We start from the raw sequence: 55521 nt of genomic DNA, 5'->3' as shown, positions 1-55521 counted from the left end.
CGGAACGGTGAATCGGTGCTCCTGCTTGAACTCGTTTAGTGAGCGCGCTCCGAATGCCTGGGCCCGGGCTTCCTCGGCCTGGTAAGTGGGTGCACTCCGGTAGGCTTCGTCCAGGGCAGGCAATAGCTTGTTGAGATCACTTACCAAACCCAGTAGTTCACCTTCGTACAGTGAAACAGCCACGTTGAGAGCTGCGGTATCGATCTTGAGAGTGATTCCGATACCAAGATCGCGCCCAAGTCCGAGAATTCCTTTCCCGATCTTCTTTACGTCGCTCATGTCGAGACCGTCTGCGATATCAGGCAGTGCGTCCCAGACGGCCTTTCGGTAGACGCGCGCCACCTCCCTGTCCATCTTCTCGCCGGCTTCTGCGTATGCCCGCATGATCTGGCTGACTTCCTGGGTGGTGTCCCACAGTACGGACATGGCGGGGCGAGTTCCGGTCCCCTGACCGCCGGCACTGTCGTGCTTCCACTCATAGCCCGCAGTCGATGTCCCCCATGCGGTGGTGCCCCACAGCGAGCTGGTGAACTGCCGCATCGCCGCTTGCCACTCACCGTTGTTCGGGTCGGATATAGACCCGATCGACCCGGTCAGTGCACTTTCGATCTGAGTGATGGCGAATCCTGGCTTGAGCCAGGCCAGGGCTATCTTGTCGAGCTGCAAGTATTCGGGTAACGGCAGGACATCGCCCGCCTTGCCCCATCTGTAGACGTTGTCCAACAAGTCGCGGATGATGTCCATCGCCCAGTCGGGAACGCCTTCCAGTAGCCAGGAGATGAGTCCGGAGCTGTAGTCGTCCATGTCGCCCCACTTCGGATCAGGGATCCGCTGGTAATGCGGGGGCGTGTCGATGACCTGGGGAAGGGGGAATCGAGTCGGCGGGGCCGTACCCACCGGGTGGCTGGCGGCCTCCGCAGTGGCGTAGTTGTTAGCCGTGGTGACGAAGCCGACCGCCACACCGCCGACGCTCGTCACGCTCTTCGCCCAGACATCCAGAAATCGATTACCCACCTTCAAGTAGGCGGACGACACCATCTCTGCGGCTGTTCCGTACCCGCCGCAGTCCATGAACTCGACCAGGTCGTACACTAGGTCGTTCGCCGCCTTGTGCAGCATGCCCTGCTGCAGCGCCACGTTCTCCGCGACGGAATTAAGTTCTGAGGGTGCGACATCGAACCCGGACCCGGGATTAGGAGCGCCGTGGGGCTGAGTCACTATTTCGCTCCCCAGCCGCGAAGTACAGCTAGATGCGCCGCACTATAGTTTGTCTGCCCGGTCGTCACCACCTGCTGCAACCATCTCTGGGCGGCCTGCAGGTCCTGCATCTCCATGTCCCAGCGGTCGAGTTCGTCCACGAACGCGCTGCGCGCCTCACCCTCCCAGCTCAGAACTGCCTTCTCGACCCGCTTGTACAGCTCGTCGAGTCTTTCGTTGAGTTGGTGGTGTCTTCAAGCTCTTCCGCCAAACCCCGGAGCGTTCCGAAGTGGACGCCTATATGATCATCGGCCACGGGGCCCCCTCAGAAGTCAGCGATGCGGCTACGAGGCGCAGTTGCACCGGCGGACGGGTTGTCCGCTTGGAGCTTCTCGGCTTCCGCCGCCACGTTCACGGCGCTCTGAACTTGCCGAAAGTTCTGCAAGGTTGCGAGTTCCAGCTCGGTGAACCCATCTCGGCTCATGCGTACAGCTTGCTCGAGCACGGTGAGGATGCCCCGGATGCGTACGGCGTCCTCAGCTGCACCGCGGTGGAGAGCCCGGTAGGCCTTCCCAGTTCTTCCCTGCCAACCCGCCTCGACCTGGTCGACAATTCCGTCCATGCGGCGCACCTGCCTGTCCAGATATTCCCGCATGAGGCCCATGTCCTTTGCCAACCGTGTCAAGTCGTCCTCGGAAAAGCCAGATCGGCTTCGCTCCCCATGGCCCCCGCCTCTCGTCGCTCCGGTCACCGTACCAATGGGCACGTGTGTTCCACCGCTGTATCTGGACCGGCCTGGCGTACGGCAGCACCAGCCTGCCCGACTCATGAGTGCGCAGCACTCTCCCGACGCCGGGGAGCAGGCGGCGGCCAGTGAACGGATCCGGGACCCGCTGCACTGGCTGTGGCAAGTGGCGGCCCGCCCTATCACAGACGCCCTGACGCCCACTCCACATGACGGTTGCTCGACGCGGTGGACCAAATCGCCCGGCCGCGCGTGGGAGCAGAGAACATTGCCTACCTGTCCGCCTGCAGTACCAGGGGGTTTTCGGTCTGACCGAAGAGACCGTGCGTCTGGCCGGCGCATTCCCCTTCGCCGGATTCCGGTACCTGATCAGCACTCTGTGACCGATCGGCGATGAATTGCCGCTGAAGCCGCCAGTCTCGTCTGTCAACGACTCAGCACCGTCGTCCCGGCCGAGGCTTTGAATCACGCGGTCCCCACCCTGCACACGAAGCACCGCGGTGTGCCAAACACTGTGGAGTGCCCACTGCACTGCACGTGGGCCCTTGAACTGACGGCGCGGTTGACGGCGGCGCTGCGAAACGCTGTGAGAGTGGCGGCGAGTCATGGAGAGCGGTTACGTGAGGCTGAGTGGATGGGGCTCGGTTCGGCTCTCGGCCCCGGCGCTCGACTCCCGGGTTTCGAGCGCCGGGACAGGACGGTTCACTCGTTCGGGGGATGGGAGCGGGTGCGGGCCCGGAGCTTCGGGATCCGGGGGTCGGGAGCCGAGCGCCGGGACTCGAGACGTGTAGTCGGACGCTCCCGGCGGCTGTGGACTCGCCGGTCGGCGTCGTCAGGCGCAGGCTCCGCGACAAGCTCCCGCCACTGCTGCCCGCAGCCCCGGCCTCGGCCCCGGACGCACCGGGCACGCTCGGGTTCCGCCCCATGGTCGAGTGCACGCAGTGCGGAACCCCCGGCCGCCCCGAGGCACTCCCCGATGGCCTCTGCCGTTCCTGCCGTACCTCGGCTCCGGCAGACACGACCACTGCCTCCGAGCCGCCCGCCGAGCGTGATGTGGCGACGTATGTGGGCACCCTGCGTGAGCTGCTCAGGTCTCCGTGACGGGGAGGCGGCAACGCGGGACGAAACGCAGCTGATGGAGGACACAGCCCGGATCAAGGACGTGCGCGCCCTGCGCATCCTGGGGGAGGAACAGGAGCGGCTGGACACGCTCAAACCGGAACGGTAACGAGAGAGCATACCCACCGCAACCGCCCGTCACACGCCGCCGCGCCATCTTTGTTCCTCTAAGCGGCTGAACTTTTGTTGATCTGTGGCCAGTTGTGGGTACAAGGGGCCTACCCTTGGATGGGTGAACCAGTTGAAGTCCCGTGCGCCCCACGCCGAGGCCGTCCTGCCCGGCGCCCTGCCCGACGACCTGCGTGCCGAGCTCATCGCCTTCCGCCGCGATCTGCACATGCACCCGGAGCTCGGCAACCAGGAGTTCCGTACCACCGCGGCCGTCAAGGCCCGGCTGGAGAAGGCGGGGCTGGAGCCTCAGGTGCTGCCCGGTGGCACGGGGCTCGTCTGTGACGTGGGGGAGTGGGACGGCGTGACGCCGATGCTGGCGCTGCGCGGCGATATCGACGCGCTGCCGATTCCTGACACCAAGGCGGGCGTCTCCTACCGGTCCACCGTGCCCGACCGTGCGCACGCCTGCGGGCACGACGTCCATACGAGCTGTGTCCTGGGCGCGGGGCTCGTCCTGAGCGACCTGGACCGGCAGGGGCTGCTGCCCCGCCCGGTGCGGCTGCTGTTCCAGCCCGCCGAGGAGGTGCTGCCCGGCGGTGCCACCGACGCCGTCGCGGCCGGGGTGCTGGAAGGGGTGGGGCGGATCATCGGGGTGCACTGCGACCCCAAGGTGGACGTGGGCCGGATCGGGCTCAGGATCGGGCCGATCACCTCGGCCTGCGACCGCCTGGAGGTCACCCTCGACGGCCCCGGCGGGCACACGGCCCGCCCGCACCTCACCACCGACCTGGTCACCGCCGCCGCCCGGGTGGCCACCGACGTCCCCGCGCTGCTCGCCCGCCGCGTGGACGCACGGGCCGGACTCGCGGTCACCTGGGGGAGGCTCCAGACGGGCCACGCGCCCAACGTCATCCCGCAGCGCGCCGAGCTGTCCGGGACGGTGCGCTGCCTCGATCTGGAGAGCTGGCGGCAGGCACCCGACCTGGTGCACGCGGCGATCGACGAGGTGGCCGCGATGCACGGGGCCAAGACGGTGATCGACTACGTCCGCGGGGTGCCGCCCGTGGTCAACGAGGCCGAGACCATCGGTCTGCTGGACGCCGCGATGACGATCCGCCGCGGATCGTATGCGATCGAGGACACCGAACAGAGTCTGGGCGGCGAGGACTTCTCGTGGTACCTGGAGAAGATCCCGGGCGCCATGGCGAGGCTCGGCGTACGGGCCCCTGGTGACACCCGCGGTCTGGACCTGCACCGGGGCGACTTCGACGTGGACGAAGAGGCCATCACCGTCGGTGTGGAGCTGTTCACCGCCGCCGCGCTGCTGGACGTCTGACCTGCGAATATCCGGATTGTGGCCGCCGGTGCGGTCGCTTCTCGTCCCGTGCGCGTAACGGCTCGTGACCGACCCGTACACCTTCTGTTCGCGACGATCCGATAACAGCTTCCGTAGGGGGCTTTATCTGACATCTACGCGCGTTACGATCGCCGCGAAACCAGCGCCGGAAGAGGCGCTTCGGTCAGGTTTGAAGGAGCCTTCCCTTGCGCCGGATCACCAGGATTGCCACCGTGGGCGTCATGTCCGCGGCGCTTGCGCTCAGCGTAACCGCGTGTGGCGAATCGTCGACCTCGTCGTCGGGCACCTCGTCCGACTCGAAGGGCGCCAAGACAGCCATCGCGTACGACATCGGCGGTCGCGGCGACCAGTCGTTCAACGACGCCGCCTACGCGGGTCTGGCCCGCGCCGAGAAGGACCTCGGCGTCAAGGGCACCGAGGCCGAGCCCTCGGACGGCGAGGCGGACGCCGACAAGGTGCAGCGCCTCACCGCGCTGGCGCGCGCCGGTAACAACCCGGTGATCGGTGTCGGCTTCGCCTACGCCCCGGCCATCAAGAAGGTCGCGCCGAAGTTTCCGAAGATCACCTTCGGCATCATCGACGACGCCTCGGTCACCGGCGACAACATCGCGAACATAGTGTTCAACGAGGAGCAGGGCTCCTACCTCGCGGGCGTCGCCGCCGCCAAGGTCACCAAGACCAAGAAGGTCGGCTTCATCGGTGGTGTCGAGACCCCGCTGATCAAGAAGTTCGAGGCCGGCTTCGTGCAGGGCGTCGCGGACACCGACTCCTCGGTGAAGGTCGTCCCGCAGTACCTGACGCAGCCGCCGAACTTCGACGGCTTCTCCAAGCCCGACCTCGGCAAGGCCGCCGCCCAGGGCCAGCTCGACAAGGGCGCCGACGTGGTCTACTCGGCCGCTGGTCTGGCCGGTTCCGGTGCCATCGAGGCCGTCTCCAAGGCGGGCAAGTGGAACATCGGCGTCGACTCCGACCAGTACGCGCAGGAGGGTCTTGCCGCGTACAAGGAATCGATCCTGACCTCGGTCACCAAGGACGTCGAGGACTCGGTCTTCAACCTGATCAAGTCCGTCAAGGACGGCAAGCCCGAGTCCGGTGAGGTCCGCTACGGCCTCGACAAGGACGGCGTCGGCCTGGCCACGTCCAACGCGGCCTTCACCAAGATGGCCGACGTCATCGCCGCCGTGGACAAGGCGAAGAAGGAAATCATCGACGGCAAGATCACCGTCAAGACCACCCCGTAAGGTTCCGGTCGAACGGCTGGTTTCCCGTGGGCCCGGAGCGCGCACCGTCGCGCTCCGGGCCCGTGGGGTTCCGCCGAGAAGTGCTGAAGCATCGACGTACCGAAGAAGTTGTGCCTCGCAGTGCCCTGCTCGTACCGGCCCGGGAGCCCGAGTCCGGACAAGGTCGTGGACCTACGCCTTACGATTCGGCAGCACTACGCGTGTAGACAGTCCTTGGGCGCGATAACTTCGCCCCGCCCCTGCCCCCTGTGCCCCCGCTCCTGTCCGGCCAAGGAGAGTGCGTCATCAACGCGTCCAGCAGTCCCCCCGCCGTAGAACTGCACGGCATCACCAAGCGTTTCCCCGGAGTCGTGGCCAACCACGACATCGGGATCACTGTCCGTCAGGGCACGGTCCACGCCCTCGTCGGCGAGAACGGTGCCGGCAAGTCCACCCTGATGAAGATCCTCTACGGCATGCAGAAGCCGGACGAGGGCACGATCGCGGTGAACGGCGAGCAGGTCTCGTTCAGCAACCCGGGTGACGCCATCGCACGCGGCATCGGCATGGTGCACCAGCACTTCATGCTCGCGGACAACTTCACCGTCCTGGAGAACGTCGTTCTGGGCGGGGAGAAGCTGCACGGCATCGGATCGGCCGCGCGCAGGAAGATCAAGGAGATCTCCGACGCGTACGGGCTCGGTGTGCGACCCGACGCGCTCGTCGAGGACCTCGGGGTCGCCGACCGCCAGCGTGTGGAGATCCTCAAGGTCCTCTACCGCGGTGCCCGCATCCTCATCCTGGACGAGCCGACCGCCGTGCTGGTCCCGCAGGAGGTCGACGCGCTCTTCGCCAACCTCAGGGAGCTGAAGGCCGAGGGACTCACCGTCATCTTCATCTCGCACAAGCTCGGGGAAGTGCTCTCCGTCGCCGACGAGATCACGGTGATCCGGCGGGGCACGACCGTGGGCACCGCCGACCCGGCGAACACCACGACCAAGCAGCTCGCCGAGCTGATGGTCGGCAGCGAGCTCCCGTCGCCGGAGACGCGCGAGTCGACGGTCACCGATGTCCCGATGCTGAAGGTCGAGGGCCTCTCCCTCGGTGCGACGGACCCGGACGGGGTCGTCCGCGAGGTGCTGTCCGACATCGGGTTCACCATCCACAAGGGAGAAGTCCTCGGCATCGCGGGTGTCGAGGGCAACGGGCAGACCGAGCTGATCGAGGCGCTCGTCGGCATGCGGTCCCCGGACAGCGGGGTGATCTCGCTGGACGGCGACGACATCTCACGCACCGCCACCCGCAAGCGGCGGGAGAGCGGCATCGGGTACATCCCGGAGGACCGCCACCGCCACGGTGTCCTGCTGGACGCCCCGCTGTGGGAGAACCGCATCCTCGGGCACGTCACGGAGAAGCCCAACAGCCGCGGCTTCCTCCTGGACCCCAGGGCGGCCCGCGCCGACACCGAGCGGATCGTGCGCGAGTACGACGTCCGGACCCCGGGCATCGAGGTCACCGCGGCCTCCCTCTCCGGCGGCAACCAGCAGAAGCTGATCGTCGGCCGGGAGATGAGCCACAATCCCAAGCTCCTGATCGCCGCCCATCCCACCCGGGGTGTGGACGTCGGCGCCCAGGCGCAGATCTGGGACCAGATCCGCGAGGCACGCCGTGAGGGACTCGCGGTCCTGCTCATCTCGGCCGACCTGGACGAGCTGATCGGGCTCTCCGACACCCTGCGCGTCATGTACCGCGGACAGCTGGTCGCGGACGCCGACCCCGCCACCATCACACCCGAGGAACTGGGCTCGGCCATGACCGGCGCCGCCGCCGGTCACCTCGAAGCAGCACCGGAGGACGAGGCCTGATGAAGAAGTTCGACAAGGACCGGCTGATCCTGGGCTTCGCCGGCCCGGCGCTCGCCCTGGTCGTCGCGTTCGCCCTCAGCACCCTGGTGCTGCTCATCTCGAACCGCGACCCGTTCGAGCTGTACCGCCTCCTCTTCGAGCAGGTGTCGTACAGCGACGTACAGGTCCTGATCATCAACCAGGCCGGCACGTACTACCTCGCCGCTCTCGCGGTCGCGGTCGGCTTCAGGATGAACCTCTTCAACATCGGCGTCGACGGGCAGTACCGGCTCGCGGCGATGGTGGCAGCCCTGGTCGGAGCCAGCGTCAGCCTCCCCGGCCCCCTCCAGATCGCCCTGATCGTGATCGTGGCCATGCTGGTCGGCGCGTTCTGGGCCGGCATCGCGGGCATCCTCAAGACGACCCGCGGGGTGAGCGAGGTCGTCGCGACGATCATGCTCAACTCCATCTCGACCTCGCTGATCGCCTGGCTGATCCTGCCGAAGAACTTCGGCGACCAGGCGGCCGGCTCCAACAACCTCACGACCGGCGAGATCCCGGAGGCCGGCTGGTTCCCGGGCCTCCCTCTGAGCCCCGACGCCGGTGAGATCTACGGATTCACCTTCGTCGCCGCAGGCTGCGGACTCGTCTACTGGCTCGTCCTGAACCGCACCCGGTTCGGCTTCGACCTGCGTGCCACGGGCGCCAGCGAGAGCGCCGCCCAGGCCTCCGGCGTGGACGCCAAGAAGATGATCCTGACCTCGATGCTGATCTCGGGCGCCATCGCCGGTCTGGTCGGCATGCCGACGCTGCTGGGCGACACGCACACCTACAGCCTCGACTTCCCCGTGGGCCTCGGCTTCACCGGCATCACCATCGCGCTGCTCGGCCGCAACCACCCGGTGGGGATCGCCCTCAGCGCGCTGCTGATCGCGTTCCTGGACAAGGCGTCCTCCCCGCTCGACCAGTTCGGTTTCGAGAAGGAGATCGCCACGATCATGCAGGGCCTGATCGTGATCTCGGTCGTCGTCAGCTACGAACTCGTCCGGCGCTACGGGACCCGCCGCCAGCAGCAGAAGGTCGGCGAGGAACTCGCCGCCGGCCACGCCCTCACCACCGAGAAGGAGGCGGCCCTGTGAGCACCGAAGTCTCCGCCGCACGCGTCGCCCCCAAGAAGGGCGGCGGCCGACGCAGGCTCTCGCTGCCCGTCGTGCTGCTGATCATCGCGGGTGCGCTGGCCCTCGTCTCGCTCGTCCGTCTGATCAGCGGTGCCGACGACGTGACCTCCGTGGGTCAGGTCAGCGGTGCCCTGGAGCTGGCCGTGCCGATCGGTCTGGCCGGCCTCGGCGGACTGTGGGCCGAGCGGGCGGGCGTCGTCAACATCGGCCTCGAGGGCATGATGATCCTCGGCACCTGGTTCGGTGCCTGGGCCGGATTCCAGTGGGGCCCCTGGGTGGGAGTCCTGTTCGGCATCATCGGCGGTGCGCTCGGCGGTCTGCTGCACGCGGTCATCACGGTCACCTTCGGCGTGAACCACATCGTCTCCGGTGTGGCCATCAACATCCTCGCCGTGGGCGTCACCCGCTACCTGTCGAACTTCACCTTCGCCGACGAGCCCGGTGGCTCCTCCAAGCAGTCGCCGCGGCTCGAGGAGATCGACAAGATCACCGTTCCAGGGTTGTCGGACTGGATGCAGGACCTGCAACAGCACCACTGGTTCTTCGTGTCCGACCTCGCCGGCATCATCGGCGGCCTGGTCACCGGGCTCTCGCTGCTGACCGTCGTCGCCCTGCTCCTCATTCCCGCCACGTGGTTCGTCCTGTGGCGCACCGCCTTCGGTCTGCGGCTCCGCTCCTGCGGTGAGAGCCCGGTGGCTGCCGAGACCCTCGGCGTCAACGTCTACAAGTACAAGTACATCGCCGTGACGATCTCGGGTGGTCTGGCCGGACTCGGCGGTGCCTTCCTGGCCATCGTCGCCACCAGCATCTACCAGGAGGGCCAGACCGGCGGGCGCGGCTACATCGGTCTCGCCGCGATGATCTTCGGCAACTGGATGCCGGGCGGCATGGCCCTGGGCGCCGGGCTCTTCGGCTTCACCGACAGCCTCAAGCTGCGCGGCGGCGCCGAGAACGTCCACGCCATGCTGCTGCTGCTGGCGATCCTGCTCGTGATCGTCGTGTTCTGGCAGCTCTACCGGAAGAGGTACCTGACCGCGCTGATCTCGGCGGTCGTCTCCGCCCTGCTGTTCACCTGGTACGGCCTGACGGACCAGGTGCCGAGCCAGTTCGTCGACGCCGCGCCGTACGTCACCACGCTGCTCGTCCTCGCGCTCTCCGCGCAGCGCCTGCGCATGCCGAAGGCGGACGGCGTGCCGTACCGCAAGGGTGAGGGCAAGTGACGGCGCCCGCACCCGTCGACTGGGAGAAGCTGCGCGAGGCCGCCCGGGACGCGATGTCCCGGGCGTACGCCCCGTACTCGGGCTACCCGGTCGGCGTGGCGGCCCTCGTCGACGACGGCCGCATGATCACCGGATGCAACGTCGAGAACGCCTCGTACGGCATCGGCCTGTGCGCCGAGTGCGGGCTGGTCTCGCAGCTGGCCGCCACGGGCGGGGGCCGGCTGACCCACTTCACCTGCGTGGACGGCGCCGGCGCGGTGCTGGTGCCGTGCGGGCGGTGCCGTCAGCTGCTGTACGAGTTCGGCGGGCCCGGGCTCGTGCTGGAGACCCCCGACGGCCTTCGCACGCTCGACGAGATGCTGCCGCAGGCCTTCGGGCCGCAGAACCTGGGGTAGTTCCCCCCACCGCCACCCCGTTCCCCGGACCGGCCCGCCCGGCCCGGGGAACGGGGTGGCGGAACGTTTTCTCTCTATGCGCGTAGAGTCGACGGGACTCTCGCCTACCCCTCCGGCCGGAAGGACTCCCCTCCCATGGACGCCATCTCCGTCATCCGCACCAAGCGGGACCGGGGCGAGCTCAGCCCCGAGCAGATCGACTGGGTCATCGACGCGTACACGCGCGGCGAGGTCGCCGACGAGCAGATGTCCGCGCTGGCCATGGCGATCCTGCTCAACGGGATGAACCGCACCGAGATCGCCCGCTGGACCGCCGCGATGATCGCCTCCGGCGAGCGGATGGACTTCGGGGCGCTCTCCCGCCCCACCACCGACAAGCACTCCACCGGCGGCGTCGGCGACAAGATCACCCTGCCGCTCGCCCCGCTGGTCGCCGCCTGCGGTGCCGCGGTGCCGCAGCTGAGCGGTCGGGGCCTCGGCCACACCGGTGGCACCCTCGACAAGCTGGAGTCCATCCCCGGCTGGCGCGCCCACATCTCCAACGCCGAGATGCTCGACGTCCTCGACACCACCGGCGCCGTGATCTGCGCGGCGGGCGACGGCCTCGCCCCCGCCGACAAGAAGCTGTACGCGCTGCGCGACGTCACCGGCACCGTCGAGGCGATCCCGCTCATCGCGAGCTCGATCATGTCCAAGAAGATCGCCGAGGGCACCGGCGCGCTCGTCCTCGACGTGAAGGTCGGCTCCGGCGCCTTCATGAAGACCATCGAGGACGCCCGCGAACTGGCTTCCACCATGGTCGCGCTGGGCACCGACAGCGGTGTCCGCACGGTTGCCCTGCTCACCGACATGGCGACCCCGCTGGGCCTGACCGCGGGCAACGCCCTGGAGGTCCGCGAGTCCGTCGAGGTCCTCGCCGGTGGCGGCCCCAAGGACGTCGTCGACCTGACCCTGGCGCTCGCCCGCGAGATGCTCGACGCGGCCGGGCTCAAGGACGCCGACCCGGAGAAGGCCCTGGCCGACGGCTCCGCGATGGACGTCTGGCGCCGGATGATCTCCGCCCAGGGCGGCGACCCGGACGCCGAACTCCCCGTCGCCCGCGAGCAGCACGTGATCAGCGCCCCGTCCTCGGGCGTGCTGACGCGTCTGGACGCCTACGACGTCGGTGTCGCCGCCTGGCGCCTCGGTGCCGGCCGCGCACGCAAGGAGGACCTCGTGCAGGCGGGCGCGGGCGTCGAACTCCACGCCAAGCCGGGCGACACGGTGGCCGAGGGCCAGCCGCTGATGACCCTGCACACGGACACCCCGGAGAAGTTCGAGTACGCCCTGAACGCGCTGCCCGGCTCGTACGACATCGCCCCGGCCGGCACCCCCTTCACCGCCACGCCGGTGGTGCGGGAACGTATCGCCTGACCTGCGGCTTTCCCTTTCGGGTGAACGGGACCGGTGGACCACCACCGGTCCCGTTCGGCATGCTGGACTCGGGCCTCTCACTTGGGTCGGGCCGGATCAGGGTCATCCCGGAGGACTGGGAGATCTATCAGACGCTCGGCGTCTCCGTGCCCGGACGGGCCGGGCTGTGTACATCCCCGATCTCGTCGTCCTGCCGCGCGCGGTCGCGTCAGGGCCCGGCAACCGCGTACCGGCGGAAGAGGTCCGCCTCGTCGTGGAGATCACCTCACCGGCCAACGCCAACCACGACCGCATCGGCAAGGCGCACGGGTACGCGAAGGCCGGCATCGAGCTGTTCCTCCTGCTCGACCCGTGGCACTCCGGCCGCCCGACCGCGACCCTGTACGGGGAACCGAGCGACGGCACCTACCGGCTGCTGGAGGCGGTCGAGTACGGCGAGACGCTGACACTGCCCAAGCCGTTCAAGCTGGACCTGGACACCGGGATGTTCCCGGCCGGTTGAGAGACGCGCCCGTCCGGCCGATGAGTTCCGGGCCTCTCACCGGTCTCCCTGGTGTGGACGCCATCACTCCGAACGCCCTCGTCGTCACCGGCCGGGTCACCCGCGCCGAGGTGCCGGGCCTCTGCGCCGAGCTCGAGGCGCTGCTGGCCGGCGCCCCCGGCCTCGCGGCGATCGACTGCGACGTGGGCGGGGTGACGCACTCCGATCTCGTCCTGGTCGAGGCGATAGCCCGGCTGGGGCTCGTCGCGCGCAGAGCCGGGGGCGTCCGACTGCGCCTGCGCCACGCCCCCGCCGAACTCACGGCACTGCTCGACCTCGTGGGCCTGACGGACGTGGTGGGCAACGTGTCGGCCCAGGAGTGACGGGCGGTCAGCGGACCACGGCGTAGTAACAGTCGACGTGCGTCGCGTACCCGTCCCTGTACTCACCCGGCACCTTCGCGAGCAGCGACGGATCGGTGTTCGCCGGACGCGATGCCGTCGCCTCCGGCGTCGGGCACGAGCCCTCCGGCTGCGGCCCGGGCTCAGGATTGTCGTCATCCGAAACCCGGGCTGCCGGGGCGGGGCCCGGCCCCGCCGTGGCGACCGGCTCGCCCAGCCACAGTGTGGCGGCCCAGCTGCCCGCCACGAGAAGGGCCCAGCCGACCACCACAGGACGTCTCACACTCACGCGGTGTCGGCCTCCAGGTGGTCCGGCAGCCCGAACAGCGGGAACCAGCGTGGGGTGTCCAGGAAGCAGTGCATCCCGGTGATGGCGCCGTCCGAGATGTCGATGACCTGCACCGCCCACGGCACGAAGCCCGGCCCGTCCGGATTCGGCTTGTAGTGCGCGAAGGCCGGGGTCCCGTTGGCCTCCGTGGCCACCAGCCGGGAACCCGCGCAGCTCGCGCCGATGCTGAGCATGAAGCCGGTGATGTCGTCGGGCCCCTGGAGCCAGAGGTCGAACGGCGGCATGGTCATCACGGCGTCCTCGCGGAGCAGCGCCGTCAGCGCCGCCATGTCGTACCCCTCGAACGCCGCCACATAGCGGTCCAGCAGCTTGCGCTGCTCGTCGTCCAGCGGGTTCGAGGTGTCGGGAGCCGTGCCCTCCGTGTCCGACAGTGTCGCCCGGGCGCGCTGGAGCGCGCTGTTGACCGAGGCGACCGAGGTGTCGAGCAGCTCGGCGACCTCGCTCGCCTTCCACGCCAGGACCTCGCGCAGGATCAGCACCGCCCGCTGCTTGGGCGGCAGGTGCTGGAGGGCGGCGACGAACGCGAGGCGCACCGACTCGCGGGCCACGGCCGCCTCCGCCGGGTCGGCCACCGAGGGCAGGATGCGGCCGTCCGGCATCGGCTCCAGCCAGGTGTTCTCCGGGAGAGGGTTCAGCGCGGCCTGGGCCAGCGGTGTCGGGCCGGTCAGATCCACCGGCCGGGCCCGCTTGTTGCCGGCGTTCAGCATGTCCAGGCAGACGTTCGTCGCGATGCGGTACAGCCAGGAGCGCAGGGAGGAACGGCCCTCGAACTTGTCGAAGTTGCGCCAGGCGCGGACCAGCGTGTCCTGGACCGCGTCCTCCGCCTCGAAGGCCGAGCCGAGCATCCGGTAGCAGTAGCCGGTCAGCTCGACCCGGTGTCCTTCGAGACGGCTGTCGACGTCCGTCGTCGCTGTCAGATCACTCATCGCTCCACCCTTGTTGTGCTGTGACACCGCTCACTCAGCACTGTGGAAGCTACCGCAGGGCACCGACAACGGGGCGGGAAGCGGGAAACCGCGGCTCAGGTGCCGGGCTTGCGCCCGTAGACGTGGACGTCGTCGCCGTTCTTCAGCAGGTTCCAGTACGCCTTCGCGTCCCCCGGGCGCATGTTGACGCAGCCCGCCGATCCCGGGTTGTTGTACATGGACTTGGTGACCGAGTGGAACGCCTGCCCGCCGTCGAAGAACTGGGCGTACGGCATGCTGACGTCGTAGAGCGTCGACCAGTGGTTGATGTTGCGCCAGTAGATCTTCCTGGCGCCGGTCCGCGTCTCGTCGCCGTTGCGGCCCGTGCGCACCGGCACCGGGCCGAACTTCAGCTTGGACCCGTCCTGGATCCAGCTCAGCTGCCTGGTCAGGTCCACGCAGGCGATGCGCCCCTTGTTCGTGGGGCACTTCTTCGCGGCGTTGGGGTTCTTGCCCGCGGCCTTCTGGGCGGTGATGGTCTTCATCGTGCGCCAGGTGACCGGCCCCGCGTACCCGGCGGCCGGGGTGATGCCCTTCGCCACCTGGAACGAGCGGATCGCCTTGCAGTCGGCCGCCGACTGCCTACCGTCGGCCGTCCGCTTGAGCCACTTCTCCACCTGCTTCTGGTACGGCCCCTTCGCGGCCGTGCAGGACGCCGCCTGGGCGGCCGTCCCGGTGCCCAGGACCAGGGCCGGTGCGGCCACCAGGCCGGCGACGGACAGAACGGCACCGCGCCGTACCCGTACGCCGGATATGTTCCCCATGATTCTCATGTACGCCTGCTCCCCTTCGCGTTCGCCCAGCGGTTGGTCTCCGCTTGTTGGACGCGCGTCGGGGAGCCGCGGTTGTGCCGGGAAGGTCTCAGTTGTGCACCGGTGCGGGGGACGCGGCGCGGAGCCGCTCCGTCCGGGCCGCCCTGCTGCCGAACAGGGTGATCGACAGGACGCCGAGGACCGCGATCACGCCCAGGGCGACCGTGCCGGCCCAGCCGCCGGCGTGGAAGGCGACGGCACCGAGCGTGCCGCCCGCGCTGGAGCCCAGGTAGTACGCGGACTGGTACAGCGCCGACGCCTGCGCGCGCCCGGACGTCGCCGTGCGGCTCACCGAGGACGAGGCGACCGCGTGCCCGGCGAAGAAGCCCGCCGTGATGAGGACGAGGCCCGCCAGGATCGCGGCCAGCTGGTCGGCCAGGGAGAGCAGCAGGCCCGCCGCCGTCGTGGAGACCGCGAGGTAGAGCGCGCCCCGGCGGCCCAGCCGGGCGACCAGCCGGCCCGCGGCGGCGGAGGAGACCGTGCCGACGAGGTAGACCAGGAAGATCGAGCCGACGATGCCCTGCGGGAGGCCGAAGGGTTCGTCGACGAGCCGGTAGCCGATCACGGTGTACACCGCGCCGAACACGGTCATGAACAGGGCGCCGATGGCGTACAGCCGGCGCAGCAGAGGGTCGGACAGGTGACCGGTGACGGTCTTCGCCAGTGCCTTCGGGTTGAGCGAGGAGGGGCTGAAGTGCCTGGCCTTGGGGATCATGAGGTGGAAGACCACCGCGCAGGCCACGGCGAGCAGCCCGATCGCGCCGAGCGCCACCCGCCATCCCCACAGCTGGGCGACCCACCCGGCGAGGATGCGACCGCTCATGCCGCCGATGCTGTTGCCCGCCACGAAGAGTCCGATCGCGGCGACCAGCGCCTTGGGCCGGACCTCCTCGGCCAGGTAGGCCATCGCGGAGGCGGGCAGACCGGCCAGTGCCGCACCCTGGACCGCGCGCAGCGCGATCAGCCATCCGATCGACGGGGCGAAGGGGACGAGCAGCCCGATCACCACGGCGACCGCCAGGGAGGCCGTCATCATCTGGCGTCGCCCGAAGCGCTCGGAGAGGGCGCTCAGCGGCAGGACGCAGAGGGCCAGCGCGCCGGTCGCCGCCGAGACCGTCCAGCTCGCCTGGCCGGCCGTCGCGCCGAAGGACGCGGACACGGCGGGCAGCAGGGCCTGGGTGGAGTACAGGAGGGCGAAGGTCGCGATCCCCGCCGCGAAGAGCGCGAAGCTCATCCGGCGGTAGCCGGGGCCGCCGGGCGTGAGGCGGTCCGGGACGGTGGGGGAGGTGGCGGCGGGAGACGGCGAAACGGCGGCGTCCAGCATGACGGTGGACGCCCCGGTACTGGCAGGAGGCATACGGCGAACGTAGACCGCGCGGTTTCATGCGTCCAATGCATGAAACCGTCATAATCGTTCCCATGGCGCATCAGCACAGCTCACAGCCACGGCTGTCACCGAGCGGTTACGAAGAAGACATCCGGGCCGTGCTCGCGCCACGTCTCGCTTACTTCGAGGCGGTGGCCCGCCACGAGCACGTCACCCGCGCCGCCCACGAGCTCGGAGTCCCGCAGTCGACGCTGTCGCGCGCCATGGTGAGACTCGAACAGGACCTGGGGGTCGCCCTGTTCGCCCGCCGCGGGCGCACCGTCTCGCTCACCCCCGCCGGCCGCACCTTCCTCGGTTCGGCCGAACGCGCCCTGGCGGAGGTGGAGAAGGCGGCGGACTCGGTACGCGCCGACGCCGACCCCACGGCGGGCAAGGTCGCCTTCGGCTTCCTGCACACCATGGGATCCGAGACCGTGCCCGCCCTGATCCGTGCCTTCCGTGCCGACCACCCCAAGGTCCGCTTCCAGCTCGTCCAGAACTACGGTGAGGCCATGATCGACCGCCTGCGGGCGGGCGGCCTCGACCTCTGCCTCACCTCGCCCGTCCCCGACGCCCCGGACCTCGTCGCCATGCGCCTGGACGAGCAGCGGCTGCGCCTGGTCGTCCCTGACGACCACCGGCTGGCGGGCCGTCGACGCATCCGTCTCGCCGAGGCCGCCGACGAAACGTTCGTCACCCTCGAACCGGGTTACGGGCTGCGCCGGATCACCGACGACCTGTGCGCCGAGGCCGGTTTCACCCCCCGGATCGCGTTCGAGGGGGAGGAGGCGGAGACGCTGCGCGGCCTGGTCGCGGCCGGGCTCGGGGTGGCGTTGCTGCCACCGCCCGCCGTCGCCCGGCCGGGCGTGGTCGAGCTGACGGTGACCGCGCCGCGCGCGGCCCGCGAGATCGGGGTCGCCTGGCTCGACGGCCACCCCGACACCCCGCCGGTGGCAGCCTTCAAACGCTTCCTGCTGTCGCGCCGGGGCAGTCTGCTGCCCGACTGATCCGGTGATCCGGATCGGTGGGCCTCAGTGCCTCAGCGACCGCCCGAACCCCGCGGCGAGCGGCATCCGCAGCCCCAGCGGCGGCGGTGCCGCGAACGCGTCGGCGACCGGGCGGGAGTACGGCCGGGCGAACAGCGAACCCCGTACGAAGTCCGCGGCCAGCGCCACCACCTCGGACCGGTGCTGGCGCAGCGCGTGCCCGTCCGAGTGGACCTCGAAGCGGCAGGTGTCCCGGTTGGCCTTCTTGGCCCGCTCGGCCAGCCGGTAGGAGAGCTCGGGATTCGTCCGCGCGTCGTTCGTGCCGTGCACGATCAGTACCTGCCGCCCGGCCAGATGCTTCACGGGTTCGGGCTCGGGCTCAGTCCCGTCCGGGAGCCAGGGAGCCATCGACAGTACGGAGTTGACGGCGGTGTGCCCGGCACCGCGCAGGGCCGCCCGGCCGCCCATGCCGTGCCCGGCGAGGCACACCGGGACGTCCCCGTAGCGCCGCACGACCTCGTCGGCCGCCCAGTGGGCGTCGGCCGCCGGATCCGCGTCGGCGTTCCAGCCCCTGGTGCGGTAGCGCACGACGTGCACCGCGAGCCCGTCCTCCTGCCCGGCGCGTGCCAGGGACCGGGCGAACGGCAGCTGCGCCGCGTACGAGAGTGTGGAGGGGCGGCGTCTGGAATCGGTCTCGCCGTCCGGGAGCAGCAGGACCACGCCGCTGACCTCGGGTGCTGCTCCGGCCGTGAGGACGGCCCGTCCCAGCCTGGCGGCAGACAGGGGAAGTACGCGCTGTGCCATGACAGAACAGTGTCAGAAGGGCAGGTGTATTCCACCTGGCTTCGCGGTCACTGTTACGCATCGGCACCCGGCGCTCTACGCGCGTAGGCGCTAGAGTGCCCGAATGACGAGCCAGACCCTGAATGTCCCCGGTCCCGACCAGATCCGCCGCGCGCCCAAGGTGCTGCTCCACGACCATCTCGACGGCGGGCTGCGCCCCGGAACGATCGTCGAACTGGCACTCGCGCAACGCTACGACGCCTTGCCCGAGACCGAGCCCGACAAGCTCGGCGCCTGGTTCCGCGACGCGGCCGACTCCGGCTCGCTGGAGCGCTACCTGGAGACGTTCGCCCACACCTGCGCGGTCATGCAGACCCGGGACGCGCTGTTCCGTGTGGCGGCGGAGTGCGCCGAGGACCTCGCCGAGGACGGCGTCGTCTACGCGGAGGTGCGCTACGCACCCGAGCAGCACCTCACCGCCGGCCTGTCCCTCGAAGAGGTGGTCGAGGCGGTCAACGAGGGTTTCCGCGAGGGCGAGCGCCGTGCCCGCGCGAACGGCCACCGCATCCGCGTCGGCGCCCTCCTCACCGCCATGCGGCACGCCGCCCGCGCGCTGGAGATCGCCGAACTCGCCAACCGCTACCGCGACCTGGGCGTGGTGGGCTTCGACATCGCGGGCGCCGAGGCGGGATACCCTCCCACCCGGCATCTGGACGCCTTCGAGTACCTCAAGCGCGAGAACAACCACTTCACCATCCACGCGGGCGAGGCCTTCGGCCTGCCGTCGATCTGGCAGGCCCTGCAGTGGTGCGGCGCCGACCGGCTCGGCCACGGTGTCCGCATCATCGACGACATCGAGATCGCCGACGACGGCACCGTGACGCTGGGCCGTCTCGCCTCGTACGTGCGTGACAAGCGGATCCCGCTGGAGCTCTGTCCGACCTCCAACCTCCAGACCGGTGCGGCGGCCTCGTACGCCGAGCACCCCATCGGGCTGCTGCGGAAGCTGCATTTCCGCGCCACCGTCAACACGGACAACCGGCTGATGAGCGGGACGAGCATGAGCGGGGAATTCGAGCGGCTGACCGAGACATTCGGATACACGCTCGACGACATGCAGTGGTTCACAGTCAATGCGATGAAATCAGCGTTCATTCCTTTCGATGAACGTCTGGCGATGATCAACGACGTCGTGAAGCCCGGATATGCGGAGCTGAAATCAGAGTGGCTCTTCCGGCAGACCGCTGTGACCAGCGGATCCTCCTCCTTCGCGGGCTGAGGACTTCACAGGGGAAACGGCCGGGAACGCTTCGTCCCTGCCGTTTTCCGTGTCCCGGCATGTTTGCGGGAGGGATGCGCCGATGGCTACGTTGCAGAGCCGCTCACATCCCCTTCCCCAAGGATGAATCTCACATGAAGCAGTCTGCTGTCAGGACCCTCGGTGTCGCAGCACTCGGCGCCGCTTTCGCCGCCGCCGGCGCGGGCAGCGCCTCTGCCGTAGCCGTGCCCGTCGACTCCCTGGCCGGCGCCCTGCCCGCCAATGTCGCGCTCGACTCCGTCACCGACGCGCTGCCCGCGGTGCAGAAGGCGGCCGGTGGCCTGCTCGACCAGCAGCAGCAGCGCGGCGGCAGCGGCCTCTCGGCGCCCGGCACGAACCTGCTCGGCGGCCTGCCCGCCGGCGGTCTGAGCGGTGTCCTGCCGATCGGCGGCTGACCACCGCACCACGCATGTGGGGCGCGCACCCGGACCGGGTGCGCGCCCCACATGCTTTCCCCGTGGTCCCGACGGTCACCAGGCCGTCGCGGCCGTGGTCTTCTCGGACGGCAGCAGTAGCCACAGCGCCAGGTAGAGCACGAACTGGGGGCCGGGAAGCAGACACGACACCAGGAAGATGACACGCATCGTCCCTGCGGAGGTGCCGAAGCGCCGTGCCAGCGCCGCGCACACTCCACCGAGCATGCGTCCGTCACGGGGGCGGGCAAGTGCGGCCATGGTGAGCTCCTTCGCGAACCGTTCCGGGGAGCAGCTCCGTCGTGCTCCCGTATCTCCACAGTGCCGCGCGAAGGGGTGCAAAGCATCGCTCTACGGGGCGATGCCGACCCTGGTAATCGTCGGGGTGGACCCCTGAGGGCTCTCGGCCAGGACCGACCGGATCCCGATCCGGGACAGGTCCCCGGCCCCCGCCCGGTTGCCCCGCCTCAGCCGGGAACGCGACAGCGGGACGACCAGCAGATGGGCCACCGCCACGCCGGCGGTGTTCAGCAGCAGCGAGTCGACGTCCACGACCTGACCCGGCACCGCCGTCTGCGCCAGCTCGATGGCCATCGAGATCAGCGCGCCGGCGGCGACCGTACGGGCCAGCGAGGCCCAGGGGGAGACCAGTAGTCTGCCGCCGGCCATCGGCAGCAGTACCCCCAGCGGTGCCAGGAGCAGCAGGGCCTCACCGATGCGCCGTGCCGCCTCGGCAGGACCGAGAGCCAGGTCCGCCCTGATCCCGGCGAGCGGCTGGAGGTTCGCGGCCGTCATCCAGGGCACGTCCAGCGGGCGCAGCGTCAGCCAGCTGACGAACAGAAGATGTGCGAGGAGGAGGAATACCCCCGCCGCGCGGAAGCGGATGACGGCCGGGCCGTCCGAACTGTGACGCACGTCCACCAAGACGCCACGACCGGCAGGATCGGTTCCGCCCGTTTCCGGGAAGGGTCTGTGACGAGCGGCACGGACACCCCGGGGCCCGGGGCGGGAGGCGGCTCCCGCGGGCGTCCGGGAGGACGTCAGGACAGCTCGAGCGCCCCCAGGGTGGGTACCTCGCCCGGCCGGCTCTTCGTCTCCGACGTGCAGAGATAGCCCCGCGGCGTGTACTTCCCCGGTCCGCCGAGCATGACCGACCCCCCGGATCCGAGGGACTCGTTGTCCGCGTAGGAGCACACGACCTGCGCGAGCGCCTCGGCCGGCAGGTCGTCCGGCTGCTCGCTGAGCCGCAGTGTCCCGGCCGGGTCCCCCTTGCGTGCGGCGGAGACCCGCAGCCCCGCCGGAACGTCGGTGGAGAAACCGGCGCGCCGCTCGTCGGAGTCCGGCTCCCCCTGCAACTCGCCCAGGAGCGCCTGTGCGACCAGGAGGGGGTCGGACCGCGACTCGTCGATCTCGACCGTGCGCTCCACCGTCACCAGCTGGGAGGCGCAGACCAGGTAGATCCGCACGGAGACGCTCTCCGGCGGCGGTGCGGTCGCCGCCGCCTCCGACGCGGTCCGGCACGGCATCCGGGAGGGTGCCGCCCCGGCGTCCACCGGGACCGACGTGCTGCGGATGCCGCAGCCCGTGGCCAGCGCCGCACCCGCCACCACGGCGGCCAGCGCGGCAACGGCCCCGCGACGCCCCCGCACCGTACGACCCCCGCGCGGTGCGCCGTACGTCCGCTCGCCGCGCATCACGCCGCGCCGCCCTTCTCGTCGCCGTCCGGGTCGTCCGACCCAGGAGCACCGGTCAGCCGCTCCGCGTCCCGCGGGAGCCGCAGCACGAACACCGCGCCCTCGCCGTCCGGAAGATTCGATGCGGTGATGTCGCCACCGTGGATGTGGGCGTTCTCCACCGCGATGGACAGGCCGAGACCGCTGCCCTCGGAGCGGGGGCGTGAGGCACTCGCCTTGTAGAAGCGGTCGAACACATGGGGCAGGACTTCCTCGGGGATGCCCGGCCCGTGGTCGCGCACCTCGATGACCAGCTCGTCCTCGTCGGTCCGTACGGAGACCCGTACCGGCGAACCGCCGTGCTTGAGGGCGTTGCCGATCAGATTCGCCAGGATCACGTCGAGCCGGCGCGGATCCAGCCGCACCATGATGCCGCGCTCCGCGTCGAGATCGACCGCGTCCAGCCAGGCCCGGGCGTCGATGCAGGCGGTCACCTGGTCCGCGACGTCGACCGTGTCCAGGACGAGCCGTGCGGTGCCGGCGTCGAAACGGGTGACCTCCATGAGGTTCTCGACCAGGTCGTTCAGCCGGCGGGTCTCGCTCACCACCAGGTGCACGGCCGGAGCGATCATCGGGTCCAGGCTGTCCGCCTCGTCCTCCAGCACCTCGGCGACCGCCGTGATCGCGGTCAGCGGGGTGCGCAGCTCGTGGGACATGTCGGCCACGAAGCGGCGGCTCGACTCCTCCCGCGCGCTCATGTCGGCGACCTTCTTCTCCAGGGAGCTCGCGGCCTTGTTGAACGTATGGGAGAGGTCGGCGAGTTCATCGGTGCCGGAGACCACGAGACGGGTGTCGAGCTTGCCCTCGCCGAGCTTGCGCGCCGCGTCACCGAGCCGTTGCACCGGCCGCAGCACGGTCGTCGCCGCGGCCTGGGCCAGCAGCGCCGAGCCCACCAGGGCCAGCGCCGTCGCGATCCCCAGGGACCACGCCAGCGAACTGAGGTCCTCCCGCTCCTGGTCGAGCGACTTCAGCATGTACCCGGCAGGACCACCGCCGATGATCTTCGTACCCGCCACCAGATAAGGCGTGTTGCCCAGCGTCGTACGCTGCCAGAACAGGTGGTACTCGTAGGTGTTGGCCGACGTCAGCGGTTGCTTCTTGTTCACCTGCTTCTGCAGCGAGGCGGGCACGTCGGCCTTGGTGAACGAGTCCAGGTCGGACGAACCGGTGACGGGCTTGCCGTCGTGGGTGCCGATCAGCAGCACGTGGTAGCCCGGGCCGCTGTGCGCCATCTGCTCGGCCGCGTCCCGCAGATCGTCCGCGGTGGGCTCCAGCGGCAGCGACGCGGCCCGGTTCTGCATCTGACGGCGGAAGTCGCCGAGCGCCGTGTCCTGCGTACGCGTCAGGACCGCCTCGCGGTTGAGCCAGTACGCGATGCCCGACGCGGACACCGCCGCCGTCAGGGCCACCAGCGCGAACACGATCAGAAGGCGCAACCGCAGGCTGGTCCAGCGAAGACCCGCGAGTATGGAGCGTTTCGCGGAATCGCTCACTGAGGCGAATCCAGCCGGTAGCCCACACCGCGCACGGTACGGATCAGGGTCGGCGAGGACGGCACGTCCTCGACCTTCGCCCGCAGCCGCTGCACACAGGCGTCCACCAGCCGGGAGTCACCGAGGTAGTCGTGCTCCCACACGAGACGCAGCAACTGCTGCCGGGACAGGGCCTGTCCGGGGCGGCGGCTCAGTTCGAGCAGGAGCCGCAGCTCGGTCGGCGTGAGCTGCAGGTCCTCCCCGTTCTTGGTGACGGTCATCGCCGAGCGGTCGATGACGACACTCCCGAACGTCGCCGAGTCGGTGGACTCCCTCTCCCCGCGGCGCAGGACCGCGCGGATACGGGCGTCGAGCACCCGGCCCTGTACGGGTTTCACCACGTAGTCGTCCGCGCCGGACTCCAGTCCCACCACGACGTCGATGTCGTCGCTGCGCGCGGTCAGCAGAATGATCGGCAGTTGGTCGGTGCGCCGGATCCGCCGGCAGACCTCGAAACCGTCGATCCCGGGCAGCATCACGTCCAGCACGACCAGGTCCGGCCGCTGCTCCCGGAGCAGCTCCAGGCCGTCCTCTCCCGTCGCCGCGGTGGCCACACGGTGGCCCTGGCGTGACAGCGAGAGTTCGAGGGCTGTGCGGATGGCGTCGTCGTCCTCGATCAGCAACAGGAAAGGCACGTGGGCCATTCTGGCCCATGGTGGTGCCACGTTTCGACAATCCCCCCGAGTTGATCGGCCGACATGCCCTGTGACAGCCCTGTGACAGTCGGGGGACAGCGCCATGAAATCGCCCCGGCAAGCTCAGTGGCACACGGAACGAACGGACTCCACCGATGGGGGGCGCCAGATGATGAACGCACTGCACAGCAGCACCTCAAGCGCAGTTGTCACGCGCCTTCACGACGTCGGGAGGAGCCCGGAGAAGTCCGGTGCCGCAGGACGGGGGCGTGCACGTGGCGCCGGGCGTCAGCACTCGTCGTACCTGACGATGGTTGACGTGCCCACGGGGGAAAACGGGGGAAGCGCGTACGGGGAGGGCTCGGGGGACCGGTCGCTCCCGGACCGGACGGAGGACGCCGAAGCCGCGTTCACCGCCTACGTCCAGGAGCGCCGTGCCTCCCTGTACGCGACCGCCTACCACCTGACCGGCGACCGGTACGAGGCCGAGGACCTGCTGCAGAGCGCCCTCTTCTCGACGTACCGGGCCTGGGACAGGATCAGCGACAAGGCGGCGGTCGGCGGATACCTCCGCCGCACCATGACCAACCTGCACATCAGCGCCTGGCGCAGGCGCAAGCTCAACGAGTACCCGACCGAGGAGCTGCCGGAGACGGTCGGCGACACGGACGCGATGCGGGGCACGGAACTGCGGGCGGTGCTCTGGCAGGCGCTCGCGCGGCTGCCCGAACTCCAGCGCACCATGCTGGTCCTCCGCTACTACGAGGGCCGCACGGACCCGGAGATCGCGTCCATCCTCGACATCAGTGTCGGCACGGTGAAGTCGAGCATCTGGCGGTCGCTCCGCCGGCTGCGCGAGGACGAGGTCCTCAGCTTCGGACGTGACGAGGAGGAGTCCTTCGGCGAGCTGGTGGCCTGAGGTCTGCGGGGGGAACGGGGCCCGGGGGGACGGGAAACGGGGGACACGGGGGACACGGGGGAAAAAGGCCGCAGCCTCGGGGGAGGCGGCGGTACGGGGGTAGCACGCAGCGGGGGCGGACAGGCCGGGGGGTCCTGTCCGCCCCCGTCGCGCGTGCCCGGGGCCGCGCGTCACGGCCGGCGGCTCAGTTCGGCACCCGGCTCCGCGGGGTCCGGCAGCGCCCGGCCGCCGCTGAGGCGAGCCGGCCCAGCGCCTCGTCCTTGCCGCAGGGGTACGCGCCGAGCGCCGTCTGGCGGGCCACGATGCCCCGCTCGGCCCTCATCAGCCGCCAGCCGCGGCGCAGCAGGAACGGCACCGACTTCCGCCCCTCGCGCAGATCGCGCAGCAGCCGCCGGCGGAACGTCGTCACCGGCCGGCCGCGCAGGCACAGAGCGTCCGCGAGCAGGCCCAGTTCCTGGCAGCGCTCCACTATGTCCGCCGCGAAGATGCCCTCGGCGACGAACAGGGGCGTGCGCTCGATGTCGAGCGTCTCCTGGCCCGTCCGCGCGCTCGTGGCGATGTCGTACAGGGGGACGGACGTACGCCCGGTGGCGCACAGCTCCGCCACGGCCGCGACGGCGCCGTCCGCGTCCCAGGACAGGGCGGAATCCCAGTCGATGTCCGTGCTGCCGGTGACCCGCGGCAGTGTCGGGTCGTTTCCCTCTTTGTAGAAGTCGTCCAGGCGAAGCACCGGGAGACCGCTGCGGGCCGCGAGGGAGGACTTGCCGGAGCCGGACGGACCGGCGAGCAGCACGACGCGCGTGGGGATCGGTTGGGAACTCACAGAACAGAAGTGTGAGGCATTGACCCGCGTAGGGGATCCCCGGGAGGTCCTGTTGGTATCGAGCATCACACCTCAACTACTCTGCGCGCACGGATGATTACCCGACACGTCCCGATCAGGTGGGAAAACATGGCACGTCATGCACTGTCCAAGCCCCGGCACCGCACTCTGCTGCGTGCCGGTCTGACCCTCACCGCGCTGGGCGCGGCACTCGGCGCCGGCGGGGCGGCGGCCCAGGCCGCGCCGCTGCCCGCCCCGCCCGCGACCGGCGCGGACACCGCGGACAGCACGCTCGGGGCGGTCGGGGACGCGGCGGCGCCCGCGCTGACCAGCGCGCTCGGTTACGGGCTCGCCGGGGCCGTCAAGCCCGTCACCGACCTGCAGATCGACCCGCTGGCCGGGACGGGCGTGGACCCGCTGGACAACGCGGTGGGCACCCAGGTCGCCGATTTCAAGCCCGTGACCACGGCGCTGGTCACCGATCCGCTGACCAGCGGCGCCGCGCTCAGCGATCTGCCCGTGGTCGGAGAGGTGACGGGCCTGGTCACCGGCTGACCGTCGTACGCACATGGGTGTGGGGCCGCCCGCGCGGGGCGGCCCCACACCCGTGCCCGGGGTCAGTAGGAGGAGCCGGAGGCTCCCAGTGCGCCCGTCGGGTGCCAGACCGTCTTGGTCTCCAGGAAGGCCGTCAGACGATGTGTCCCCGGATCGGCCGACCAGTCCACAGCCTGTGGACGGAGGACGCGCTTCAGGTTGTCGGCCGCCGCGATCTCCGACTCCTTCGCGAGACCGGCGTCGGCTCCCGTGAGGTCGATGGCGTTGACGTCCTGGTGGGACGCCAGCGTGGGCGCGAGCTCCGCCGCCCGTCCCGACAGGATGTTCACCACACCGCCCGGCAGGTCCGACGTCGCCAGGACCTCGCCGAACGAGAGCGCGGGCAGCGGCGCGTCCGCCGACGCGACGACGACCGCGGTGTTGCCCGTGGCGATCACCGGGGCGATCACCGAGACCAGACCCAGGAAGGACGAATCCTGCGGGGCCAGGACCGCGACCACGCCCGTCGGCTCCGGGGTGGACAGGTTGAAGAAGGGTCCCGCGACCGGGTTCACCCCGCCCACGACCTGGCCGATCTTGTCCGTCCAGCCCGCGTACCAGACCCAGCGGTCGACCGCCGCGTCGACGACCGCCGCCGCCTTGGACTTCGACAGCCCCTCGGCGTCCGCGACCTCGCGGACGAACTGGTCCCGGCGGCCCTCCAGCATCTCCGCGACGCGGTAGAGGATCTGCCCGCGGTTGTACGCGGTCGCGCCCGACCAGCCGCCGAACGCCTTGCGCGCGGCCACGACCGCGTCACGCGCGTCCTTGCGGGACGACTGCGGGGCGTGTCCCAGCCACCTGCCCTTCGAGTCGTTCACCTCGTACACCCGGCCGCTCTCGGAGCGGGGGAACTTGCCCCCGACGTACAGCTTGTAGGTCTTGAAGACGCTCAGTCGCCCGTCAGACATCGAGGTAGGCCTCCAGACCGTGACGGCCGCCCTCGCGGCCGAAGCCCGACTCCTTGTATCCGCCGAACGGCGAGGTCGGGTCGAACTTGTTGAACGTGTTGGCCCACACCACACCGGCGCGGAGCTTGTTCGCCACCGCGAGGATGCGGGAGCCCTTCTCCGTCCAGATGCCCGCCGAGAGGCCGTACTGCGTGTTGTTGGCCTTGGCGACGGCTTCGTCCGGCGTGCGGAAGGTCAGCACCGAAAGCACCGGGCCGAAGATCTCGTCGCGGGCGACGGTGTGCGCCTGGGTGACCCCGGTGAAGAGGGTCGGCGCGAACCAGTAACCCGAGGAGGGCAGTTCGCACGGCGCGGACCAGCGTTCGGCGCCCTCGGCCTCGCCGGTCTCGACGAGCGCGCCGATCCGGGCGAGCTGCTCCGCGGAGTTGATCGCACCGATGTCGGTGTTCTTGTCCAGCGGGTCGCCGAGCCTGAGCGTGGACAGCCTGCGCTTGAGGGCGTGCAGCACCTCGTCGTGCACGGACTCCTGCACGAGGAGCCGCGAACCCGCGCAGCAGACCTGGCCCTGGTTGAAGAAGATGCCCGTGACGATGCCCTCGACGGCCTGGTCGACCGGTGCGTCGTCGAAGACGATGTTCGCGCCCTTGCCGCCCAGTTCGAGGGTGGCCTTCTTGTCCGTGCCGGCGATCTGCCGGGCGATGGCCTTGCCCACGGCGGTCGAGCCGGTGAAGGCGACCTTGTTCACGTCGGGGTGCGAGACGAGCGCCTCGCCCGCGTCGCCGTACCCCGTGAGGATGTTGACGACGCCCTTGGGCAGGCCGGCCTGCCGGCAGATGTCGGCGAAGAACAGCGCGGACAGGGGTGTCGTCTCCGCGGGCTTCAGCACCACGGTGTTGCCGGTGGCGAGCGCCGGGGCGATCTTCCAGGCCAGCATCAGCAGCGGGAAGTTCCACGGGATGATCTGGCCGGCCACCCCGAGCGGGCGGGGGTTCGTGCCGGCGTTTCCCTCTGTCGTCCTCCGGCCGAACCCCGCGTAGTCGAGCTTGTCGGCCCAGCCCGCGTAGTAGAAGAAGTGCGCGGCGACCAGCGGGAGGTCCGCGTCGCGGGTCTCCCGGATCGGCTTGCCGTTGTCCAGGGTCTCCAGGACGGCCAGTTCGCGCGAACGCTCCTGGATGATCCTGGCGATCCGGAACAGGTACTTGGCGCGCTCGGAGCCGGGGAGCGCCGACCACGTCCCGAACGCCCTGCGAGCCGCCTTCACGGCCCGGTCCACGTCCTCGGTGCCCGCCCGCGCGACCTCGGAGAGCACCTCCTCGGTGGACGGACTGACCGTCTTGAAGACCTTGCCGTCGGCAGCCTCGGTGAACTCGCCGTCGATGAAAAGGCCGTAGGAGGGAGCGATGTCGACGACGGAGCGGGACTCCGGTGCCGGCGCGTAATCGAAAGCAGATGCCATGGGGATCAGTCCACCGTCACGTAATCGGGGCCGGAGTAACGGCCGGTGCTGAGCTTCTGGCGCTGCATCAGCAGGTCGTTCAGCAGGCTGGAGGCGCCGAAGCGGAACCAGTGGTTGTCCAGCCAGTCCTCGCCCGCGGTCTCGTTGACCAGCACGAGGAACTTGATCGCGTCCTTGGAGGTGCGGATCCCGCCCGCCGGCTTCACGCCGATCTGCACGCCCGTCTGCTCCCGGAAGTCGCGCACGGCCTCCAGCATCAGCAGGGTGTTCGCCGGGGTGGCGTTGGTGCCGACCTTGCCGGTCGACGTCTTGATGAAGTCCGCTCCCGCCAGCATCCCGAGCCAGGAGGCCCGGCGGATGTTGTCGTACGTGGACAGCTCACCCGTCTCGAAGATCACCTTCAGCCGCGCTGAGCCGCACTCGGCCTTCACGGCGACGATCTCGTCGTAGACCTTGAGGTAGCGGCCGGAGAGGAAGGCGCCGCGGTCGATCACCATGTCGATCTCGTCGGCCCCCGCCGCCACGGCGTCGCGGACGTCCGCGAGCTTGACGTCCAGGGCGGCGCGTCCCGCGGGGAAGGCCGTCGCGACGGACGCGACCTTCACCCCGGAGCCGGCCAGCGCGGCGACGGCGGTCGCCGCCATGTCGGGGTAGACACAGACGGCAGCGGTGCGCGGGGTCGTGCGGTCGGTGGGGTCGGGGTTGACCGCCTTGGCGGCCAGAGCCCGGACCTTGCCCGGGGTGTCCGCGCCTTCCAGCGTCGTCAGGTCGATCATCGAGATGGCGAGATCGATGGCGTACGCCTTGGCGGTCGTCTTGATCGAACGGGTGCCGAGGGAGGCGGCGCGCGCTTCGAGGCCGACGGTGTCGACGCCGGGCAGCCCGTGCAGGAAGCGGCGCAGCGTGCCTTCGGACGCCGTCGCGTCGGCGAAGGGGCTGCCTCCCTGCCCGGACGGAGCCGCTGGCTCGGGAGAGGGTGCAGTGGTGGGCATGGTCACCACATGAGCATATCTACGCGCGTAGCGACCTGTACAGGGCCCCACCCGTTTCGTGCCTTCCCCAGGCAGGACACGGCCCCTCCGCGTCCCGGGCGCGGCTTCAGGCAGAATCGGGACCATGACGAGCCCCACACCCCCCGCCGAGCCCGCCTACGCCGACCGGACCTTCCGGTCGGGCGCCGGGCTGGTCAGCGGCGCGCTGCTGATCCTGCTGGTCGGCTGGATCGGCGGCGACGCGGTGGTCCAGGGCAAGGGATGGGTGCCGTGGCTGGCGCTTGCCGCGCTGCTGACCGTGATTCCGCTCATCGTGGCGTTCACCCTGCGGCCCGCGGTCTTCGTCGACGAGGAACGGATCCGGATCCGCAACCCGTTCCGCACGATCGTGCTGCCCTGGACGGACGTCTCCACCGTGCGCGCCACCTACTCCAGCGAGATCTACACGCACAGCGGCGCCAAGTACCAGCTGTGGGCGGTCCCCGTCTCGCTGCGTGAACGCAAGAGGGCGGCCAGGAAGGCCACCCAGCAGGCGCACGACGACCCGTACGGCCGGACCTCCGTGCACGCCGACGTCCGGGACTCCCACGCCCGCGCGGCCGCCGCGGACCAGACGGTGGGCGACCTGAGGGAACTCGCCGAGCGCGCCGGCCGCCGCGAGGAGCAGGCCACGACCACCGCGTCGGTGCGCTGGGCCTACGAGGTGATCGCCCCGGCCGTCGTCGGTCTGGTGCTGCTCGTGGTGCTGCTCGCGATCGGCTGACGGGGCCGTACGGACGGGAGATCGAGGGTCCGAGCGAGGCCGGGTCCGTTGATCTCCGTCCAGCCGCGGCAGCGGATCCGGGGCCGGCGCCCGTGGCCGTCGGTGTGCTCGGCGGGCAGCGGGCGCGACGCCGCCGCGCCCACCCCCCCGTTCGGCAGGCGCGGCGGTTTCCCCGGCTCAGTCCCGCAGCGTCAGCGCCGTGTAGGCGGCCTCTGCGTGGCGGGAACCGGGGGTGTCCGCGGGGGCCTTGCCGAGGAAGCCGTCGGTCGTGCCGTCGAACCGAATCCGTCCCTCGGCCAGCACGGTGATGCGGTCGGCGTCGTCGGCCAGGTCCGCCACGTCGTGCGTCGACATCAGGACGCTGAGGCCGCCGCCGTCCACCGCGGCCGTCAGCAGGTCACGGAACACGCGCCGCTGAGTCGGGTCCATGCCCGCCGTGGGCTCGTCCAGGAGCAGGACACGGCAGTCGTGCACGAGGGCCGAGGCCAGGCCGAGGCGGCGCAGCTGCCCGCCCGACAGGATCCGCGCCTTGTCGTCGGCGCGGTCCCGGAGGCCCACCCGGGTGAGCGCGTCCCGCGCCCGGTCCCAGGCGTCCGACCGGCCCATGCCCTTCAGCCAGCCGCTGTAGGCGACCTGTTCCCTGGCCGTCAGCCCGGCCATCGCCGTGATCTGCTGCGGCATCCAGGAGACCAGCCGGCGGTAATCCCGTGCCGTCGACGGGACGGTGCCGCAGCTGATCCGGCCGGTCTCCGGCCGGGCCACGGACGCCCCGAGCCGCAACAGCGTCGACTTGCCCGCTCCGTTGGGGCCGAGGAGGACGGTGAGGCCGTCCCGGAGCTCGTACGAGAAGCCGGTGAGGACGGGCCGGCTCCGGCGCTTGTACCGGTAGGCGCAGTCGGTGAACGTGATGCTCATGGGCGCGGTCCTTGCCGAGTCGTCATGACGTGGTCGAGTGCGATCCCGAGGAGCGCACAGGTCCCCGCCGCGACGGCGGCGACGGGGGAGTGGAGGGCGTGCCCGGTGACCGCCCAGGGGAAGAAGTCGTCCGCGGTCCGGTGCCCCACCAGGACCACCAGGAAGATCCAGGCCGTGGGCAGCACGATGCTCGACCGCCCCATCCAGCCGCGCCCGCACAGCGCGAGCCCGGTGAGGAAGAGCGTGTTGCGGCCCGCGGAGACGACCGCGGGGGAGTCCAGGAGGAGCCCTCCGGCGGCGGTGAGTGCCATGACCGCGGCGACGGTCCCGGCGGCGAGCGCCGTGTCGAGCCGGGCGACCCGCCGTGTGCCGGTCGCCTCGGCCGCCTCCAGCCGGGAGTCGAGGCACTGGACGAGGGCGCCCACCACGAGGAGCGGGGTGAAGCCCGCCAGCAGGACGCTGTTCCCCGCGGTGACGCTGATGGCGGGGAGGACGACCGTCCCGTCCTGGAAGAGGAAGGTCAGCAGGACGAACGCCGCGAGGCACGGGGCGAGCACGGTGTGGGCCAGCCGCGTCTTCAGCCACCAGATCACGTGGACGCCTCGCAGGCGGACCGGGTGACGGTCCTGTACCAGGCGACCTGTTCGGCCGTGGACTTCCCGGCGACCTGGGCCACCCCCTTCAGGACCTCACGGTGCTGTGCCCGGGTGTAGAACGGGTCGCCCGCCGCGATCCGCTCGTAACCGGACATGGTGCCGGTCTTCCCCTCGAGCCAGAGGAGGACCGCCCGCCGCAGCGTCGGCTGCGGCGCCTCGCAGGGGAACGTCACGTAGGTGCTGATGATGTCGGCGCTCACCCGGTGCTCCCGGTGAGCCGTGGACAGCAGGAGGTACGCGGACTCCTTCGTGTCGTCCGGGGTGAACCTCCCGTAGTTCAGCGCCTCTTCGACACGCTTCGGCGGTTCGTCGACGACCTGGTACTTCTTCAGTACGGCGAACGTCCGGTCGACCTCACCGCTGATGCTCTCCGCGTCCTTCCCCGCGCTCACCGGGAGGCACACCTCGGGGGCGCTGCCCGTGCACCTGGTCTCCACGGCCCGGACGTGGACGCTGGGGTTGTAGTTCCAGTCCTTCACGATGCTGTACGAGGCGAACGTGGCGCCCGCGCACACGGCGACCGCCGGCGCGGTGCGCAGCAGCACGTGACCGCGTGCCCCCAAGAGACAGACCGCGACGGCCAGACCCAGGGTGGGGAGCAGGTGCCCCGCCATCGAGGCGGCGGTGGCGGTCTCGGCGAAGCCGATGTGCGCGAAGTACTCGCCGGACATGTGCCGCAGGTAGAAGGGCTCCAGGGCATGCGGGTACGACACCAGGAGGAAGACCGCACACGCCATGACGGGCACGGCCAGTGCGGGCTTGAGCCACTGCCCGACGGTGAAGCCGATCACTCCGTGGGCCGCGCAGAGCACCAGCCCGAGCAGCAGCGGGGGAAGGCTGTCCGGCGTGGGCCACGTCGGCCGTTCGGCGAAGGCGAGGACCACCGGGACGAGGAGCACGAGCCAGCCGACCGCCACTACGGGCGCCAGGGTCCGGGTCACGACCGCCCAGCCGCGCCGGTAGGGCGCCAGCTCACGGACGCGCGACTCCTTGAACCGGGCGCCCTGCCAGGCGGCGGCCGCGGAGACCAGCGCGTAGGAGAGGGCGTAGACCTGCTCGATCGACCGCTGGACCAGGGCCGGCGCGTACGGGTACGGCCAGTATGCGACCTGGTCGTGGGTGGAGAAGAAGTAGAAGGAGAGCGTCAGTCCGAGTGCCGGCACCAGGGCGAAGGGAGCGGTTGACGATCGTAGGAGGGTCGGTATGCGCACGGTGTCTCCGGCGAAGGTCCAGGGTGGCACCCGTGGGAAGCCGGGTGCCACCTGCGGTCGTTCCAGGCGTCGGGGATGCCTAGTCGGATTTGGACGTGTCGACGTACACCGTGCCGACGTTCAGGAGGCAGCAGGAGCCGCCCTGGGCGACCTTGTCCGCCTCGAACTGCAACGTGTTGGTGCCGCTCGGGACGTTGGTCCACTGGCCGTTGCTGGTGCTGCCGTCGAAACAGGCCGTGAACGTCTTGGTGCCGAGGCTCTCGTTCGGGAGGACCGAGTAGTAGTGCCACAGCTTCACGACGACCGACTTGGTCGTGCCGTACTGCGCGAAGCAGTCGGTGAACTGGATCTGGGAGTAGGTGCCCTGGTCCTCCCAGGTGCGCGACTTCTCGCCGTCGGTCCAGCTGTTGATGTAGCTGGACCAGTTGGCGGAGGCGGTCGACGGGTTGACCATGACCAGCGCCGCGGTGGCGGCCAGGGCCGCCCCGGCTCTCTTGACGGACCGTGAGATCTGCATGAATTTCTCCTCGTTCATCGGCGGAACAGATGGAGAATATGAAGATCATGAAAGCCGCTCCAGATCGTTTACGGCCATGATCGCTTGCATTCTGGCGTGACCATGACCGGAAAGCGCCGTGCTGCGACCGGTGCGCGGGGCGGGGGGGGGCTGCCCCGCCCCGCGCGGGCGGCGGTCAGATCCCGGCGGCCGCCGAGAGGTCCCGCTTGATCTCCGCCAGCAGCTCCGCGCCCCGGGCGCGGGCCGCGGGCAGGCCGTCCGCCGAGCCGACCGGGACCACGACCTCCAGGTAGCACTTGAGCTTCGGCTCGGTGCCGCTCGGGCGGACGATGACCCGGGCGCCGGTCAGGTGGTAGCGCAGGCCGTCGGTGGGCGGCAGGGCGTCCGTGCCCAGGGAGAGGTCCTCGGCCGAGGTGACGGGCAGGCCCGCCAGTGCGGTCGGGGGAGTCTCGCGCAGGCGACGCATGGCGTTCGCGATGACCGTCAGGTCCTCGACCCGGACCGACAGCTGGTCCGTGGCGTGCAGGCCGTGCTCGAGCGCGAGGTCGTCGAGCAGACCGAGGAGCGTGCGCCCCTTCTCCTTGAGCACGGAGGCGAGTTCGGCGATCAGCAGCGCGGCCGTGATGCCGTCCTTGTCGCGTACGCCCTCCGGGTCGACGCAGTAGCCCAGTGCCTCCTCGTAGCCGTACCGCAGGCCGTCGACGCGGGCGATCCACTTGAAGCCCGTCAACGTCTCCTCGTGGCCGAGGCCCGCCTTCTCCGCGATCCGGCCGAGGAGGGAGGAGGAGACGATCGACTCGGCCAGCACCCCGGTCACGCCACGGTCCACCAGGTGGGCGGCGAGCAGCGCGCCGACCTCGTCGCCGCGCAGCATCCGCCAGCCGCCCTCGGCCGACGGGTCCGGTACGGCGACGGCGCAGCGGTCGGCGTCCGGGTCGTTGGCGATGACGATGTCCGGCTCGGCCCGGCGCGCGGTCGCGAACGCGAGGTCCATGGCGCCGGGCTCTTCCGGATTGGGGAAGGCGACGGTGGGAAACGCCGGGTCGGGCTCGGCCTGCTCGGCCACCAGCACCGGATCGGGGAAACCGGCCCGGGCGAAGGCGGCCGTCAGGACGGAGGTGCCGACGCCGTGCATCGCGGTGTAGACGGTGCGCGCGGTACGGGGCGACCCCGCGCCCATGACGGCGTCCGTCCGCGCGAGGTACGCGGCCAGGACCTCCTCGCCGAGGACCTCCCAGCCCGACTCCGGGCGCGGTACGCCGTCCAGCGGGCCGACCGCGGCGATCGCGGCGGCGATCTCCGCGTCGGCGGGGGGCACGATCTGCGAGCCGTCGCCGAGGTAGACCTTGTAGCCGTTGTCGCGCGGCGGGTTGTGGCTGGCCGTGACCTCCACGCCGGCGACCGCCCCCAGGTGCCGTACGGCGTACGCGAGGACCGGGGTCGGCAGCGGACGAGGGAGCACGGCCGCGCGCAGACCGGCGCCGGTCATCACGGCCGCCGTGTCCCGGGCGAAGTCGGCCGACTTGTAGCGGGCGTCGTAGCCGATGACGACGAGTCCGCCGTCCTGCCCGTGCGCCTTCAGGTACGCGGCCAGGCCGGCGGCCGCGCGGATGACGACCGAGCGGTTCATGCGCATCGGCCCCGCGCCGATCTCGCCGCGCAGGCCGGCCGTGCCGAACTGGAGCGTCCCCGCGAAGCGGTCGGCGAGCGAGCCGAGGTCCTCGGCGTCGATGAGCCCGGCGAGTTCCGCACGGGTCTCGGGGTCCGGGTCCTCGGCGAGCCAGGCCCTGGCCCGCGTGATGAGGTCCTGCTGCACGGTGTCCGCCTTTCTGCGGTGCGGTGCGGTGCGATGCGATGCGGTCCGGGCGTCCGGATCCGCGGGGATCAGATCCGGTCCAGTACCCGTGCCAGCAGTGCGCCCATCTGCGTGGCGGAGTCGCGGCCGGCCTGGAGGACCTCCTCGTGGTTGAGGGGTTCGCCGCTCAGGCCCGCCGCGAGGTTCGTGACCAGGGAGATGCCCAGCACCTCGGCACCCGCCTCACGGGCCGCGATGGCCTCGAGCACGGTGGACATGCCGACCAGGTCGCCGCCCATGACACGGACCATGTTGATCTCGGCCGGGGTCTCGTAGTGAGGGCCGGGGAACTGCACGTACACGCCCTCTTCGAGCGTCGGGTCGATCTCCTTGCAGAGCGCGCGCAGGCGCGGCGAGTACAGGTCCGTCAGATCCATGAAGTTCGCGCCCACGATCGGCGACGCGGCCGTCAGGTTGATGTGGTCGCCGATGAGGACCGGCTGGCCGGGGCGCATGCCCTCGCGCAGCCCGCCGCAGCCGTTCGTCAGGACGACGGTCCGGCAGCCCGCGGAGACGGCCGTGCGGACGCCGTGCGCGACCGCCGCGACACCGCGGCCCTCGTAGTAGTGCGTGCGGCCCAGGAAGACCAGGACGCGCTTCCCGCCGATCCGGTACGAGCGGATCGTGCCGCCGTGGCCCTCCACCGCCGGGGCGGGGAAGCCGGGCAGCGCGGTGACCGGGAACTCGGCCTCCGGGATGCCGAGCGCATCGCCCGCGGGGGCCCACCCGGAGCCCATCACGAGGGCGACGTCGTGGGTCTCGGCGCCGGTCAGCTCGCGCAGGCGGGCGGCGGCGTCTGCGGCGGCGGCGTGCGGGTCGCCCTGGATGTGGTCCGGAATAACAGATGCGTTCACGCGGATGAGGGTAACCGCTGAATCCCTACGCGCGTAGATGTGTCGGCGCAGAGTCTGGCCGGTCCTCTTCGTACATTCGTACAGAAGCGGGTCGTGGCAGGGCTCAGCAGGGGTGCTTGCGGAGGTTCATCACATAGTCGTGCGGTGCGCCGGCGGACTCGGCCGCGTCGGCCACCTCGCCCAGGTAGCGGGCCGAGGGCAGCCCGCCCTCGTAGCCGTTGAGGACGTACATCCAGGCCGGCTCCTCGCCGTCCAGCGTGTGCACGCGCACCCGCATGCGCCGGTAGACGTCGAGGCCGACACCCTCCCAGCGGTCCATGGAGTCCTCGTCCATCGGGGCCAGGTCGTACAGCGCGACGAACACCTGGGAACGGGGCGCCTCCACCACCGTGGCCAGCGCGCCCTCCCAGCCCATCTGCTCCCCGCCGAAGGTGAGCCGCCAGCCGTTGAGCCAGCCCGTGCTGCGCAGCGGGGAGTGCGGTGCGCGGCGCGTCATCAGCCGCGCGTCGAGGTTGCCGGCGTACGCGGCGTAGAGCGACATGGGGTCGAGGGTACGGGAGGGGATGCCGCGTGTGCCGGTTCCGGCGGGGAAGACGCCCGGTCGTGGGAGGTGCCGCGGCGGCCGGCGGCCGTGGCCCGGCCAGGCTCGTTCCCGTATGGAGGGCCCCGGAGCGAAGCACCTTGGCGCGTGCGGGACAATGAATTACGTACTGCATACGCCGGGGCGATCCCCCGGACCCCCGGCCGGGGCGGCATACGGCCGCGGGATGACACCACGCGAGGCGGACTTTTCGTGACCCGGATCGTGATCATCGGCGGCGGCCCCGGCGGCTACGAGGCGGCACTGGTCGGCGCCCAGCTCGGCGCGGAGGTGACCGTCGTCGACTGCGACGGCCTCGGCGGCGCGTCGGTCCTCACCGACTGCGTGCCCTCCAAGACCCTGATCGCGACGGCCGAGGTGATGACCACCTTCGACTCCTCGTACGAGGAACTCGGCATCATCGTCGCCGACGACACCCCGCACGTCGAGCAGGCCGCCCGGGTCGTCGGCGTCGACCTCGGCAAGGTCAACCGACGGGTCAAGCGACTCGCCCTCGCCCAGTCGCACGACATCACCGCCTCCGTCACCCGCGCGGGTGCCCGGGTCATGCGTGGCCGCGGCCGTCTGGACGGCCTCCAGGCCGCCGACGGCTCCCGCCAGGTCGTGGTGACGGCGGCCGACGGCACCGAGGAGCGGCTCACGGCCGACGCGGTGCTGATCGCGACCGGCGGCCACCCCCGGGAGATCCCGGACGCCCAGCCCGACGGTGAGCGAATCCTGAACTGGACCCAGGTCTACGACCTGGACGAGCTCCCCGAGGAGCTCATCGTGGTCGGTTCCGGTGTCACCGGCGCCGAGTTCGCCGGTGCCTACCAGGCGCTCGGCTCGCGCGTGACGCTGGTCTCCTCCCGTGACCGCGTGCTCCCGGGTGAGGACCCGGACGCCGCCGCCGTCCTGGAGGACGTCTTCCGCCGCCGCGGCATGAACGTCATGGCCCGCTCGCGCGCCCAGTCGGCCAAGCGCGTCGGCGACCGCGTCGAGGTCACGCTGGCCGACGGCCGCGTCATCTCCGGCACGCACTGCCTGATGGCCGTCGGCGCGATCCCCAACACCGCGGGCATGGGCCTGGAGGAGTCCGGGGTGCAGCTCAAGGACTCCGGGCACATCCGGACCGACCGGGTCTCGCGCACCAGCGCCCCCGGCGTGTACGCGGCCGGTGACGTCACCGGGGTGTTCGCCCTTGCCTCCGTCGCCGCGATGCAGGGCCGTATCGCGATGTACCACTTCCTCGGCGACGCGGTGGCGCCGCTGAACCTGAAGACGGTCTCCGCGAACGTCTTCACCGACCCCGAGATCGCCACCGTCGGTTACAGCCAGGCCGACGTCGACTCCGGCAAGATCGACGCCCGCGTCGTGAAGCTGCCGCTGCTGCGCAACCCGCGCGCCAAGATGCAGGGCATCCGGGACGGCTTCGTCAAGATCTTCTGCCGGCCCGGCACCGGCATCGTGGTGGGCGGCTGCGTCGTCGCCCCCAGGGCCAGTGAGCTGATCCACCCCATCGCGCTCGCCGTCGACAACAACCTGACGGTGGAACAGATCGCCAACGCCTTCACGGTGTACCCGTCCCTGTCCGGCTCGATCGCCGAGGTGGCCCGGCAGTTGCACACCCGCAAGAGCGCGGGCGAGGCGTAGCGCCGGCCCCTCGCGGTCCTTCCGCCGCCGGGCCGCGCCCGGTCGGCTCGTAGTCCGTGGTGATCCGGGGGTAGCGTCCCCGGCATGGACCTTCGTACCACCGTCGAGCGCGCTCGACGCCTCAAGCAGATGCACGCCGAGTACAGGCCGCTCGTGCTTCCGACCGTCTGGGACGCCTGGTCCGCACGGATTGCGGCCGACGCCGGGTTCCCGGCGCTGACGGTCGGCAGCCATCCGCTCGCCGACTCCCGGGGGGCCGGCGACCACGAGGGGCAGACCTTCGAGGAGGTGCTCGCCGCCGTCAGGCCGATCATCGCGGCGGTCGGCGTCCCGGTGTCCGTGGACCTGGAGGCCGGATACGGACAGGAGCCCGCGGATCTCGTCGCCGGACTCGTCGAGGCCGGCGGCGTCGGTCTCAACATCGAGGACACCGTCCACTCGGAGGGCGGACGCGTGCGCAGTACGCAGGAGCACGCGCGTTACGTCGCCGGCCTGCGCGCGGCGGCCGACGACGCGGGGGTCCCGGTCTGGATCAACGGGCGCACCGACCTCTTCCTGCACGCGGAGGACGCCTCCGGCGTCCTGGACGAGGCGATCGGTCGGCTGCGGGCCCTGGAGCAGGCCGGCGCCGACAGCGTCTACCCGGTGACCATCCAGGACGACGACGACCTGCTCACGGCGGTGACCGGCGCCGTCGGCGTCCCCGTGAACTCCACGGCCCACCCCGTCAAGCACGATCTCGAGCGTTTCCGCCGCCTCGGCGTCGGCCGGATCACCTACGGCCCGCTGCTGCAGTTCGCGATGACGGACGCGATGAAGGACATGCTGCGCCCGTGGGCGCCCTGAAGGCCGCATCCGGATCGCCGGGCGGACCGGAGGGACCGGGAGAAAGTCCTTGGGCAGGGGCTTCTATATCACCAAGGGCCCCTGCCTATGCACAACTTCTGTTATTCGGCGCAAACTGCTGAAAAGCAACCCACGGTCAGGTTACTGTCAGTTTCGTGTTCGCTGCAGAACGTCGTCAATTGATCCTCGAAATGGTGCGCGCCAACGGGGCGGTATCGCTCCGGGAGCTCGCCCGCGTCGTCCAGACCTCCGAAGTGACCGTACGGCGAGACGTGCGTGCGCTGGAGGCAGAAGGACTCCTCGACCGCCGGCACGGCGGTGCGGTATTGCCGGGCGGTTTCACGCGGGAGTCCGGCTTTCCGCAGAAATCCCATCTCTCCACCGCGGAGAAGACGGCCATCGCCGACCTTGCGGCCGGGCTGGTCGGTGAGGGCGAGGCCATCGTGGTCGGCGCCGGGACGACCACGCAGGAGCTGGCGCGCCGGCTCGCGCGGGTGCCCGGCCTCACCGTGGTCACCAACTCGCTGCTGGTCGCCCAGGCGTTGGCCCATGCCAACCGGGTGGAGGTGGTGATGACGGGAGGCACCCTGCGCGGGAGCAACTACGCGCTCGTCGGCAGCGGTGCCGAGCAGTCCCTCCAGGGACTGCGGGTGAGCCGGGCCTTCCTCTCCGGGAGCGGTCTGACCGCGGAGCGTGGGCTGTCCACGTCCAACATGCTCTCGTCGAGCGTGGACCGGGCCCTGGTTCAGGCGGCCGCGGAGGTGGTGGTCCTGGCGGACCACACGAAGCTGGGTTCCGACACCATGTTCCAGACGGTGCCCACGGAGCTGATCACCCGTCTGGTGACGGACGAGCCGCCGGCCCACGACGAGCGTGCGGCCACGGAGCTGCAGGCCCTGGCCGACCAGGGGGTGGAGATCACGGTGGCGGGGCGCGGCGCCGAGTCCACGCCCGGTGAGGCCCTGCCGCCGGGACGGCAGGCGCGCCAGGACATGCCGCTGCCGGGCCAGCGGCGCACCCAGGGGAGCCACGGAGGGCCGGGAGGGCTCGGTCCGCAGCTGCGGAGCGCGGCCGCACTGGCGGAGGGGCCGGTGGGCCGGGTCGCGGACATGCGGCGCCGGTAGCCACGGACGCGGGGCGCCGGGAGGCGCCCTTGTTCAGCCGCCCTGGAGAGGGCCGGCCGGGTCCGCCTTCAGGCCGCGCAGCGTCAGCCGCAGCAGGCGGTCGGCCAGGGCGGGATCGGCGGGGGACTGCTCGGCGGCCAGTGCGATGGCGTTGGTCAGCTGCAGGAGGTCGTCGATCGACACGTCCGCACGCACCGAGCCGCTCGCCTGCGCTCGGGTCAGCAGCTGTGCCCCCGCTTGCCGCAGGGACATGTGACATCCGGTCAGTTCCGAGGTCTCGTCGCCAGAGGCCGACATGAGTCCATGGGCAAGACCGCGGTACTCACCCGCATGAGTGACGACCGCACCCAGCCACTCCACCAGCGCGTTGCACGGCTGGTCGGCCCGCGCCAGCTCGCGGGAGCGGGCCAGCAGTGCGGCCAGGGCCTCCTGGAACACCGCGTTCATCAGGGCCCGGCGGTTCGGGAAGTGCCGGTAGAGCGTGCCGATGCCGACGCCCGCCCGCCGGGCGATGTCCTCCAGCGAGGCATCGGTTCCCTGGGCCGCGAACGACGTACGCGCCTCGCTCAGCAGCCGGTCGTGGTTGCGTCGCGCGTCGGCGCGCATCGGCCGCGCCGGTGTCGGTGCCGTGCTCATCGCCCTGTCCTCCTGGTGTCCGCGCCGCGTCCCGAGGATGCCACTGGGGGCCCGGCGGTCGCCGGGCCCCCAGTGACTGAGAACGGGAGCTCAGTCCTTGATCTCGCAGATCACCGCGCCGGACGAGAGCGACGTGCCGACCTCGGCCGACAGGCCCTTCACCGTGCCGGAGCGGTGGGCGTTGAGGGGCTGCTCCATCTTCATGGCTTCGAGGACGACGATGAGGTCGCCCTCCTTGACCTCCTGGCCCTCCTCGACGGCGACCTTGACGATCGTGCCCTGCATCGGGGAGGCGAGGGTGTCACCGGAAGCGGCGGAGCCGGACTTCTTGGCCGCGCGACGCTTGGGCTTCGCGCCGGCCGCGAGACCGGTGCGGGCCAGGCTCATGCCGAGCGAGGACGGCAGCGACACCTCGAGGCGCTTCCCGCCGACCTCGACGACGACGGTCTCGCGCCCGGACTCCTCGTCGGCGTCCTGGTCCGCGGGGACCGCGAAGGGCTTGATCTCGTTGACGAACTCCGTCTCGATCCACCGGGTGTGGACCCGGAAGGGGTCCGCGGTGAAGGCCGGGTCGGCGACGACGGCGCGGTGGAAGGGGATGGCGGTGGCCATGCCCTCCACGGTGAACTCGGCCAGCGCGCGGGCGGCGCGCTGCAGCGCCTGCTCACGCGTCGCGCCGGTCACCACGAGCTTGGCCAGCAGCGAGTCCCACGCCGGGCCGATGACGCTGCCGGACTCCACGCCCGCGTCCAGGCGGACACCGGGGCCGGTGGGCGGGGCGAACAGGGTCACGGTGCCGGGAGCGGGCAGGAAGCCGCGGCCCGGGTCCTCGCCGTTGATCCGGAACTCGAAGGAGTGCCCGCGCACCGCGGGGTCGCCGTAGCCGAGCTCCTCGCCGTCGGCGATGCGGAACATCTCGCGGACGAGGTCGAGGCCGGTGACCTCCTCGGTGACCGGGTGCTCGACCTGGAGGCGGGTGTTGACCTCCAGGAAGGAGATCGTGCCGTCCACGCCGACGAGGAACTCGACGGTGCCGGCGCCGACGTAGCCGGCTTCCTTCAGGATCGCCTTCGACGCCGCGTACAGCTCAGCGTTCTGAGCCTCGGACAGGAAGGGCGCCGGGGCCTCCTCGACGAGCTTCTGGTGGCGGCGCTGGAGCGAGCAGTCACGGGTGGAGACGACGACCACGTTGCCGTGCTGGTCGGCCAGGCACTGCGTCTCCACGTGCCGCGGCTTGTCGAGGTAGCGCTCGACGAAGCACTCGCCCCGGCCGAACGCCGCGACGGCCTCACGGACCGCGGAGTCGTAGAGCTCCGGGATCTCCTCCAGCGTGCGGGCGACCTTCAGGCCTCGTCCGCCGCCGCCGAACGCCGCCTTGATCGCGACCGGCAGGCCGTTCTTCTCCGCGAACTCCACGACCTCCGCCGAACCCGACACCGGGTCGGGCGTGCCGGCCACCAGCGGCGCACCGGCGCGCTGGGCGATGTGCCGGGCGGCGACCTTGTCACCCAGGTCCCGGATCGCGTGCGGGGGCGGCCCGATCCACGTCAGACCGGCGTCCAGCACGGCCTGGGCGAACTCCGCGTTCTCCGAGAGGAAGCCGTAGCCCGGGTGGACCGCGTCCGCTCCCGAGTCCTTGGCGGCCTGGAGCACCTTGGCCATGTCCAGATAGCTGGCGGCCGGGGTGTCACCGCCCAGAGCGAACGCCTCGTCGGCCGCGCGCACATGCAGAGCATCCCGGTCCGGATCGGCGTAGACGGCCACGCTCGCGATTCCGGCATCCCGGCAAGCCCGAGCAACACGGACAGCGATTTCGCCACGGTTGGCGATGAGCACCTTGCGCACGATGACTCCCTCCTTGAGAACAAGCTGAGTTTAGGGACTACCGACACGGCCGTACGACCCGTCCCCAATAGTGAACTTGCCCACACGGAGTGTGATCCGAGGCTTGCTCGAGTCGCGAAATCCCTTGTCGCACCACGGTACGCCGGGATCCTCAACGGCACAGTAGCCACGAAGTGTGGCCCAAGTCTCTGTCCGGACGGTCAACGGCGCGCGGGGTTTCTTTGTGGAGTCCCTACGAACGGCCGATGGAATCTTTGCTTCGGTCGCGGCAGTGGCACGTGACGGGAGTGCCGCGTGCGAGACCCCTTGTCCGATGCGTTACCCGTTAGTAAGGTCCGCGCTGTACCGGACGTACTACAGGTAACAAGGGGTGGGTGCCGTGGTGCGCAGACCAGTGGCCTTCGTGACCGCGATCGTTCTCTTCGTGGAAGCCGTGGGCATCGTGATCGTCAACGGCGTCCTGGCGACGGTCGCGGGCAACCAGAGCATGTCCCTGGCCGGGATGGACCCGGACGCCATGGTCACCGGCACCTGGGTGATGGGCGGCGTCTCGGGCGTCCTGCTCGTGCTGTGCGCGCTGATACCGCTGCTGGCCGGGATACGTGACCGGGCCCCGGGCCGCTTCGCACGGATCGCCCTCATCGCGTGCGCGGTCGTCCACGGGGTGCTGGGGGCGCTGGCGGTGGGGCTGATCGGCTGGGCGGCCTTCGCGTTCCTGATGGTCGTCCTGGCGCTGATCGTGCTGACCCTGGTCGCGTTCGAGCGGCGCGAGCCGGAAGCGGGGAAGGCCGGCGCCCCGGAGGCTCCCGCACCGGCGTGACGCGGCCGCTCAGACCCACAAGTCGGTGACGGAGAAACCGAGTTCGCCGAGCAGCCCGCGCAGCAGCGGCAGCGAGAGGCCGATGACGTTGCCGTGGCTGCCCTCGATCGCCTCGACGAACGGTGCCGAGCGGCCGTCCAGGGTGAAGGCGCCCGCGACGTGGAGCGGCTCACCCGAGGCGACGTAGGCCGCCACCTCGGCGTCCGTCGGCTCGCCGAACCTGACGACGGTGGACGCGGTCGCCGACGCCGTACGGCCCGTGGCGGTGTCGATGACGCTGTGGCCCGTCTGCAGGATGCCCGACCTGCCGCGCATGGACTTCCAGCGGGAGGTGGCCTCCTCGCTGTCGGCGGGCTTGCCGAGCGCCTCGCCGTCCAGCTCCAGCACCGAGTCGCAGCCGATGACCAGGGCGCCCGCGGCCTCGGGGCGGGCCGCCACCGCGGCGGCCTTCGCCTCGGCCAGGACGAGCGCCAGCTCACCCGGCGTCGGGGCGTCGATCGCGTCCTCGTCCACTCCGCTGACGATCACCTCGGGGGCGAAGCCCGCCTGACGCAGGAGGCCGAGGCGGGCGGGGGAGGCGGAGGCAAGCACGAGGCGGCGCTGATCAGTCATACCCGCCATCGTAGGCGCGCCCCGGGGCCTCAGCGGATGCCGAGGACGAACATCGCCACGACCATGGCCAGCGCCAGCAGCAGCCCCGCGCGACGCATCATGTCCTGCGCGTCCCGCAGTTCCTTCGGCGGCTTGTTCTCGGGATCGGACCACAGCATGCTTCCGATGGTGCTCCCGGACACGGCTGCGGCGCTTGAGTACGCGTACTCAAGCGCCGCACACCGGCCCCGGCGTCAGGACGGCCAGTACGTACGCGCCCACGAGCGGGGCCCCGGCCGGAGCGCCCCCCTGCGCGCGATCCGCCCCGGGTCCGACCACTGCTCGGGCGGCAGCGGGGCCCCGGACGGCACGGCTGCCACCGCTGCCGCGCGTGCCTGGACCACGGCGAGGGCCGCGGCGAGCTCCTCCGGGGTCGGATTGCCCCGTACGACCTTGATCATGGTGGCTCCCGTGGTTAGAGGGGGATGTTGCCGTGCTTCTTCGGCGGCAGCGACTCGCGCTTCGTGCGGAGCTGGCGCAGGCCCTTCACCAGGTGCGCCCGGGTGTCGGACGGCATGATCACCGCGTCGACGTAGCCGCGTTCGGCCGCGACGTAGGGGTTGAGCAGGGCGTCCTCGTAGCCGGCCATCAGCTCGGCGCGGGTGGCGTCGGGGTCCTCGGCGGCGGCGATGGTGCGGCGGTGCAGGATGTTCACCGCGCCCTGCGCGCCCATCACCGCGATCTGCGCGGTCGGCCAGGCCAGGTTCAGGTCCGCGCCCAGGTGCTTGGACCCCATGACGTCGTAGGCGCCGCCGAACGCCTTGCGGGTGATCACCGTGATCAGTGGGACGGTGGCCTCGGCGTAGGCGTAGATGAGCTTGGCCCCGCGGCGGATGATGCCGCCGTACTCCTGGTCGACACCCGGCAGGAAGCCGGGCACGTCGACGAAGGTGAGGACCGGAACGTTGAACGCGTCACAGGTACGGACGAACCGCGCGGCCTTCTCGCTCGCGTCGATGTCCAGACAGCCGGCGAACTGCATCGGCTGGTTGGCGACGATGCCGACCGGATAGCCCTCGACCCGGCCGAAGCCGGTGATGATGTTCGGCGCGAACAGGGCCTGCGTCTCCAGGAACTCGCCGTCGTCCAGCACGTGTTCGATGGCGGTGTGCATGTCGTACGGCTGGTTCGCCGAGTCCGGGATGAGGGTGTCGAGCTCGCGGTCCTCGTCCGTGGTCGCCAGGTCCGCCTCCTCAGGGAAGGCCGGCGCCTCGGAGAGGTTGTTCGACGGGAGGTAGGACAGCAGCGACTTGACGTACTCGATGGCGTCCTTCTCGTCACCCGCCATGTGGTGCGCCACACCTGACGTGGTGTTGTGGGTGCGGGCGCCGCCCAGCTCCTCGAAGCCGACGTCCTCGCCGGTGACCGTCTTGATGACGTCCGGTCCGGTGATGAACATGTGCGAGGTCTGGTCGACCATGACCGTGAAGTCGGTGATCGCGGGCGAGTAGACCGCGCCGCCCGCGCACGGACCGACGATCAGGGAGATCTGCGGGACGACACCCGAGGCGTGGACGTTGCGGCGGAAGATCTCGGCGAACAGCCCGAGGGCGGCCACGCCCTCCTGGATGCGCGCACCGCCGCCGTCGTTGATGCCGATCACGGGGCAGCCGGTCTTCATCGCGAAGTCCATGACCTTGACGATCTTCTCGCCGTAGACCTCGCCGAGCGAGCCCCCGAAGATCGTGAAGTCCTGGGAGTACACGCAGACGGGACGGCCGTCGACCGTGCCGTAGCCGGTGACGACCCCGTCCCCGTAAGGACGGTTCTTCTCGATGCCGAAATTGGTGGACCGGTGCCGTGCGAACTCGTCGAGCTCGACGAAGGAACCTTCGTCGAGCAGGAGCTCGACCCGCTCACGGGCGGTCAGCTTGCCCTTCGCGTGCTGCTTTTCGACGGCACGGGCGGAACCTGCGTGTGTGGCCTCTTCGATACGGCGCTGCAGGTCCGCGATCTTGCCCGCGGTGGTGTGGATGTCGCTCTGCGGCTCGGACATCGGGTGGCGGCTCCCTGCCTGGTCACGGGGACGGCTGGTACATCTGGTGCATCCGGTACGGGTGCCGGACCGGTACGTGCTCGACGGCGACCTGCTCGTCGGCGGTGTTTGCTACTGACCCGTAGCGTATCGGCGCGGATACGGTTCGGCAGTGCGTCGTTGGCCACACCTAATGTGGGTTGCATGACACCTCCCGATGCGCCGCACAACCGCTGGTCGGACCTCGACAGGCCGCCCCTGAACGCCGCTGCGCTGCGCCGCGGGCTGTTGAGGCCCGACGGTCTGTGGACCTCGCTGGACGTCGTCGACGCGACCGGATCCACCAACTCCGACCTCGCCGCGCGGGCCGCGGGGGGTGGACTGGCCGAGGGCACGGTCCTCGTCGCCGAGGAGCAGACCGCGGGCAGGGGGCGGCTCGACCGGAGCTGGACGGCGCCGCCGCGGTCGGGCCTGTTCCTCTCCGTCTACCTGACTCCCAGCGGCGTACCCGCCGAGCGGTGGGGGTGGCTTCCGCTGCTCGCCGGTGTGGCGGCGGCCACGGGCCTCGCGCAGTCGGCGGGCGTCGACATGGCGCTGAAATGGCCCAACGACCTGCTGGTGACGATCGGGGGCACGGAACGCAAGACCGGCGGCATCCTCGCCGAGCGTGCCGGGGAGGGCGTCGTCATCGGCATCGGCCTCAACGTCTCGCTGCGCGCGGCCGAGCTCCCCGCCCCCCACGCGGGGTCCCTGGCGCTCGCCGGGGCCGTCTCCACCGACCGCGAGACCCTGCTCCGGGCCGTACTGCGCTCACTCGAACAGTGGTACGGGCAGTGGCGCGACGCGAACGGCGACGCGGCGGAGAGCGGGCTGCAGGCGGCCTACGCCGCGGGCTGCGCCACTCTCGACCGGACGGTGCGGGCCGAGCTGCCCGGCGACCGGTCCGTCGTCGGTGAGGCCGTGGCGATCGACGGCGACGGGCGCCTCGTGCTGGCCACGGGCGACGGGCTCCAGGAACCCGTGTCGGCCGGCGACATCGTCCACCTGCGCGGGGAGCAGGGAGGGCTCACCTGATCCGGCACCCCCCACACATACGGGTGATGTCGCGTACGACGGATCCGGATCCGTGCCACCGTGGACGTGAGCCAGGGCACACCTGCCGTATCGTTGAGGCGATCCAGCGACAGATCGGCAGGGCAGTGCGCAGGGAACGGGCAGGAGGCGGCCGGTGACCGTCGACGACACGAACTCCGACGACGGCGCGGAGCCCTCGTCGGGACCGTCCGTCCACTCGACACCGCATCACGAGGTCGACCACACGGCCGAACCCACCGACGACCCGCTCGCCATCCGGCTGGAGTCCCTGATCCTGGGGGCCGACCGCCGCTACACGCCGTTCCAGGCGGCCAGGACCGCCGGGGTCTCCATGGACCTGGCGTCGCGCTTCTGGCGGGCCATGGGCTTCGCCGACATCGGACAGGCCAAGGCGCTCACCGAGGCCGACGTCCTGGCGCTGCGCCGCCTGGCCGGTCTCGTGGAGGCCGGGCTGCTCAGCGAGCCGATGGCCATCCAGGTGGCCCGGTCGACCGGTCAGACCACCGCCCGGCTCGCCGAGTGGCAGATCGACTCCTTCCTGGAGGGCCTGACCGAGCCCCCCGAGCCCGGCATGACCCGGACCGAGGTCACCTATCCGCTGATCGAGCTGCTCCTGCCCGAGCTGCAGGAATTCCTGGTCTACGTGTGGCGGCGCCAGCTCGCGGCGGCCACCGGCCGGGTCGTGCAGGCGGCGGACGACGAGGAAATGGTCGACCGCCGGCTCGCCGTGGGCTTCGCCGACCTGGTCGGCTTCACCCGGCTGACCAGGCGGCTGGAGGAGGAGGAGCTCGGCGAACTGGTCGAGGCCTTCGAGACCACCTCGGCGGACCTCGTCGCCGCGCACGGCGGACGGCTCATCAAGACCTTGGGGGACGAGGTCCTCTTCGCCGCGGACGACGCGGGCACGGCCGGCGAGATAGCGCTCCGGCTGGTGGAGGCGATGTCCCAGGACACGACGATGCCCGCGCTGCGGGTCGGCATCGCGTTCGGCACGGTCACCACGCGCATGGGCGACGTGTTCGGTACGACGGTGAACCTGGCCAGCCGGCTCACGTCGATAGCGCCGAAGGACGCCGTGCTGGTCGACGGCGCCTTCGCCGCGGAACTGATCAAGCACGGCGACGCCCCCGCCTCCGAGGCCGAGGAGACGGCGGCGGCGGCCGAGCGGGCCCGGCTGGCGGAGAAGGAGGGCCGCGGTCCGGACGAGGAGGCACCGCTGCCCGCGTACCGCTTCGGGCTGCAGCCGATGTGGCAGCGGCCGGTGCGAGGGCTGGGCGTGGTCGAGCCGTGGCTGCTGGCCCGGCGGGGCAAGCCGTCCTCCTGAGCCGTCGTTCCGCGCCGTCCTCCTGAGCCGTCCTCCTGAGCCGTCCTCCCGACCGGTCGGGTGCGGGAGAAGTGCGCCCGCGACGGACCGGCCCGCCGCACCCCCGCCTAGGATCCCGGTAACGCTCGTTAACCGGAGGGGTGCAGTCATGGGTGTCACGTCCGAGCAGAGGTTCGGGGAGTTCGTCGTCGTACGCCGTCACGAGGGCCAGGAGCACGTGGCCGAGCTGGTGCTCGACCGTCCGAAGGCGATGAACGCCGTGAGCACCGCGATGGCGGTCTCGATCGCCGAGGCCTGTGCCGCACTGGGAGCCGATCAGGGGGTGCGGGCGACCGTCCTCACCTCCAGCCACGAGCGGGCCTTCTGCGTGGGCGCGGACCTCAAGGAGCGCAACTCCTTCAGCGACGCCGAGCTCGTGCGTCAGCGACCCACGGCGCGGGCGGCGTACACCGGTGTGCTGGAGCTGCCCATGCCGGTCGTCGCCGCCGTGCATGGCTACGCCCTCGGCGGCGGCTTCGAGCTCGCGCTGGCCTGCGACGTGATCGTGGCCGACCGCACGGCCGTGGTCGGCCTGCCCGAGGTGTCCGTCGGCGTCATCCCGGGCGGCGGTGGCACCCAGCTGCTGCCCCGGCGGGTCGGCGCGGCACGCGCCGCCGAGCTGGTCTTCAGCGCACGGCGCGTGGAGGCGGCAGAGGCGCGCGAGCTGGGCATCGTCGACGAGCTGGTCGAGCCGGGGCGGGACCGTGAGGAGGCGCTGGCGCTCGGCGGCCGTATCGCGGCCAACTCACCGGTGGGGCTCAGGGCCGCCAAGCGGGCGCTGCGCCTGGGGCAGGGGCTCGACCTGCGGGCCGGCCTCGAGGTGGAGGACGCCGCCTGGCGGTCCGTGGCCTTCTCCGGCGACCGGGCCGAGGGCGTCGCCGCGTTCAACGAGAAGCGGAAGCCCAGCTGGCCCGGCGAGTGAACCGGGGAAGCTTCTGAAGATCATCAGCGCTGCCAACTGATCAAATCATTCCAGAGCTACCTAAGCTGGGGTGATGGGTGCTGATGATGCGCGGCTGCGCGCCGTGGTTGCGCTGGCACAGACGATGGCGGCGGCCTACACCCCGCGCGAGTCCTGGAACGCCGCGGCGGTGGGGGCGTGCGAGGCACTGGGAGGCAGCTTCGCCGCCCTCTCCGTGTGGGAGCGGGACCGCGGCAGGCTGCGCGTGCTGGTGAACGCGGGGGAGCGGGCCGAGGGGGAGGAGGAGTTCCCCGAGTGCGAGGCCTACCCCGTGCACCAGTTCCCGGAGATCACCGAGTTCCTGCACGAGCGGTGGGCGGGCGGCGGTGAGCCCGACGCCTGGGTGGAGACCGCCGACGGCGCCCCGTCCGCCGGCGCTCCGGCCCGGGGTGCCCGTCCCTACTGCCACCAGCGGGTCGCCGCGCTGCGCCGGCGCGGCCGGGGCTGCTGCGTGGTGGCGCCGATCGTGCTGCACGGCCGTGCCTGGGGTGAGCTGTACGTCGCCCGGCCGGCCGGGGCTCCGGTCTTCGACCGCGACGACGCGGACTTCGCGACCGTCCTCGCGGCCGTCGTCGCGGCGGGCATCGCGCAGACCGAGCGGCTGGAGGAGGTCCGCAAGCTGGCCTTCACGGACCCGCTGACCGGCCTCGCGAACCGCAGGGCCGTCGATCTCCGGCTCGACGAGGCGCTGGACCGGCACCGCGCCGACGGTGCCGTGGTCAGTCTCGTCGTCTGCGATCTGAACGGTCTCAAGGTGGTCAACGACACGCACGGCCACGCCGTCGGCGACCGGCTGCTGGAACGTTTCGGCTCGGTGCTCTCCCTCTGTGGCGCGATGCTCCCCGGTGCGCTGTCCGCGCGCCTGGGCGGGGACGAGTTCTGTCTGCTGGTCCTGGGGCCCCCCGCGGACGACGTGGTCCGGGTGTCCGAGGAGCTCTGCGCGCGCGCCGTCTCCCTGGAGCTCGGTGACGGGGTCGCCTGCGGGGTCGCCTCCACGGGGGACGACATCGGCCCCGTGCGCTCGGCGCGCAGGCTCTTCCGGCTCGCGGACGCCGCGCAGTACCAGGCGAAGGCGGCGCACTCCAGGAGGCCGGTGGTCGCGGGGCGCGACGGTGACGTGATCCGGCTCGCCGACTCCCCGCCCAAGTCCCCCCACGACCGCCGCAGGCTGCGGGGCAACCCGCCCGGTGGCGACCGGTAAGGGGCCAACGGCGCGACCACTGGTGACATGTTGGGTTTCAGTCCGTAGGCTTCTGAATATGGATATGCATACAGTCGTGGTGGGGACGTCCGGTACCACCGCCGAGGACGTCATCGCCGTGGCCCGTCAGGGCGCCCGGGTCGAGCTCTCCGCGGCCGCCGTGGAGGCCCTCTCCGCCGCGCGGGAGATCGTCGACGCCCTTGCCGCGAAGCCCGAGCCCGTCTACGGCGTCTCCACCGGCTTCGGCGCCCTCGCGGCCCGGCACATCAGCCCCGGTCTGCGGGCGCAGCTGCAGCGCAACATCGTCCGCTCGCACGCGGCGGGCATGGGCCCCCACGTCGAGCGCGAGGTCGTCCGCGCGCTGATGTTCCTGCGGCTGAAGACGCTCGCCTCCGGCCACACCGGCGTACGCCCCGAGGTCGCGCGGACGATGGCCGACGTGCTCAACGCGGGCATCACCCCCGTCGTCCACGAATACGGTTCGCTCGGCTGCTCCGGCGACCTCGCCCCGCTCTCCCACTGCGCCCTGACCCTGATGGGCGAGGGCGAGGCCGAGGGCCCCGACGGCACCGTGCGGCCGGCTGGCGAGCTCCTCGCCGAACACGGCATCACGCCCGTCGAGCTGCGTGAGAAGGAGGGCCTCGCCCTCCTCAACGGCACCGACGGCATGCTGGGCATGCTCGTGATGGCGCTCGCGGACCTGAAGAACCTCTACACCGGCGCGGACATCACCGCCGCGCTGTCCCTGGAGGCGCTGCTCGGCACGGACCGGGTCCTCGCCCCGGAGCTGCACGCCATCCGCCCGCACCCCGGGCAGGGCGTCTCCGCCGGCAACATGCTGCGGGTGCTCGCCGGGTCAGGCCTGACCGGCCACCACCAGGATGTCGCCCCCCGCGTCCAGGACGCCTACTCCGTGCGCTGCGCCCCCCAGGTCAACGGCGCCGGGCGCGACACCCTCGCCCACGGCAGGCTCGTCGCGGACCGCGAGCTGGCCTCGGCGGTCGACAACCCCGTCGTCCTGCCCGGGGAGGGACGGGTGGAGTCCAACGGCAACTTCCACGGCGCCCCCGTCGCGTACGTCCTCGACTTCCTGGCGATCGTCGCCGCCGACCTCGGGTCCATCACCGAGCGCCGCACGGACCGCCTGCTGGACAAGAACCGCTCGCACGGGCTGCCGCCGTTCCTCGCGGACGACGCCGGGGTCGACTCGGGGCTGATGATCGCCCAGTACACGCAGGCCGCACTGGTCAGTGAATTGAAGCGGCTCGCGGTCCCGGCCTCCGTCGACTCGATCCCGTCCTCCGCGATGCAGGAGGATCACGTCTCCATGGGCTGGTCGGCCGCGCGCAAGCTCCGTACCGCCGTCACCGGCCTCGCCCGGATCGTGGCCGTCGAGCTGTACGCCGCCACGCGTGCCGTCGAGCTGCGCGTCGCCGAGGGCCTGACCCCCGCGCCCGCCTCGCTGGCCGTCATCGAGGCGCTGCGGGCCGCCGGCGTCCAGGGGCCCGGGCCCGACCGCTTCCTCGCGCCGGACCTGGCCGCCGCCGAGGCGTTCGTGCGGGAGGGGAAGCTGGTCGAGGCCGTGGAGTCCGTGACCGGCCCGCTGGCCTGAGCACCCGCGCGCCCGGGGGGCCGCCGCACCCGGTGGGGACGCGGCGGCCCGGTGGATCTCAGACCGGGCCGGCCTGCATGCCGCCCCGGCGCACCGAGTAGGCGACGAACCCCGCGCCGACGCACAGGAAGACCGTGCCGCCGATCAGGTAGGGAGTCGTGTCGACACCCGCCCCGGTGTCGGCCAGCCTGTCCCCGGCGGTGAACTCCCCGGTGGCGGAGGCCTGTCGGACCTCGGTGGAGGAAGCGGCGGACGGGACGGTGGAACCGCTCCGCGTCTCTGTCCCGCCGGTCGCGTTGGCGGAGGGTACGAACCAGAGAGCACAGAGCAGGGTGCCTGCCGCCGTGGTGGTCAGCAGCGTGCGACGAGCTATGGACACAGAATCGATCCCCTTGCGACAACCATCAGTTGGCCCTGCGTGCCGATGCTAAGCAAAGCAGCGGGTCGGAGGAAAGCCACAGGTCCGGGGGGCCTTACGCTCCGGCGTATGAGCACTTCGGAGACACCCTCATTTGTTCGGCTTCGCGTGGAGATGGTGCTGGAGGTCAGCGACGCGGACGCCCTGACCGGCACCGCGCTGGAGAGCATCGCCGCCGATTTCACCGCCCCCGGCACACCCTCCGACGAGTCCCCGGAGGAACGCACGCATGCCGAGGAGACCGTCAGGGAAGACGCAGCGGAGGCCCTCGCCTCGCTGATCGACCCGTTCGACCTGGTCAGCCAGGTGCCCGGCGTCGAGCTCGCACAGGCCTCCTGGAGCAGCGAGACGATCGACTACGACCCCGAGGCCGAGGACTGGGCAGCCGGGGAGGACGGGGACCAGGAGTACTACGGGATCGAGGACAATGAGACCGACGACGAGGAAGGTGGCGCGCACACGGAACGCTGACGCCCGGGAGGCACTCCTCAGTGGTGGCGGGAACCGCCGCGGCCCCGGGCGCGTCGATGAGTGGTGTTCCCCACATCCTCGCCGGATGTGGAACGGAAGACCCGGTCGCGGTGTTCTTGGAACATTGACGGGGAGTCGCCGTCGGGCGACCCTGTCCGGGGATCTTGGGGAATCGGCAACGATGGAGAAGCGTGTGATGACGGACAGCAAGCGGCGCAGGGGTCTCATGGCCGCGTCCGCACTGCTCGGCGGCGTGCTGGTGCTTTCGGCCTGCAGCGACGACGGCGGTACGAACACCGGCGCGAGCGCGGACAGCTCGAAGACGTCACAGTCGCAGGTGGACGAGGCGGCCGCCAAGGACGCCTCCGAAGCGCAGATAACGATCGCGCCGAAGAACGGCGCGACCAACGCGAGCATCAACAACGCCGCGATCGTCACCGTCGCCAAGGGCAAGCTGACCGAGGTCACCATGACCACGGCCGAGGGCGACGCCGTCGAGGGCACTCTCGCCTCGGACGGCTCCAGCTGGAAGCCCAGCGGCCAGCTCGAGCGCTCGACGACGTACAAGATCAGCGCCACGGCGGCCGACTCCAAGGACCGTCAGGCGCACGCCAACAGCTCCTTCACCACGGTCTCGCCCGAGAACAGCTTCATCGGGAACTTCACCCCCGAGGACGGCTCCACCGTCGGCGTCGGCATGCCGGTCTCGATCAACTTCAACAAGGCGATCACCAACCGGAAGGCCGTCCAGGACGGCATCAAGGTGACGACGACCAGCGGCCAGGAGGTCGTCGGACACTGGTTCAACAACCAGCGTCTGGACCTGCGCCCCGAGGACTACTGGAAGGGCGGCTCCACCGTCACCCTGAAGCTGTCCCTGGACGGCGTCGAGGGCGCCGACGGCGTCATCGGTGTCCAGCAGAAGACGGTGACCTTCAAGGTCGGCCGCAACCAGGTCTCCACCGTGGACGCCAAGGCGCACACGATGACGGTCACCCGTGACGGCAAGACGGTCAAGACCATCCCGATCTCGGCCGGATCCTCCGACAACCCGACGTACAACGGCCAGATGGTGATCTCCGAGAAGTTCAAGGAGACCCGCATGGACGGTTCTACGGTCGGCTTCACGGACGACGACGGCAAGGGTGAGTACGACATCAAGGACGTGCCGCACGCCATGCGGCTGTCCACGTCGGGCACCTTCATCCACGGCAACTACTGGGGCGCGAAGTCGATCTTCGGCAGCGCGAACACCAGCCACGGATGTGTCGGCCTGTCCGACACCAAGGGCGCCGACGACCCCAACACGCCTGCCGCCTGGCTGTACGACAACTCGATGGTCGGCGACCTGGTCATCGTCACGAACTCCCCCGACAAGACCATCGCCCCCGACAACGGCCTCAACGGCTGGAACATGAGCTGGTCGGAGTGGACGGCGGGCTCCGCCGCCTGATCCCGAGGCCCCTCTCCCCGCACGAAGGCGGCGACACCCGGACGATCCGGGTGCCGCCGCCTTCGGCGTACGCACGCCGCAGGCGTTCTCATCCAGCTCTCATCGGAGACTTAACTCCTCATCACGCCCGCTCCATATCTTCGCGCCATGTTCTTCACCTACCTCCGGCGCGAGCTGCGCCGCCGCAGAAAGGCGGCGCTCGTCGTCGCCTCGGGGCTCGCCCTCGGCATCGCGCTGGTCATCGTCGTCAGTTCGGTCTCCGCCGGCATGAGCAAGGCCCAGGACAAGGTCCTGGAATCGCTGTACGGCCTGGGCACGGACATGACGGTCACCAAGGCCGCGGCCGCCCAGGGCTCCGGGGGCACCGAGCGTCCCCGGTTCGAGTTCGACGCCAAGGACGACGACGACGCGACCCAGAGCACGGACCGGGTCATGGTCCAGGGCTTCCAGACGCTGGCGGCCAGCACCGTCGACAAGGTGGGCGAGCAGGACGGCGTCGCGGACGCCGTCGGGGGGCTGAGCCTGACGGTCATGAAGGTCGACGGCCAGTTCAAGCGCGGCGAGTTCAAGCAGGACGAGACCTCGGGGCAGAGCCAGGGCGGCCCCGGCGGCGGCCAGGGCGGCGAAGGCGGCCAGCCGCAGGGCCGGGTCGAGGGCGGTGGTGCCTCCTTCGACGTCAACTCCTTCACCGTGTACGGCACCGACGTCACCCAGCAGGACCTCGGCCCGCTGACCTCCTCCAAGATCACCAAGGGCCGTACGTTCAAGGCGTCCGAGA

At 70.7% G+C, this 55521-nt stretch carries 58 protein-coding genes and 1 pseudogene (2 of these 59 running past the window's edge); 28 read left to right on the top strand and 31 right to left on the bottom strand.

Annotated elements, in window-relative coordinates; translation table 11 throughout:
* From LWJ43_RS12165 to LWJ43_RS12155, 3 genes are all read right to left on the bottom strand, one after another.
* A protein-coding gene (locus LWJ43_RS12165) for an RNase A-like domain-containing protein (RefSeq protein WP_277332298.1) crosses the window boundary here: on the bottom strand, positions 1 to 1137 show its 5' portion. 486 nt of this gene lie to the left of the window's left edge; only the first 1137 of its 1623 coding nucleotides appear in the window; its start codon is at positions 1135 to 1137; its stop codon lies beyond the left edge, outside the window.
* An 80-nt stretch (positions 1138 to 1217) separates the two neighbouring features.
* A complete protein-coding gene (locus LWJ43_RS32890; RefSeq protein ID WP_346772010.1) occupies positions 1218 to 1391 on the bottom strand; it encodes a hypothetical protein in 174 nt (57 codons plus the stop codon).
* A 131-nt stretch (positions 1392 to 1522) separates the two neighbouring features.
* Positions 1523 to 1852 carry a WXG100 family type VII secretion target gene (locus LWJ43_RS12155; protein ID WP_462100878.1) on the bottom strand — a complete coding sequence of 110 codons (330 nt, stop codon included), beginning with the start codon at positions 1850 to 1852 and terminating at the stop codon, positions 1523 to 1525.
* Between the two features lie 900 nt (positions 1853 to 2752).
* On the opposite strand from LWJ43_RS12155, the gene LWJ43_RS12150 reads away from it, so the two are divergent.
* From LWJ43_RS12150 to LWJ43_RS12105, 10 genes and pseudogenes are all read left to right on the top strand, one after another.
* Positions 2753 to 3043, top strand: coding sequence for a hypothetical protein (locus LWJ43_RS12150; protein WP_277332297.1), 291 nt, complete (start codon positions 2753 to 2755; stop codon positions 3041 to 3043).
* Positions 3044 to 3293: 250 nt separating this feature from the next.
* Positions 3294 to 4508 (top strand): amidohydrolase, encoded by a 1215-nt coding sequence (locus tag LWJ43_RS12145; RefSeq protein WP_277332296.1) that lies wholly within the window; start codon positions 3294 to 3296, stop codon positions 4506 to 4508.
* A gap of 206 nt (positions 4509 to 4714) precedes the next feature.
* Positions 4715 to 5770, top strand: a complete 1056-nt coding sequence (locus LWJ43_RS12140) for a BMP family lipoprotein (RefSeq protein WP_277332295.1) — start codon at positions 4715 to 4717, stop codon at positions 5768 to 5770.
* A gap of 260 nt (positions 5771 to 6030) precedes the next feature.
* The gene (locus LWJ43_RS12135) at positions 6031 to 7614 is read left to right on the top strand and encodes an ABC transporter ATP-binding protein (protein WP_277335872.1); all 1584 of its coding nucleotides are present in this window, start codon (positions 6031 to 6033) and stop codon (positions 7612 to 7614) included.
* Positions 7614 to 8732, top strand: coding sequence for an ABC transporter permease (locus LWJ43_RS12130; protein WP_147959194.1), 1119 nt, complete (start codon positions 7614 to 7616; stop codon positions 8730 to 8732). Before LWJ43_RS12135 ends, LWJ43_RS12130 begins: the two co-directional genes overlap by 1 nt.
* On the top strand, positions 8729 to 9991 hold the full coding sequence (locus LWJ43_RS12125) for an ABC transporter permease (protein WP_277332294.1): 1263 nt from the start codon (positions 8729 to 8731) through the stop codon (positions 9989 to 9991). The genes LWJ43_RS12130 and LWJ43_RS12125 overlap by 4 nt, the downstream gene beginning before the upstream one ends.
* Positions 9988 to 10386 carry a cytidine deaminase gene (locus tag LWJ43_RS12120; RefSeq protein ID WP_277332293.1) on the top strand — a complete coding sequence of 133 codons (399 nt, stop codon included), beginning with the start codon at positions 9988 to 9990 and terminating at the stop codon, positions 10384 to 10386. Before LWJ43_RS12125 ends, LWJ43_RS12120 begins: the two co-directional genes overlap by 4 nt.
* 135 nt (positions 10387 to 10521) lie before the next feature.
* Positions 10522 to 11799 (top strand): thymidine phosphorylase, encoded by a 1278-nt coding sequence (locus LWJ43_RS12115; RefSeq protein WP_277332292.1) that lies wholly within the window; start codon positions 10522 to 10524, stop codon positions 11797 to 11799.
* A 59-nt stretch (positions 11800 to 11858) separates the two neighbouring features.
* Positions 11859 to 12301 (top strand): annotated as a pseudogene (locus LWJ43_RS12110) (Uma2 family endonuclease).
* A gap of 20 nt (positions 12302 to 12321) precedes the next feature.
* A complete protein-coding gene (locus tag LWJ43_RS12105) occupies positions 12322 to 12663 on the top strand; it encodes an STAS domain-containing protein (protein ID WP_277332291.1) in 342 nt (113 codons plus the stop codon).
* A 7-nt stretch (positions 12664 to 12670) separates the two neighbouring features.
* On the opposite strand, the gene LWJ43_RS12100 is transcribed toward LWJ43_RS12105, so the two are convergent.
* The 4 genes from LWJ43_RS12100 to LWJ43_RS12085 form a co-directional block, all read right to left on the bottom strand.
* Positions 12671 to 12970, bottom strand: a complete 300-nt coding sequence (locus LWJ43_RS12100) for a hypothetical protein (RefSeq protein ID WP_277332290.1) — start codon at positions 12968 to 12970, stop codon at positions 12671 to 12673.
* The gene (locus LWJ43_RS12095) at positions 12967 to 13956 is read right to left on the bottom strand and encodes a sigma-70 family RNA polymerase sigma factor (RefSeq protein ID WP_277332289.1); all 990 of its coding nucleotides are present in this window, start codon (positions 13954 to 13956) and stop codon (positions 12967 to 12969) included. Before LWJ43_RS12095 ends, LWJ43_RS12100 begins: the two co-directional genes overlap by 4 nt.
* 95 nt (positions 13957 to 14051) lie before the next feature.
* Entirely contained in the window at positions 14052 to 14768 is a 717-nt protein-coding gene (locus tag LWJ43_RS12090) for a L,D-transpeptidase family protein (protein WP_277332288.1), read from the bottom strand.
* A gap of 88 nt (positions 14769 to 14856) precedes the next feature.
* A complete protein-coding gene (locus LWJ43_RS12085; protein WP_277332287.1) occupies positions 14857 to 16164 on the bottom strand; it encodes an MFS transporter in 1308 nt (435 codons plus the stop codon).
* Positions 16165 to 16226: 62 nt separating this feature from the next.
* On the opposite strand from LWJ43_RS12085, the gene LWJ43_RS12080 reads away from it, so the two are divergent.
* The gene (locus LWJ43_RS12080) at positions 16227 to 17180 is read left to right on the top strand and encodes a LysR family transcriptional regulator (protein ID WP_277332286.1); all 954 of its coding nucleotides are present in this window, start codon (positions 16227 to 16229) and stop codon (positions 17178 to 17180) included.
* 24 nt (positions 17181 to 17204) lie between these two features.
* Here LWJ43_RS12080 and LWJ43_RS12075 read toward each other — a convergent pair whose 3' ends face one another.
* A complete protein-coding gene (locus LWJ43_RS12075) occupies positions 17205 to 17963 on the bottom strand; it encodes an alpha/beta hydrolase (RefSeq protein WP_385458013.1) in 759 nt (252 codons plus the stop codon).
* 103 nt (positions 17964 to 18066) lie between these two features.
* Between LWJ43_RS12075 and LWJ43_RS12070 the strand changes: the two genes are divergently transcribed.
* Together LWJ43_RS12070 and LWJ43_RS12065 are read left to right on the top strand one after the other, a co-directional pair.
* Positions 18067 to 19221 (top strand): adenosine deaminase, encoded by a 1155-nt coding sequence (locus LWJ43_RS12070; RefSeq protein WP_277332285.1) that lies wholly within the window; start codon positions 18067 to 18069, stop codon positions 19219 to 19221.
* 134 nt (positions 19222 to 19355) lie between these two features.
* Entirely contained in the window at positions 19356 to 19655 is a 300-nt protein-coding gene (locus tag LWJ43_RS12065; protein ID WP_277332284.1) for a hypothetical protein, read from the top strand.
* 75 nt (positions 19656 to 19730) lie between these two features.
* Here the strand turns inward: LWJ43_RS12065 and LWJ43_RS12060 are convergent, their stop codons facing one another.
* From LWJ43_RS12060 to afsQ1, 5 genes are all read right to left on the bottom strand, one after another.
* Positions 19731 to 19934, bottom strand: a complete 204-nt coding sequence (locus LWJ43_RS12060; RefSeq protein WP_277332283.1) for a PspC domain-containing protein — start codon at positions 19932 to 19934, stop codon at positions 19731 to 19733.
* A 90-nt stretch (positions 19935 to 20024) separates the two neighbouring features.
* Positions 20025 to 20594, bottom strand: coding sequence for a VanZ family protein (locus LWJ43_RS12055; RefSeq protein ID WP_277332282.1), 570 nt, complete (start codon positions 20592 to 20594; stop codon positions 20025 to 20027).
* Between the two features lie 119 nt (positions 20595 to 20713).
* The gene (locus LWJ43_RS12050; RefSeq protein WP_277335870.1) at positions 20714 to 21367 is read right to left on the bottom strand and encodes a hypothetical protein; all 654 of its coding nucleotides are present in this window, start codon (positions 21365 to 21367) and stop codon (positions 20714 to 20716) included.
* Positions 21367 to 22899, bottom strand: coding sequence for a sensor histidine kinase (locus LWJ43_RS12045; RefSeq protein WP_277332281.1), 1533 nt, complete (start codon positions 22897 to 22899; stop codon positions 21367 to 21369). The genes LWJ43_RS12050 and LWJ43_RS12045 overlap by 1 nt, the downstream gene beginning before the upstream one ends.
* Positions 22896 to 23573, bottom strand: a complete 678-nt coding sequence (afsQ1, locus tag LWJ43_RS12040; protein ID WP_015578482.1) for a two-component system response regulator AfsQ1 — start codon at positions 23571 to 23573, stop codon at positions 22896 to 22898. Before afsQ1 ends, LWJ43_RS12045 begins: the two co-directional genes overlap by 4 nt.
* A 172-nt stretch (positions 23574 to 23745) precedes the next feature.
* On the opposite strand from afsQ1, the gene LWJ43_RS12035 reads away from it, so the two are divergent.
* The gene (locus LWJ43_RS12035; protein WP_277335869.1) at positions 23746 to 24492 is read left to right on the top strand and encodes a SigE family RNA polymerase sigma factor; all 747 of its coding nucleotides are present in this window, start codon (positions 23746 to 23748) and stop codon (positions 24490 to 24492) included.
* A 184-nt stretch (positions 24493 to 24676) separates the two neighbouring features.
* Here LWJ43_RS12035 and LWJ43_RS12030 read toward each other — a convergent pair whose 3' ends face one another.
* Entirely contained in the window at positions 24677 to 25381 is a 705-nt protein-coding gene (locus tag LWJ43_RS12030) for a uridine kinase (protein ID WP_277332280.1), read from the bottom strand.
* A 63-nt stretch (positions 25382 to 25444) separates the two neighbouring features.
* Between LWJ43_RS12030 and LWJ43_RS12025 the strand changes: the two genes are divergently transcribed.
* Positions 25445 to 25870, top strand: coding sequence for a hypothetical protein (locus LWJ43_RS12025; RefSeq protein ID WP_277332279.1), 426 nt, complete (start codon positions 25445 to 25447; stop codon positions 25868 to 25870).
* Between the two features lie 62 nt (positions 25871 to 25932).
* On the opposite strand, the gene LWJ43_RS12020 is transcribed toward LWJ43_RS12025, so the two are convergent.
* From LWJ43_RS12020 to deoC, 3 genes are read right to left on the bottom strand one after another with little or no spacing between them, the layout of a single operon-like run.
* Positions 25933 to 26820 carry an aldehyde dehydrogenase family protein gene (locus LWJ43_RS12020; RefSeq protein ID WP_277332278.1) on the bottom strand — a complete coding sequence of 296 codons (888 nt, stop codon included), beginning with the start codon at positions 26818 to 26820 and terminating at the stop codon, positions 25933 to 25935.
* Positions 26813 to 28276 carry an aldehyde dehydrogenase family protein gene (locus LWJ43_RS12015; RefSeq protein WP_277332277.1) on the bottom strand — a complete coding sequence of 488 codons (1464 nt, stop codon included), beginning with the start codon at positions 28274 to 28276 and terminating at the stop codon, positions 26813 to 26815. Before LWJ43_RS12015 ends, LWJ43_RS12020 begins: the two co-directional genes overlap by 8 nt.
* A 5-nt stretch (positions 28277 to 28281) precedes the next feature.
* Complete coding sequence (gene deoC, locus LWJ43_RS12010) at positions 28282 to 29268, bottom strand: deoxyribose-phosphate aldolase (protein ID WP_277332276.1); 987 nt, start codon at positions 29266 to 29268, stop codon at positions 28282 to 28284.
* Between the two features lie 124 nt (positions 29269 to 29392).
* On the opposite strand from deoC, the gene LWJ43_RS12005 reads away from it, so the two are divergent.
* On the top strand, positions 29393 to 30031 hold the full coding sequence (locus tag LWJ43_RS12005; RefSeq protein ID WP_277332275.1) for a PH domain-containing protein: 639 nt from the start codon (positions 29393 to 29395) through the stop codon (positions 30029 to 30031).
* Between the two features lie 177 nt (positions 30032 to 30208).
* On the opposite strand, the gene LWJ43_RS12000 is transcribed toward LWJ43_RS12005, so the two are convergent.
* The 7 genes from LWJ43_RS12000 to LWJ43_RS11970 form a co-directional block, all read right to left on the bottom strand.
* On the bottom strand, positions 30209 to 30946 hold the full coding sequence (locus LWJ43_RS12000) for an ABC transporter ATP-binding protein (protein WP_277332274.1): 738 nt from the start codon (positions 30944 to 30946) through the stop codon (positions 30209 to 30211).
* Positions 30943 to 31539, bottom strand: coding sequence for a hypothetical protein (locus LWJ43_RS11995; protein ID WP_277332273.1), 597 nt, complete (start codon positions 31537 to 31539; stop codon positions 30943 to 30945). The genes LWJ43_RS12000 and LWJ43_RS11995 overlap by 4 nt, the downstream gene beginning before the upstream one ends.
* Complete coding sequence (locus LWJ43_RS11990; protein WP_277332272.1) at positions 31536 to 32765, bottom strand: hypothetical protein; 1230 nt, start codon at positions 32763 to 32765, stop codon at positions 31536 to 31538. The genes LWJ43_RS11995 and LWJ43_RS11990 overlap by 4 nt, the downstream gene beginning before the upstream one ends.
* A gap of 127 nt (positions 32766 to 32892) precedes the next feature.
* A complete protein-coding gene (locus LWJ43_RS11985) occupies positions 32893 to 33330 on the bottom strand; it encodes a hypothetical protein (protein WP_277332271.1) in 438 nt (145 codons plus the stop codon).
* Between the two features lie 175 nt (positions 33331 to 33505).
* Complete coding sequence (locus LWJ43_RS11980; RefSeq protein ID WP_277332270.1) at positions 33506 to 35146, bottom strand: phospho-sugar mutase; 1641 nt, start codon at positions 35144 to 35146, stop codon at positions 33506 to 33508.
* 68 nt (positions 35147 to 35214) lie between these two features.
* Positions 35215 to 36039, bottom strand: a complete 825-nt coding sequence (locus tag LWJ43_RS11975) for a purine-nucleoside phosphorylase (RefSeq protein WP_277332269.1) — start codon at positions 36037 to 36039, stop codon at positions 35215 to 35217.
* 103 nt (positions 36040 to 36142) lie between these two features.
* Positions 36143 to 36580 (bottom strand): gamma-glutamylcyclotransferase, encoded by a 438-nt coding sequence (locus tag LWJ43_RS11970; protein ID WP_277332268.1) that lies wholly within the window; start codon positions 36578 to 36580, stop codon positions 36143 to 36145.
* A gap of 252 nt (positions 36581 to 36832) precedes the next feature.
* On the opposite strand from LWJ43_RS11970, the gene LWJ43_RS11965 reads away from it, so the two are divergent.
* The 3 genes from LWJ43_RS11965 (at position 36833) to LWJ43_RS11955 (ending at position 40242) form a co-directional block, all read left to right on the top strand.
* Positions 36833 to 38272 carry an NAD(P)H-quinone dehydrogenase gene (locus LWJ43_RS11965; RefSeq protein ID WP_277332267.1) on the top strand — a complete coding sequence of 480 codons (1440 nt, stop codon included), beginning with the start codon at positions 36833 to 36835 and terminating at the stop codon, positions 38270 to 38272.
* Between the two features lie 84 nt (positions 38273 to 38356).
* Positions 38357 to 39118, top strand: coding sequence for an isocitrate lyase/PEP mutase family protein (locus LWJ43_RS11960; RefSeq protein WP_277332266.1), 762 nt, complete (start codon positions 38357 to 38359; stop codon positions 39116 to 39118).
* 155 nt (positions 39119 to 39273) lie between these two features.
* Positions 39274 to 40242, top strand: a complete 969-nt coding sequence (locus LWJ43_RS11955; protein WP_277332265.1) for a DeoR/GlpR family DNA-binding transcription regulator — start codon at positions 39274 to 39276, stop codon at positions 40240 to 40242.
* A gap of 33 nt (positions 40243 to 40275) precedes the next feature.
* Here the strand turns inward: LWJ43_RS11955 and LWJ43_RS11950 are convergent, their stop codons facing one another.
* Positions 40276 to 40878, bottom strand: coding sequence for a TetR/AcrR family transcriptional regulator (locus tag LWJ43_RS11950; protein ID WP_277332264.1), 603 nt, complete (start codon positions 40876 to 40878; stop codon positions 40276 to 40278).
* Positions 40879 to 40968: 90 nt separating this feature from the next.
* Entirely contained in the window at positions 40969 to 42723 is a 1755-nt protein-coding gene (locus tag LWJ43_RS11945; protein WP_277332263.1) for an acetyl/propionyl/methylcrotonyl-CoA carboxylase subunit alpha, read from the bottom strand.
* Positions 42724 to 43102: 379 nt separating this feature from the next.
* Here LWJ43_RS11945 and LWJ43_RS11940 point away from each other — a divergent pair, with 379 nt between their 5' ends.
* Entirely contained in the window at positions 43103 to 43543 is a 441-nt protein-coding gene (locus LWJ43_RS11940) for a hypothetical protein (RefSeq protein ID WP_462100877.1), read from the top strand.
* 9 nt (positions 43544 to 43552) lie between these two features.
* Here the strand turns inward: LWJ43_RS11940 and LWJ43_RS11935 are convergent, their stop codons facing one another.
* The 4 genes from LWJ43_RS11935 to LWJ43_RS11920 form a co-directional block, all read right to left on the bottom strand.
* The gene (locus LWJ43_RS11935; protein WP_277332262.1) at positions 43553 to 44164 is read right to left on the bottom strand and encodes a nucleoside triphosphate pyrophosphatase; all 612 of its coding nucleotides are present in this window, start codon (positions 44162 to 44164) and stop codon (positions 43553 to 43555) included.
* Positions 44165 to 44184: 20 nt separating this feature from the next.
* Complete coding sequence (mmpB, locus tag LWJ43_RS11930) at positions 44185 to 44313, bottom strand: morphogenic membrane protein MmpB (protein WP_014047983.1); 129 nt, start codon at positions 44311 to 44313, stop codon at positions 44185 to 44187.
* Positions 44314 to 44388: 75 nt separating this feature from the next.
* A complete protein-coding gene (locus LWJ43_RS11925; RefSeq protein WP_014154416.1) occupies positions 44389 to 44595 on the bottom strand; it encodes an acyl-CoA carboxylase subunit epsilon in 207 nt (68 codons plus the stop codon).
* Positions 44596 to 44609: 14 nt separating this feature from the next.
* Positions 44610 to 46190 carry an acyl-CoA carboxylase subunit beta gene (locus LWJ43_RS11920; protein ID WP_277332261.1) on the bottom strand — a complete coding sequence of 527 codons (1581 nt, stop codon included), beginning with the start codon at positions 46188 to 46190 and terminating at the stop codon, positions 44610 to 44612.
* 183 nt (positions 46191 to 46373) lie between these two features.
* Here LWJ43_RS11920 and LWJ43_RS11915 point away from each other — a divergent pair, with 183 nt between their 5' ends.
* From LWJ43_RS11915 to hutH, 5 genes are all read left to right on the top strand, one after another.
* Complete coding sequence (locus LWJ43_RS11915; protein WP_277332260.1) at positions 46374 to 47243, top strand: biotin--[acetyl-CoA-carboxylase] ligase; 870 nt, start codon at positions 46374 to 46376, stop codon at positions 47241 to 47243.
* A gap of 154 nt (positions 47244 to 47397) precedes the next feature.
* On the top strand, positions 47398 to 48588 hold the full coding sequence (locus LWJ43_RS11910) for an adenylate/guanylate cyclase domain-containing protein (RefSeq protein WP_277332259.1): 1191 nt from the start codon (positions 47398 to 47400) through the stop codon (positions 48586 to 48588).
* Between the two features lie 148 nt (positions 48589 to 48736).
* The gene (locus LWJ43_RS11905; RefSeq protein ID WP_277332258.1) at positions 48737 to 49549 is read left to right on the top strand and encodes an enoyl-CoA hydratase/isomerase family protein; all 813 of its coding nucleotides are present in this window, start codon (positions 48737 to 48739) and stop codon (positions 49547 to 49549) included.
* A 73-nt stretch (positions 49550 to 49622) separates the two neighbouring features.
* Positions 49623 to 50789: a GGDEF domain-containing protein gene (locus tag LWJ43_RS11900; RefSeq protein WP_277332257.1), complete on the top strand. Its 1167-nt coding sequence runs from the start codon at positions 49623 to 49625 to the stop codon at positions 50787 to 50789.
* Positions 50790 to 50847: 58 nt separating this feature from the next.
* Positions 50848 to 52401 (top strand): histidine ammonia-lyase, encoded by a 1554-nt coding sequence (gene hutH, locus LWJ43_RS11895; RefSeq protein WP_277332256.1) that lies wholly within the window; start codon positions 50848 to 50850, stop codon positions 52399 to 52401.
* Positions 52402 to 52459: 58 nt separating this feature from the next.
* Here hutH and LWJ43_RS11890 read toward each other — a convergent pair whose 3' ends face one another.
* A complete protein-coding gene (locus LWJ43_RS11890; RefSeq protein ID WP_277332255.1) occupies positions 52460 to 52780 on the bottom strand; it encodes a hypothetical protein in 321 nt (106 codons plus the stop codon).
* Positions 52781 to 52933: 153 nt separating this feature from the next.
* On the opposite strand from LWJ43_RS11890, the gene LWJ43_RS11885 reads away from it, so the two are divergent.
* From LWJ43_RS11885 to LWJ43_RS11875, 3 genes are all read left to right on the top strand, one after another.
* Entirely contained in the window at positions 52934 to 53290 is a 357-nt protein-coding gene (locus LWJ43_RS11885) for a hypothetical protein (protein ID WP_277335867.1), read from the top strand.
* A 181-nt stretch (positions 53291 to 53471) separates the two neighbouring features.
* A complete protein-coding gene (locus tag LWJ43_RS11880; protein ID WP_277332254.1) occupies positions 53472 to 54743 on the top strand; it encodes a L,D-transpeptidase in 1272 nt (423 codons plus the stop codon).
* Between the two features lie 147 nt (positions 54744 to 54890).
* Positions 54891 to 55521, top strand: the start of a protein-coding gene (locus LWJ43_RS11875) for an ABC transporter permease (protein ID WP_277332253.1). The gene runs 830 nt beyond the window's last position; 631 of the gene's 1461 nt are visible here — the first part of the coding sequence; its start codon is at positions 54891 to 54893; its stop codon lies off the right edge, out of view.

The sequence above is a fragment of the Streptomyces sp. JH34 genome, from assembly GCF_029428875.1.
Classification (GTDB): domain Bacteria; phylum Actinomycetota; class Actinomycetes; order Streptomycetales; family Streptomycetaceae; genus Streptomyces.
Note: the sequence above shows the minus strand (reverse complement) of the source record. Positions and strands in the feature narration are given on the sequence as shown.

Bases quoted from the DNA above. Each gene is read 5' to 3' on its own strand.
- LWJ43_RS12155 (WP_462100878.1), bottom strand. From the start codon at position 1,852: ATGCGGGAATATCTGGACAGGCAGGTGCGCCGCATGGACGGAATTGTC.
- LWJ43_RS12130 (WP_147959194.1), top strand. From the start codon at position 7,614: ATGAAGAAGTTCGACAAGGACCGGCTGATCCTGGGCTTCGCCGGCCCG.
- LWJ43_RS12115 (WP_277332292.1), top strand. From the start codon at position 10,522: ATGGACGCCATCTCCGTCATCCGCACCAAGCGGGACCGGGGCGAGCTC.
- LWJ43_RS12105 (WP_277332291.1), top strand. From the start codon at position 12,322: ATGAGTTCCGGGCCTCTCACCGGTCTCCCTGGTGTGGACGCCATCACT.
- LWJ43_RS12095 (WP_277332289.1), bottom strand. From the start codon at position 13,956: ATGAGTGATCTGACAGCGACGACGGACGTCGACAGCCGTCTCGAAGGA.
- LWJ43_RS12090 (WP_277332288.1), bottom strand. From the start codon at position 14,768: ATGAGAATCATGGGGAACATATCCGGCGTACGGGTACGGCGCGGTGCC.
- LWJ43_RS12085 (WP_277332287.1), bottom strand. From the start codon at position 16,164: ATGCCTCCTGCCAGTACCGGGGCGTCCACCGTCATGCTGGACGCCGCC.
- LWJ43_RS12080 (WP_277332286.1), top strand. From the start codon at position 16,227: ATGGCGCATCAGCACAGCTCACAGCCACGGCTGTCACCGAGCGGTTAC.
- LWJ43_RS12075 (WP_385458013.1), bottom strand. From the start codon at position 17,963: ATGGCACAGCGCGTACTTCCCCTGTCTGCCGCCAGGCTGGGACGGGCC.
- LWJ43_RS12070 (WP_277332285.1), top strand. From the start codon at position 18,067: ATGACGAGCCAGACCCTGAATGTCCCCGGTCCCGACCAGATCCGCCGC.
- LWJ43_RS12065 (WP_277332284.1), top strand. From the start codon at position 19,356: ATGAAGCAGTCTGCTGTCAGGACCCTCGGTGTCGCAGCACTCGGCGCC.
- LWJ43_RS12060 (WP_277332283.1), bottom strand. From the start codon at position 19,934: ATGGCCGCACTTGCCCGCCCCCGTGACGGACGCATGCTCGGTGGAGTG.
- LWJ43_RS12050 (WP_277335870.1), bottom strand. From the start codon at position 21,367: ATGCGCGGCGAGCGGACGTACGGCGCACCGCGCGGGGGTCGTACGGTG.
- LWJ43_RS12035 (WP_277335869.1), top strand. From the start codon at position 23,746: ATGAACGCACTGCACAGCAGCACCTCAAGCGCAGTTGTCACGCGCCTT.
- LWJ43_RS12030 (WP_277332280.1), bottom strand. From the start codon at position 25,381: ATGCTCGATACCAACAGGACCTCCCGGGGATCCCCTACGCGGGTCAAT.
- LWJ43_RS12025 (WP_277332279.1), top strand. From the start codon at position 25,445: ATGGCACGTCATGCACTGTCCAAGCCCCGGCACCGCACTCTGCTGCGT.
- LWJ43_RS12020 (WP_277332278.1), bottom strand. From the start codon at position 26,820: ATGTCTGACGGGCGACTGAGCGTCTTCAAGACCTACAAGCTGTACGTC.
- LWJ43_RS12015 (WP_277332277.1), bottom strand. From the start codon at position 28,276: ATGGCATCTGCTTTCGATTACGCGCCGGCACCGGAGTCCCGCTCCGTC.
- deoC (WP_277332276.1), bottom strand. From the start codon at position 29,268: ATGCCCACCACTGCACCCTCTCCCGAGCCAGCGGCTCCGTCCGGGCAG.
- LWJ43_RS12005 (WP_277332275.1), top strand. From the start codon at position 29,393: ATGACGAGCCCCACACCCCCCGCCGAGCCCGCCTACGCCGACCGGACC.
- LWJ43_RS12000 (WP_277332274.1), bottom strand. From the start codon at position 30,946: ATGAGCATCACGTTCACCGACTGCGCCTACCGGTACAAGCGCCGGAGC.
- LWJ43_RS11985 (WP_277332271.1), bottom strand. From the start codon at position 33,330: ATGCAGATCTCACGGTCCGTCAAGAGAGCCGGGGCGGCCCTGGCCGCC.
- LWJ43_RS11970 (WP_277332268.1), bottom strand. From the start codon at position 36,580: ATGTCGCTCTACGCCGCGTACGCCGGCAACCTCGACGCGCGGCTGATG.
- LWJ43_RS11960 (WP_277332266.1), top strand. From the start codon at position 38,357: ATGGACCTTCGTACCACCGTCGAGCGCGCTCGACGCCTCAAGCAGATG.
- LWJ43_RS11950 (WP_277332264.1), bottom strand. From the start codon at position 40,878: ATGAGCACGGCACCGACACCGGCGCGGCCGATGCGCGCCGACGCGCGA.
- LWJ43_RS11935 (WP_277332262.1), bottom strand. From the start codon at position 44,164: ATGGCGGGTATGACTGATCAGCGCCGCCTCGTGCTTGCCTCCGCCTCC.
- mmpB (WP_014047983.1), bottom strand. From the start codon at position 44,313: ATGCTGTGGTCCGATCCCGAGAACAAGCCGCCGAAGGAACTGCGGGAC.
- LWJ43_RS11925 (WP_014154416.1), bottom strand. From the start codon at position 44,595: ATGATCAAGGTCGTACGGGGCAATCCGACCCCGGAGGAGCTCGCCGCG.
- LWJ43_RS11920 (WP_277332261.1), bottom strand. From the start codon at position 46,190: ATGTCCGAGCCGCAGAGCGACATCCACACCACCGCGGGCAAGATCGCG.
- LWJ43_RS11915 (WP_277332260.1), top strand. From the start codon at position 46,374: ATGACACCTCCCGATGCGCCGCACAACCGCTGGTCGGACCTCGACAGG.
- LWJ43_RS11905 (WP_277332258.1), top strand. From the start codon at position 48,737: ATGGGTGTCACGTCCGAGCAGAGGTTCGGGGAGTTCGTCGTCGTACGC.
- LWJ43_RS11900 (WP_277332257.1), top strand. From the start codon at position 49,623: ATGGGTGCTGATGATGCGCGGCTGCGCGCCGTGGTTGCGCTGGCACAG.
- hutH (WP_277332256.1), top strand. From the start codon at position 50,848: ATGGATATGCATACAGTCGTGGTGGGGACGTCCGGTACCACCGCCGAG.
- LWJ43_RS11885 (WP_277335867.1), top strand. From the start codon at position 52,934: ATGGTGCTGGAGGTCAGCGACGCGGACGCCCTGACCGGCACCGCGCTG.
- LWJ43_RS11880 (WP_277332254.1), top strand. From the start codon at position 53,472: ATGGAGAAGCGTGTGATGACGGACAGCAAGCGGCGCAGGGGTCTCATG.